Source organism: Micromonospora sp. NBC_01392 (assembly GCF_045040125.1).
Classification (GTDB): Bacteria; Actinomycetota; Actinomycetes; order Mycobacteriales; family Micromonosporaceae; genus Micromonospora.
Genome location: NZ_CP109549.1, coordinates 4,028,992 through 4,086,096 on the forward strand (window position 1 = coordinate 4,028,992; position 57,105 = coordinate 4,086,096).

Annotated in this window: 52 protein-coding genes and 1 pseudogene (2 of these 53 cut by a window edge); 25 read left to right on the forward strand and 28 right to left on the reverse strand. The window is 75.1% G+C overall.

What is annotated here, in order from left to right; translation table 11 throughout:
• Positions 1-718, forward strand: the 3' portion of a protein-coding gene (locus OG767_RS17520; RefSeq protein ID WP_405089533.1) for a tyrosine-protein phosphatase. It extends 53 nt beyond the left edge of the window; only the last 718 of its 771 coding nucleotides appear in the window; its start codon lies off the left edge, out of view; the stop codon is at positions 716-718.
• Positions 719-720: 2 nt separating this feature from the next.
• Positions 721-1,848, forward strand: coding sequence for a serine hydrolase domain-containing protein (locus tag OG767_RS17525; RefSeq protein ID WP_405089534.1), 1,128 nt, complete (start codon positions 721-723; stop codon positions 1,846-1,848).
• Here OG767_RS17525 and OG767_RS17530 read toward each other — a convergent pair.
• Positions 1,786-3,009: a lycopene cyclase family protein gene (locus OG767_RS17530; RefSeq protein ID WP_405089535.1), complete on the reverse strand. Its 1,224-nt coding sequence runs from the start codon at positions 3,007-3,009 to the stop codon at positions 1,786-1,788. The genes OG767_RS17525 and OG767_RS17530 overlap by 63 nt on opposite strands.
• Positions 3,010-3,090: 81 nt before the next feature.
• Here OG767_RS17530 and OG767_RS17535 point away from each other — a divergent pair, with 81 nt between their 5' ends.
• On the forward strand, positions 3,091-4,149 hold the full coding sequence (locus OG767_RS17535; protein ID WP_405089536.1) for a Gfo/Idh/MocA family oxidoreductase: 1,059 nt from the start codon (positions 3,091-3,093) through the stop codon (positions 4,147-4,149).
• On the opposite strand, the gene OG767_RS17540 is transcribed toward OG767_RS17535, so the two are convergent.
• Positions 4,121-5,392: an MFS transporter gene (locus tag OG767_RS17540; RefSeq protein ID WP_405089537.1), complete on the reverse strand. Its 1,272-nt coding sequence runs from the start codon at positions 5,390-5,392 to the stop codon at positions 4,121-4,123. The two genes, OG767_RS17535 and OG767_RS17540, sit on opposite strands and share 29 nt — an antisense overlap.
• 193 nt (positions 5,393-5,585) lie before the next feature.
• On the opposite strand from OG767_RS17540, the gene OG767_RS17545 reads away from it, so the two are divergent.
• Complete coding sequence (locus tag OG767_RS17545) at positions 5,586-6,767, forward strand: FUSC family protein (RefSeq protein WP_405089538.1); 1,182 nt, start codon at positions 5,586-5,588, stop codon at positions 6,765-6,767.
• Positions 6,768-6,950: 183 nt separating this feature from the next.
• On the opposite strand, the gene OG767_RS17550 is transcribed toward OG767_RS17545, so the two are convergent.
• The 4 genes from OG767_RS17550 to OG767_RS17565 all read right to left on the reverse strand — a co-directional run bounded on the left by OG767_RS17550 (position 6,951) and on the right by OG767_RS17565 (position 9,862).
• Positions 6,951-7,496: a hypothetical protein gene (locus OG767_RS17550; protein ID WP_405089539.1), complete on the reverse strand. Its 546-nt coding sequence runs from the start codon at positions 7,494-7,496 to the stop codon at positions 6,951-6,953.
• 82 nt (positions 7,497-7,578) lie between these two features.
• Positions 7,579-8,715, reverse strand: a complete 1,137-nt coding sequence (locus tag OG767_RS17555) for an RNA polymerase sigma factor (RefSeq protein ID WP_405094240.1) — start codon at positions 8,713-8,715, stop codon at positions 7,579-7,581.
• An 8-nt stretch (positions 8,716-8,723) separates the two neighbouring features.
• Positions 8,724-9,134 carry a YciI family protein gene (locus tag OG767_RS17560; RefSeq protein ID WP_357306203.1) on the reverse strand — a complete coding sequence of 137 codons (411 nt, stop codon included), beginning with the start codon at positions 9,132-9,134 and terminating at the stop codon, positions 8,724-8,726.
• A gap of 311 nt (positions 9,135-9,445) precedes the next feature.
• Complete coding sequence (locus tag OG767_RS17565) at positions 9,446-9,862, reverse strand: DUF6069 family protein (protein ID WP_405089540.1); 417 nt, start codon at positions 9,860-9,862, stop codon at positions 9,446-9,448.
• 171 nt (positions 9,863-10,033) lie between these two features.
• Between OG767_RS17565 and OG767_RS17570 the strand changes: the two genes are divergently transcribed.
• The 5 genes from OG767_RS17570 to OG767_RS17590 all read left to right on the forward strand — a co-directional run bounded on the left by OG767_RS17570 (position 10,034) and on the right by OG767_RS17590 (position 14,564).
• Positions 10,034-11,140, forward strand: coding sequence for a sensor histidine kinase (locus OG767_RS17570; protein WP_405089541.1), 1,107 nt, complete (start codon positions 10,034-10,036; stop codon positions 11,138-11,140).
• 112 nt (positions 11,141-11,252) lie between these two features.
• Positions 11,253-11,924, forward strand: coding sequence for a response regulator (locus OG767_RS17575; RefSeq protein WP_405089542.1), 672 nt, complete (start codon positions 11,253-11,255; stop codon positions 11,922-11,924).
• A gap of 255 nt (positions 11,925-12,179) precedes the next feature.
• Positions 12,180-12,665 (forward strand): hypothetical protein, encoded by a 486-nt coding sequence (locus tag OG767_RS17580; protein WP_281941438.1) that lies wholly within the window; start codon positions 12,180-12,182, stop codon positions 12,663-12,665.
• A 75-nt stretch (positions 12,666-12,740) separates the two neighbouring features.
• A complete protein-coding gene (locus OG767_RS17585; protein WP_405094241.1) occupies positions 12,741-13,391 on the forward strand; it encodes a class F sortase in 651 nt (216 codons plus the stop codon).
• Positions 13,392-13,466: 75 nt separating this feature from the next.
• The gene (locus OG767_RS17590) at positions 13,467-14,564 is read left to right on the forward strand and encodes a magnesium and cobalt transport protein CorA (protein ID WP_405089543.1); all 1,098 of its coding nucleotides are present in this window, start codon (positions 13,467-13,469) and stop codon (positions 14,562-14,564) included.
• Here OG767_RS17590 and OG767_RS17595 read toward each other — a convergent pair.
• Complete coding sequence (locus OG767_RS17595) at positions 14,506-15,270, reverse strand: TetR/AcrR family transcriptional regulator (protein WP_405089544.1); 765 nt, start codon at positions 15,268-15,270, stop codon at positions 14,506-14,508. The two genes, OG767_RS17590 and OG767_RS17595, sit on opposite strands and share 59 nt — an antisense overlap.
• Positions 15,271-15,343: 73 nt before the next feature.
• On the opposite strand from OG767_RS17595, the gene OG767_RS17600 reads away from it, so the two are divergent.
• Entirely contained in the window at positions 15,344-15,574 is a 231-nt protein-coding gene (locus OG767_RS17600; protein WP_405089545.1) for a hypothetical protein, read from the forward strand.
• A 76-nt stretch (positions 15,575-15,650) separates the two neighbouring features.
• Here OG767_RS17600 and OG767_RS17605 read toward each other — a convergent pair whose 3' ends face one another.
• The gene (locus tag OG767_RS17605; RefSeq protein WP_405089546.1) at positions 15,651-16,709 is read right to left on the reverse strand and encodes a phosphotransferase family protein; all 1,059 of its coding nucleotides are present in this window, start codon (positions 16,707-16,709) and stop codon (positions 15,651-15,653) included.
• A 177-nt stretch (positions 16,710-16,886) separates the two neighbouring features.
• On the opposite strand from OG767_RS17605, the gene OG767_RS17610 reads away from it, so the two are divergent.
• On the forward strand, positions 16,887-17,276 hold the full coding sequence (locus OG767_RS17610; protein ID WP_405089547.1) for a YchJ family protein: 390 nt from the start codon (positions 16,887-16,889) through the stop codon (positions 17,274-17,276).
• A gap of 83 nt (positions 17,277-17,359) precedes the next feature.
• On the opposite strand, the gene OG767_RS17615 is transcribed toward OG767_RS17610, so the two are convergent.
• The 6 genes and pseudogenes from OG767_RS17615 to OG767_RS17640 all read right to left on the reverse strand — a co-directional run bounded on the left by OG767_RS17615 (position 17,360) and on the right by OG767_RS17640 (position 26,729).
• Positions 17,360-19,222 carry a transketolase gene (locus OG767_RS17615; RefSeq protein ID WP_405089548.1) on the reverse strand — a complete coding sequence of 621 codons (1,863 nt, stop codon included), beginning with the start codon at positions 19,220-19,222 and terminating at the stop codon, positions 17,360-17,362.
• A gap of 56 nt (positions 19,223-19,278) precedes the next feature.
• Positions 19,279-20,616, reverse strand: a complete 1,338-nt coding sequence (locus OG767_RS17620; protein WP_405089549.1) for an MFS transporter — start codon at positions 20,614-20,616, stop codon at positions 19,279-19,281.
• Between the two features lie 567 nt (positions 20,617-21,183).
• Positions 21,184-21,924 (reverse strand): annotated as a pseudogene (locus tag OG767_RS17625) (mechanosensitive ion channel family protein); the annotation flags it as partial.
• 53 nt (positions 21,925-21,977) lie between these two features.
• Positions 21,978-23,015 carry a hypothetical protein gene (locus OG767_RS17630; RefSeq protein ID WP_405089550.1) on the reverse strand — a complete coding sequence of 346 codons (1,038 nt, stop codon included), beginning with the start codon at positions 23,013-23,015 and terminating at the stop codon, positions 21,978-21,980.
• A gap of 53 nt (positions 23,016-23,068) precedes the next feature.
• On the reverse strand, positions 23,069-24,712 hold the full coding sequence (locus tag OG767_RS17635) for a serine/threonine-protein kinase (RefSeq protein WP_405089551.1): 1,644 nt from the start codon (positions 24,710-24,712) through the stop codon (positions 23,069-23,071).
• Positions 24,713-24,950: 238 nt separating this feature from the next.
• Positions 24,951-26,729: a hypothetical protein gene (locus tag OG767_RS17640; RefSeq protein WP_405089552.1), complete on the reverse strand. Its 1,779-nt coding sequence runs from the start codon at positions 26,727-26,729 to the stop codon at positions 24,951-24,953.
• A gap of 153 nt (positions 26,730-26,882) precedes the next feature.
• On the opposite strand from OG767_RS17640, the gene OG767_RS17645 reads away from it, so the two are divergent.
• From OG767_RS17645 to OG767_RS17675, 7 genes are all read left to right on the forward strand, one after another.
• On the forward strand, positions 26,883-28,016 hold the full coding sequence (locus OG767_RS17645; protein WP_405089553.1) for an N-acetylmuramoyl-L-alanine amidase: 1,134 nt from the start codon (positions 26,883-26,885) through the stop codon (positions 28,014-28,016).
• A 269-nt stretch (positions 28,017-28,285) separates the two neighbouring features.
• Positions 28,286-31,471, forward strand: coding sequence for a penicillin acylase family protein (locus OG767_RS17650; protein WP_405089554.1), 3,186 nt, complete (start codon positions 28,286-28,288; stop codon positions 31,469-31,471).
• A gap of 95 nt (positions 31,472-31,566) precedes the next feature.
• Entirely contained in the window at positions 31,567-32,754 is a 1,188-nt protein-coding gene (gene dinB / locus OG767_RS17655; protein WP_405089555.1) for a DNA polymerase IV, read from the forward strand.
• 101 nt (positions 32,755-32,855) lie between these two features.
• Positions 32,856-33,788: a hypothetical protein gene (locus OG767_RS17660; RefSeq protein ID WP_405089556.1), complete on the forward strand. Its 933-nt coding sequence runs from the start codon at positions 32,856-32,858 to the stop codon at positions 33,786-33,788.
• A complete protein-coding gene (locus OG767_RS17665; protein ID WP_405089557.1) occupies positions 33,785-34,237 on the forward strand; it encodes an ABA4-like family protein in 453 nt (150 codons plus the stop codon). Before OG767_RS17660 ends, OG767_RS17665 begins: the two co-directional genes overlap by 4 nt.
• A gap of 9 nt (positions 34,238-34,246) precedes the next feature.
• Positions 34,247-35,476: a sensor histidine kinase gene (locus OG767_RS17670; protein ID WP_405089558.1), complete on the forward strand. Its 1,230-nt coding sequence runs from the start codon at positions 34,247-34,249 to the stop codon at positions 35,474-35,476.
• Complete coding sequence (locus OG767_RS17675; protein WP_405089559.1) at positions 35,473-36,099, forward strand: response regulator; 627 nt, start codon at positions 35,473-35,475, stop codon at positions 36,097-36,099. Before OG767_RS17670 ends, OG767_RS17675 begins: the two co-directional genes overlap by 4 nt.
• A 4-nt stretch (positions 36,100-36,103) precedes the next feature.
• Here the strand turns inward: OG767_RS17675 and OG767_RS17680 are convergent, their stop codons facing one another.
• The 5 genes from OG767_RS17680 to OG767_RS17700 form a co-directional block, all read right to left on the reverse strand.
• Positions 36,104-36,817: an RraA family protein gene (locus OG767_RS17680; RefSeq protein WP_405089560.1), complete on the reverse strand. Its 714-nt coding sequence runs from the start codon at positions 36,815-36,817 to the stop codon at positions 36,104-36,106.
• An 83-nt stretch (positions 36,818-36,900) separates the two neighbouring features.
• Positions 36,901-37,527: a maleylpyruvate isomerase family mycothiol-dependent enzyme gene (locus tag OG767_RS17685; protein WP_405089561.1), complete on the reverse strand. Its 627-nt coding sequence runs from the start codon at positions 37,525-37,527 to the stop codon at positions 36,901-36,903.
• A 31-nt stretch (positions 37,528-37,558) separates the two neighbouring features.
• Positions 37,559-38,311, reverse strand: a complete 753-nt coding sequence (locus tag OG767_RS17690) for a dienelactone hydrolase family protein (RefSeq protein WP_405089562.1) — start codon at positions 38,309-38,311, stop codon at positions 37,559-37,561.
• Between the two features lie 79 nt (positions 38,312-38,390).
• The gene (locus OG767_RS17695; RefSeq protein WP_405089563.1) at positions 38,391-39,320 is read right to left on the reverse strand and encodes a diacylglycerol/lipid kinase family protein; all 930 of its coding nucleotides are present in this window, start codon (positions 39,318-39,320) and stop codon (positions 38,391-38,393) included.
• A gap of 10 nt (positions 39,321-39,330) precedes the next feature.
• Positions 39,331-39,930, reverse strand: a complete 600-nt coding sequence (locus OG767_RS17700; protein ID WP_405089564.1) for a TetR/AcrR family transcriptional regulator — start codon at positions 39,928-39,930, stop codon at positions 39,331-39,333.
• 74 nt (positions 39,931-40,004) lie between these two features.
• Here OG767_RS17700 and OG767_RS17705 point away from each other — a divergent pair, with 74 nt between their 5' ends.
• A complete protein-coding gene (locus OG767_RS17705) occupies positions 40,005-40,550 on the forward strand; it encodes a hypothetical protein (protein WP_405089565.1) in 546 nt (181 codons plus the stop codon).
• Between the two features lie 43 nt (positions 40,551-40,593).
• On the opposite strand, the gene OG767_RS17710 is transcribed toward OG767_RS17705, so the two are convergent.
• Entirely contained in the window at positions 40,594-41,364 is a 771-nt protein-coding gene (locus OG767_RS17710; protein ID WP_405089566.1) for an SIR2 family NAD-dependent protein deacylase, read from the reverse strand.
• Positions 41,361-41,648, reverse strand: a complete 288-nt coding sequence (locus tag OG767_RS17715) for a DUF1905 domain-containing protein (RefSeq protein WP_357306142.1) — start codon at positions 41,646-41,648, stop codon at positions 41,361-41,363. The genes OG767_RS17710 and OG767_RS17715 overlap by 4 nt, the downstream gene beginning before the upstream one ends.
• Before the next feature lie 119 nt (positions 41,649-41,767).
• Here OG767_RS17715 and OG767_RS17720 point away from each other — a divergent pair, with 119 nt between their 5' ends.
• Together OG767_RS17720 and OG767_RS17725 are read left to right on the forward strand one after the other, a co-directional pair.
• Positions 41,768-43,057 (forward strand): histidine kinase, encoded by a 1,290-nt coding sequence (locus OG767_RS17720; protein ID WP_405089567.1) that lies wholly within the window; start codon positions 41,768-41,770, stop codon positions 43,055-43,057.
• On the forward strand, positions 43,045-43,704 hold the full coding sequence (locus OG767_RS17725; protein ID WP_405089568.1) for a response regulator: 660 nt from the start codon (positions 43,045-43,047) through the stop codon (positions 43,702-43,704). Before OG767_RS17720 ends, OG767_RS17725 begins: the two co-directional genes overlap by 13 nt.
• A gap of 4 nt (positions 43,705-43,708) precedes the next feature.
• On the opposite strand, the gene OG767_RS17730 is transcribed toward OG767_RS17725, so the two are convergent.
• Both OG767_RS17730 and OG767_RS17735 read right to left on the reverse strand, forming a co-directional pair.
• Positions 43,709-45,337 (reverse strand): ABC-F family ATP-binding cassette domain-containing protein, encoded by a 1,629-nt coding sequence (locus OG767_RS17730; RefSeq protein ID WP_405089569.1) that lies wholly within the window; start codon positions 45,335-45,337, stop codon positions 43,709-43,711.
• 218 nt (positions 45,338-45,555) lie between these two features.
• Positions 45,556-45,861 (reverse strand): DUF1330 domain-containing protein, encoded by a 306-nt coding sequence (locus OG767_RS17735; RefSeq protein WP_107158075.1) that lies wholly within the window; start codon positions 45,859-45,861, stop codon positions 45,556-45,558.
• A gap of 160 nt (positions 45,862-46,021) precedes the next feature.
• Between OG767_RS17735 and OG767_RS17740 the strand changes: the two genes are divergently transcribed.
• On the forward strand, positions 46,022-46,354 hold the full coding sequence (locus OG767_RS17740) for a putative quinol monooxygenase (protein WP_405089570.1): 333 nt from the start codon (positions 46,022-46,024) through the stop codon (positions 46,352-46,354).
• Positions 46,355-46,409: 55 nt separating this feature from the next.
• Here OG767_RS17740 and OG767_RS17745 read toward each other — a convergent pair whose 3' ends face one another.
• Positions 46,410-47,255 carry a S1 family peptidase gene (locus OG767_RS17745; protein ID WP_405089571.1) on the reverse strand — a complete coding sequence of 282 codons (846 nt, stop codon included), beginning with the start codon at positions 47,253-47,255 and terminating at the stop codon, positions 46,410-46,412.
• A gap of 412 nt (positions 47,256-47,667) precedes the next feature.
• Between OG767_RS17745 and OG767_RS17750 the strand changes: the two genes are divergently transcribed.
• Positions 47,668-49,110: an endo-1,4-beta-xylanase gene (locus tag OG767_RS17750; RefSeq protein WP_405089572.1), complete on the forward strand. Its 1,443-nt coding sequence runs from the start codon at positions 47,668-47,670 to the stop codon at positions 49,108-49,110.
• A gap of 130 nt (positions 49,111-49,240) precedes the next feature.
• Here OG767_RS17750 and OG767_RS17755 read toward each other — a convergent pair whose 3' ends face one another.
• Positions 49,241-50,815, reverse strand: a complete 1,575-nt coding sequence (locus tag OG767_RS17755; RefSeq protein ID WP_405089573.1) for a Na+/H+ antiporter — start codon at positions 50,813-50,815, stop codon at positions 49,241-49,243.
• Positions 50,816-50,891: 76 nt separating this feature from the next.
• Positions 50,892-51,512, reverse strand: coding sequence for an L-threonylcarbamoyladenylate synthase (locus OG767_RS17760; RefSeq protein WP_405089574.1), 621 nt, complete (start codon positions 51,510-51,512; stop codon positions 50,892-50,894).
• Between the two features lie 96 nt (positions 51,513-51,608).
• On the opposite strand from OG767_RS17760, the gene OG767_RS17765 reads away from it, so the two are divergent.
• Both OG767_RS17765 and OG767_RS17770 read left to right on the forward strand, forming a co-directional pair.
• Positions 51,609-51,872 carry a hypothetical protein gene (locus OG767_RS17765; RefSeq protein WP_405089575.1) on the forward strand — a complete coding sequence of 88 codons (264 nt, stop codon included), beginning with the start codon at positions 51,609-51,611 and terminating at the stop codon, positions 51,870-51,872.
• 265 nt (positions 51,873-52,137) lie between these two features.
• A complete protein-coding gene (locus OG767_RS17770; protein ID WP_405089576.1) occupies positions 52,138-55,143 on the forward strand; it encodes a glycosyl hydrolase in 3,006 nt (1,001 codons plus the stop codon).
• A gap of 46 nt (positions 55,144-55,189) precedes the next feature.
• On the opposite strand, the gene OG767_RS17775 is transcribed toward OG767_RS17770, so the two are convergent.
• Both OG767_RS17775 and OG767_RS17780 read right to left on the reverse strand, forming a co-directional pair.
• The gene (locus OG767_RS17775; protein WP_281941517.1) at positions 55,190-55,570 is read right to left on the reverse strand and encodes a VOC family protein; all 381 of its coding nucleotides are present in this window, start codon (positions 55,568-55,570) and stop codon (positions 55,190-55,192) included.
• A 9-nt stretch (positions 55,571-55,579) separates the two neighbouring features.
• Positions 55,580-57,105, reverse strand: partial view of an FAD-binding and (Fe-S)-binding domain-containing protein gene (locus OG767_RS17780; protein ID WP_405089577.1) — the 3' portion only. It continues 1,303 nt past the right edge of the window; the window shows 1,526 of its 2,829 coding nt (coding positions 1,304-2,829); its start codon lies beyond the right edge, outside the window — the gene reads right to left on this strand; the stop codon is at positions 55,580-55,582.

Here is a 57,105-nt window from a genome sequence, read left to right on the forward strand (position 1 = left end):
CTGGCGTACCGACGACGGTCGCACCGTGGCCCGCGGCCGGCTCTACCGCTCCGACTCCCTGGCCAAACTCGCCGGCGACGACCTGGCCCGGTTCGCGGCGCTCGGCGTCCGCACCGTGATCGACCTGCGCTACCCGTGGGAGATCGCCGATCGCGGCCGGGCACCGGAGAGCCTCGGCGTCACCTGGCACAACCTGAGCATCGAGCACCGCACCTACGTCCAGGCCGACATCGACCCCGACGTGGACCCGTGGCGCTACCTGGCCGACCGGTACGCCGAGGTGGCCGAGGACGGCGTGGTCGAGCTGCGCCGGGCGGTGGAGGTGATCGCGCACGACGCGCACCCGCTGGTGTTCCACTGCGCGTCCGGCAAGGACCGCACCGGGCTGCTGGCCGCGCTGGTGCTCGCCCTGCTCGGCGTGGACACCGACCAGATCGCGGCGGACTTCGCGCGCACCGAACACGCCACCGGGCGGCTGGTCGCCGAGTGGCGCGACCGCCACGGCGCGACGCCACGCTGGCCCGCGTACGGGCGGGCGCCCGAGGCGCTCATCCGGCTGGTGCTGGCCGAGCTGACCGCGGCGCACGGCTCGGTCCACGGCTACGTCACCGGGCGGCTCGGGGTGGGTGAGGAGACCATCGCCGCGCTGCGCGCCCGGCTGCTCACCGACGACGAAAAACCGCACGACGGCGACGCGACGCTCTGGCAGGCTCGCTGATCGTGGACAATCGCTGGGACGGCCTGCGGGCCGAGGTGCGCACCGCGCTCGACGACCTCGTGACCTCCGGGCGGGAGGCCGGCGTGCAGGTGGCCGCGTACCTCGACGGCGCGCCGATCGTCGAGGAGCAGGCCGGGCTCGCCGACACCGCCACCGGCCGGCCGATGACCGCCGACACGCCGGTGCACGCGGTCTCCACCGGCAAGGGCCTCACCGCCACCGTGGTGCACGTGCTGGCCGAACAGGGCCGGCTCGACGAGGACCTGCCCCTGGCCCGGGTGTGGCCGGAGTTCGCCCGGCACGGCAAGGACGGCATCACGCTGCGCCACGTGCTCACCCACACCGCCGGCCTGCCCGCGCTGCCCGCCGACGTCACCCCCGCCGACTTCACCGACTGGTCCCGGATGTGCGACCTGCTCGCCGACGCGACACCACTGTGGGCCCCCGGCGAGCGGCTGGCGTACCACGCGTGGACGTGGGGCTGGCTGCTCGGCGAGGTGGTCCGCCGGGTCACCGGCAGACCGGTCTCCCAGGTGCTCGCCGAGGAGGTGGCCGGGCCGCTCGGCGTGACCCGGGAACTGTTCCTCGGCGTACCCGACGCGGAGCTGACCCGGCTGGCCCGGCTGGAGGACGCCGGCCTGTCCGCGCTGATGACCTGGGCCGGCGCGAACCTGCCGCACTTCGACGCGGTGGCCCCACCCGCGGTCCGCCCCGACACCACGACCGGCAGCGACCCCGACGTGCTGCGCGCCGACGTGCCCTCGGTCGGCACCATGAGCGCCCGCGCGGTCGCCCGGATGTACGCGGCGCTGCTCGGCCCCGTCGACGGCGTCCGACTGATCTCCGCCGAGCGGCTGCGCGCGGTGTCCGCACCGGCCGTCCGCGCCCAGGAGTGGGTGTTCGGGCAGGAGAGCACGTTCGGGCTCGGCTACGCGGTCGACGACGACGGCTCGTTCGGCACCGCCGGCAGCGGCGGCAGCCTCGCGTTCGCGTACCCGGAACTGGGCTTGACCGTGGCGGCGGTCCGCAACCGGCTCGGCGCCGGCGACGGCGACCCGATGGAACGGCTACGAGCGCTGGTGCGCGACCGGGTCACCGAGACCCTGAGCGGGGCGCAGACGGGCGCGTAACCGCCCGGCGGCGTCGCCGAGCACCGCGCCGGTCATCGGCAGCAGCGGGCTGGACCGCATCACCGCCAGATCCTCGGCCGGCGTGGTCACGCCGTCGAGGAACCGCAGCACCCGCTCCGCCGGGTTGCGGTCGAACAGCCGGTCGAAGAACTCCACCCCGGCCACGTGCCCCCGGTCCAGCGCGCGCAACGCCACCGCATCCATCCACCGGTGCCGACCCGGGTACGCAGGCAGAGGCACCGGCGGCCGGCCCGCCGCCACCGCCCGGGCCACCTGGTCGGCCTGGCGCAGCATCGCGGAGAACGTGAACCCGGTGGACGGGCGCGTCGCCCCGCCGGCGGTGCCCAACCGCACCACCCGGCGGCTCGGCCGGACCACGAACGGACCGTCCGTCATCGGGATCACCCCGTTCTCCACCTCCCGCACCCGCAACGCGCCCAGATCCAGCCCCAGCAGCCCCGCGTAGCCGCGCAACGCCGCGTCGTAGCCGGCGTCGTCGAGCACCGCCGGCCCGAACTCGGTGTACTCGACAAGCGCGAACCGCTCGTCGACCGGCAACACGTACCCGAACGACACCCCGCGGGCCGGCTGCGGCGTGCGGAAGTCCATCAGCACCGCCCGACCCGGGTCGAACGTCGGCCGCTCCGCCGCCAACCACCAGCCCCGGAAGTGCTGCAACCAGCTCGTCCGCCCCGGCCGCGACGGCGGGCGCGGCCGGGAGTCCAACACCCAACCGGCGCGCACCAACGCCCGCCCCGACGGGTCGCACACGGTGACCCGCTCCCCGTCGTCACGCAGCTCCCCCGCCGGCCCGGCGATCCGGACCGCGTCCAGCCGCCGCTCCGCCTCGGCAGCCCGGTCGTAGACCGGGGCGGAGCGGACCATGGCGTACCGCAGCGGTGCCAGCGGCAGGACGCGGCGGCCCGCCGCGGTGACCACCTCCACCCGCGACCAGCTCGCGCTCAACAGCGGCTCCAGGTCACCGCCCGGCGTGCCCCAGAACGCCCAGGTGCGGTCCTGGCCCCGCTTGCGGACCGGGTCGACCACCGCGACCCGCACGCCGGTCACCCCGTGCCGGTCCAGGGCGGCCAGGACCAGCGACGCGGCACCGCCGCCGCCGACCAGCGCGAGGTCGACGTCGACCGGGGAGGATGCGGGCATCCGCCCACGCTGTCACACCGGCGGGCAGCGCCGCCGGGGACCCCGCCGCCCGGCGCCGCCGCGCCGCGTAGATTCGGCGGCATGACGCTGCGGGTGGGACTGCTCGGGTACGGCACGGCCGGGCGGGTCTTCCACGCCCCGCTCATCGCCACCACTCCCGGCCTACGGCTGGACGCGGTGGTGACCCGCGACCCGCAGCGCCGCGCGCAGGCCCAGGCCGACCACCCCGACGCCCGGGTCGTCGACGACGCGGACCACCTGTGGCGGGCCGCCGACCAGCTCGACCTGGTGGTGGTGGCCGCGCCGAACCGGCAGCACGTGCCGCTGGCCCGGGCCGCGGTGGCCGCCGGGCTACCGGTCGTGGTGGACAAGCCGCTCGCCCCGACCGGCGCGCAGGGCCGGGCGCTGCTGGCCGACGCCGAAACCGCCGGCGTGCCGCTCACCGTGTTCCAGAACCGACGCTGGGACGGCGACTACCGCACCGTGTGCCGACTGGTCGAGGCCGGCGAACTGGGCCGGGTCACCCGGTTCGAGTCACGGTTCGAACGGTGGCGGCCGACGATCAAACCGGGCTGGCGGGAGAGCGGCGCGCCCGACGACGCCGGCGGCGCGCTGTTCGACCTCGGCGCCCACCTCATCGACCAGGCGGTCCACCTGTTCGGGCCGGTGGAACACGTCTACGCCGAGGTGGACCGGCGGCGGCCCGGCGCCGAGGTGGACGACGACGCGTTCGTCGCGCTCACCCACGCCGGCGGCGTACGCTCGCACCTCTGGACGGGCGCGGTCACCGCGCAGTCCGGCCCCCGCTTCCGGGTGCTCGGCGACCGGGCCGCCTACACGAGCTGGGGCCTCGACCCGCAGGAGGCGGCGCTGCGCGCCGGCCGGCGACCCGACGAACCCGGCTGGGGCGCGGTCGACCCGCAACGGTACGGGCGGCTCGGCGCCGACGACGACCTGCGGGCCGTACCCACCGAACCGGGCCGCTACCCGGACTTCTACGCCCAGGTGGCGACCGCGCTGCGCGACGGCACACCGATGCCCGTCGACCCGGCCGACGCGGTCGCCGTGGTCGAACTGATCGAGCTGGCGCACGAGGCCGCCGCGCAGGGCCTCACGCTGCCGGTCCCCCCGCTGCGCTGACCGCCGGCCCGGGCGCCTCCGGGGCCGGCTCGGCGTACGCGGCGGCCACCGTCGCCCGGTCGAACACCCGCCACGTCGCGGCGATCACCACCACCGCCACCACGAACCCCACCCAGTACGGGGCGGTGATCCCGAACCGGGCCGCCACCACGCCACCCAGCAACGCGCCGACACAGTTGCCACCCGCCGCGAGGAACAACGTCGTGCTGCCCACCCGCCCCATCAACGCCGGCGGGGTGAGCCGCTGCCGCAGCGAGTTCGCCACGATGTTCCACAACGCGCTGTGCACGCCGAACGCGAACAACGCGAACCCGACCACCGCCGCGCTGCGCGACGCCGCCAACGCCAGGTGCAGACCGGCCTCCACCAGCAGACCCACCCGCACCGTCCAGGTGGCGGTCAGCGCGGCGATCAACCGGTCGCCGACCACCGAACCGAGCAGCCCGCCCACCGCCATGCAGGTGAACAACACGCCGTACCCGACCGGGCCGAGACCGAGCCGCTCGGTCGCCAGCAACACCAGCACCGCGACCGCGGCGGTCAGCGTGACGTTCAGCAACCCGATCAGCAGCGCCATGGTCCGCAGCAGCCGCTGCGACGACAACCAACGGAACCCCTCCGCCACCTCCGCCCGCACCGAACGCGCCCCGGCCGCCGCCGGCGCGCCCCGGTACGAACCGGCGAGCAGACCCACCAGCACGGCGCTGAGCGCGTACGTGCCGGCGTTCAGCGCGAACGGCACGGCCGCCGCCAACACGAACAGGAAACCACCGAGCGGGCCGGCGACCATGTTCTGCATCACCTGGGTGCCGCCGCTCAACCACCCGTTCGCCCGCTCCAGCCGGGCCCGCGGCACCACCGCCGGCAGCACCGCCTGCGCCGCGGTGCGGAACACCACCTCACCGGTGTTCACCACGAACAACACCACGTAGAGCAGCGCCACCCCGGCCCGACCCGCCAGCATCGCCGCGGCCAACGCGACAAGCGCGCCGACGCGTACCCAGTCGATGAGCACCATCAGCCGGCGCCGGTCCACCCGGTCGGCCAGCACCCCGCCGGGCAGCGCGAACAGCAGCCACGGCAACCACGAGACCGCCGCGCCCGCGGAGACCACCAGCGGATCGTCGGTCCGCGCCGCCACGTACAGCGGAGCGGCCACCGTGGCCGTGCCGCTACCCAACGCCGACAGCGTGCTCGCGGCCCACAGGCGGGCGAAGCGCCCGTCCAGCCGTTCCCCCGTCACGAAGCCGCAAGCTACCAGCCGCCCCGCCGAGCGGTTTAAGGCCGGGCCCCCTGTTAACGCCTCCGGTAGAGACGGGGCCCCACCTCACACGTGGGCGTGCTCTCGTTAGGACGCGGGCCGGTCGGGGTACCTGCGGGCGACGACCGGGCCGGCCCGGTGAACCCGACCGGTGCGACCAAGGTGAGGTACAGACATGCGGAACTGGGTGCGGGCCGCCGCCGGGCGGGTACGCCGGGACTGGGTGTCGGTGGTCGAGGCGACCGTGGCCGCCACCGTCGCCTGGGTCCTCGCCGCCCGGGTGATCGGCCACCCCGATCCGTTCTTCGCCCCGTCCGCCGCGCTCGTGGTGCTCGGCGAGACCCGGGGCAAGCGACTGCGGCAGACCATCGAGATCCTGCTCGGGGTGGCCGCCGGCATCCTGGTGGCCGACGTCGTCGTGCAGGCCCTCGGCCCGACCACCACCACCGTGTTCCTGGTCCTGGGCTGCACCCTCGGGCTGATGGTGGTGCTCGGCGCGAGCACCACGCTGACCGTACAGGCCGCCGTCTCGGCGTTGTACCTGGTCGTGGTGGCCGCGCCGAAGGGCAGCCTGATGCCGTTCCGGTTCGTCGACGCGCTGATCGGCGGCGCGGTGGCGATCGCGGCCAGCCAGTTGATCGTCGCCCGGGACCCGCTCGCGCCGCTGGTGGCCGAGGCCCGGCAGACCTTCACCGACCTGGCCGACCTGCTCGACCGGATCAACGACGCGCTGCGCCGGTGCGACGAGGACGCCGCCCGGGCGGCGCTGGAGCGGGCCCGCCAGGTGGACGACTGCGTGGATCGGCTGCGCGAGGCGGTGGCGGCCACCGGTGAGACGTTGCAACTACGGGTCCGCCGCCGCCGGCACATCGGCCAGGTCCGGGAGGTCGAGGCCACCACCCGGCAACTCGACTACGCCGCGCGCAACATCCGGGTACTGGCCCGCGCCGGGGTGCACCTGACCCGGCTGCACACCGCCACCCCACCCGAGCTGGCCCTGGCGATGAACGAACTCGCCGACGCGCTCCGCGCCGCCGGCGAGGCCATGGTGCACAGCCTGACCGGCGACGAGGACGCGACCGAGTGCGCCGAACGGGCCGACGCCGCCGCCCTGGAGGCGGTCCGCATCGCCGCGCAGTTGTTCGAGTCCCAGCCGCCCCTGCCCCTCATCATGATCATCGGGCAGATCCGGGCCACCGCCATCGACCTGCTGCGCGCGGTCGGCACCGACGACCCGGTCCTCGGCCGGGTCGACGAGGCCCTCGGCCTGCCGGAGTCACCCACCCCGCCGGGCGCCGACGGCCCGCCGGCGCCTCGCGCCGACCCCGGGACGACGCCGACCACAATGGCGGCATGACAGCGTCCACGGCCGGACGGCACCGGTGGCCGGAGCGCGGCGGTGGCCGGAGCGCGCCGATGGCCCGGCGGCACTGGTGGACCGCCGACATCCCGACGGCCGCCGCCGGCCGCGAAACGGCCGCCGGCGTGCGTCTCGCGGCCGGCGCGGGGCACTACCGGGCCGGCCGCGTCCCCGCTCAGCTCAGTCGGCCTCGGCGAGGGTGGGGATCGGCAGCGCGACCGGGTCGCCGGGACCGCCCGCCGGGACCGAGTGCGGCGGCGCCGGCCGGTCCACCACCGGTCGCCGCGAGTACAGCCGCCCCTGGCCGGCCGGACCGTTACGGCGGGACACCTCGACCGCCACCATCCGGATCGGCGCGGGCGGCGCGGTGAACCCGGGTACGCCCCAGCGCAACCAGATCGGGACGCGCCCGGCCCCGGCCTCGGCCAGCAGCTTCTCCACGGTCCGTCGACGGTCGGTGTGGTCGACCTCGACGACGACCGGCGGACGGTCCGGCCGGGCGCAGGCGACGTCGAGCACCGACTGCCGCCCGGACAGCGGCGGCGGCAACGGCACCACGCTCGCCGCCCGGCGGTAGACCCGCCAACCCTCGCCGGTCGCCCACTCGGCCACGGCGTCGACCAGCCGGGCGGTCACCTGGTCGGTGGTCAGATCCACGAAGGTCAGCCCGTCGAGTCGGTGCGCGAGGGACGCGGCCACCCGCTCGCCGTCCAGCCCCAGATCCATGCCCGCAGGCTAGCGTGCGACCGACCCGCCGACCCCTGCGGAGCGCACCCCCGAGAACCGGCCGGCGTCCACCCCGGGATGGTCACCGAGTGTTGAGGCGGGCGGCCTGGCGGATCAGGTGGTCACGCTCGGCCAGATTGGTCGCCCGACGAGCGGCCTCGGCGTAGAGGCGCGCCGCCGTCAACCGGTCACCGTCGCGTTCGTGCAGGTACGCGGCCACCGCCGCGTGCCGGGGCAGCGCCTCGTCCAGCGCCGCGAGCGCGGCCAGCCCGGCCCGCGGACCGTCCGCCTCGCCGACGGCGACCGCCCGGTTGAGCCGTACCACCGGACTGTCGGTCAGGCGCACCAGCTCGTCGTACCATTCCACGATCTGCACCCAGTCGGTCTCCGCCGCGGTGGGCGCGTCGGCGTGCAGCGCCGCGACGGCGGCCTGGGCCTGGAACTCACCCAGCCGGTCGCGGGCCAACGCCGACTGGAGGATCCGCACTCCCTCGGCGATCAGGCCGGTGTCCCAGCGGCGGCGGTCCTGCGCGGCCAGCGGCACCAGACTGCCGTCGGGCGAGGTCCGGCTGGCCCGGCGGGCGTGGTGCAGCAGCATGAGGGCGAGCAGCCCGGCCACCTCGGGATGGTCGATGGCGGCGGCGAGCTGTCGGGTGAGTCGGACCGCCTCGGCCGCCAGGTCGACGTCGCCGGAGTAGCCCTCGTTGAACACCAGGTAGAGCACGCGCAGCACGGTGGCGACGTCACCGGGCTGGTCGAACCGGACGCCGGACACGGTGCGCTTCGCGCGGCTGATCCGCTGCGCCATGGTCGCCTCCGGCACCAGGTAGGCCCGGGCGATCTGCCGGGTGGTGAGCCCGCCGACCGCACGCAGGGTGAGCGCCACCGCGGACGACGGGGTCAGCGACGGATGCGCGCAGAGGAAGTAGAGCCGGAGCGTGTCGTCGACCCCGGGCACCGGCCCGGGTGCCGGCTCCTCGTCGACGGCGTCCTCGCGCCGACGCCGGGCGGCGTCGGCGCGGGCCGTGTCGAGGAACCGGCGCCAGGCCACGGTGACCAGCCACGCCTTCGGCTCGCGCGGCGGGTCCGCCGGCCAGACGCGGAGCGCTTCGACCAGGGCGTCCTGCACGGCGTCCTCGGCCGTCGCGAAGTCGGCTCCGCGACGGACGAGGACGCCGAGGACGCCCGGGATGAGGCTGCGCAGCAGCACCTCGTCCATCGGTCGGGTCACTCCGTGATGGTGGGCGGCGCGGTCAGGAACGGGCGCAGCTCCAGCCACTCGCGGATCGGCTTGCCGCCCTGCCCCGGCGCGGCGGACAACTCCGCGGCCAGGTCGAGGGCGCGTTCGTGGCTGTCCACGTCGATCACCATCCAGCCGGCGATGAGGTCCTTCGTCTCGGCGAACGGACCGTCGGTGACCGGCGGGCGACCCTCGCCGTCGTAGCGCACGAACGTGCCCTCCGGGGCGAGCGCCTGCGAGTCGACGAACTCGCCGGTCTCCTCAAGGCGGGCCGCGAAGTCCTTCATGTACTGCACGTGCGCGGTCACCTCCTCCGGCGTCCACCGGTCCAGCAGCGGCATGTCGGTGACCGGGGTCGGGCCGCCACGGTAGTGCTTCAGCAGCAGGTACTTCGCCATGATGGGTCTCCTCGGTGCGGGTGCGGCCCATTCTGGCCGCGTTCACCCCGGGGACGGAGCCGGCCGCCGGTTCTCGACATCGGGGTCGGAAAATCTCCGTCCGCGAGCCGCCGTCGACCCGACCGCACTCTTCCTCACCTATCCGCTGTCCTCCCCCGCGGCGCTCGGGGGCCGGTTCACCGACCCCGGGAACCGGCCGTCGCTCGCGGCGATCCTGACCGGGCGTCACACCCCGTAGGGCATCCTAGGATCCTGGATCGAGGATCGGGTCGGGGTCGCCCACCCCCGTGCCGGCGACCCCGACCCGACGTTCAGCCGGCGGCGGTCCGCCGCAGCCCGGGCACCAGCACGGCGCCGGCCACCAGGTGCAGCACCAGCAGGGTCACCGTCGCCGGTCCACCCGCTCCCCCGCCCAGCGGACCGAGCAGGGACAGCAGCAGCACCAGCGCCGCGACCACGGTCCAGACGGCCCGGGCCCGCCCGGTGAAGCGCTCCAGCAGGGCCAGCAACGCCCAACCGGCCAGGCCGGCGAGCAGCGTGCTGACCGCGACGGCGAACGGCGTGACGCGCTGCTCGCCGGCACCGCTGCGCGCCACCAGCTCCACCCCGGCCAGCGGCACCGCGACGACCCAGCCCAGCAGCGTGGCGACGGTGGCGGCGAGCACGGTGAGCAGCCGGTCACGGCGACGGGCCGGACGGACGGTGGCGCTCGGGATCGTGGTCTCCATCGGTGCGTACCTCCCGGTCGGATCTTCTGGTGGAAACGCTAGGTCCGGCCGGGCACCGCGCGGATCACGCCGGGGAGCGGTTCCCGCCTCCGTCCCGGGACCCAGCGCCCTGCCGCATCTCCGTCTCCCGGCCGATGAACGGCGGTGGTCCGACGGCCTAGCATCCGGGGCATGAGGTGCCCGTCCCGGTCCCGGTCCGTGCTGCTGCTGATCGACGGCGGCATCGCCGCCGTCGTGTTCGGCGTGTCGCTGCTCGTGCTGCTGACGTCGGACACCCGCCCGACCACGCCGGGCGGCACCGCCGTCGCGGTCGGCCTCGCCGCGTGGCAGGCCAGCTGTCTGCTGTGGATCCGCTACCGACCCGGGTACGCGCTCGCGATGGCCGCGGCGGCCGGCGTGGGCCTGGAGGCGCTCTGCCCGGCGCTGGGCTGGCTCGGGCTGGTGGCCGCGCCGCTGTCCTACGTGGCCCGGCTGCGGCCGCCCCGGTTCTCGCTTGTCGGGCTCGGCCTGCTGCTGGCGCCCACGCCGTGGAAGCTGGTCACCGGTGACTGGCGGGACCTGCTGCTCGCGGTGACGGCGCTCGGCCTGAGCTGGTCGGTCGGCGAGTTGCTGCGCGCCCGGGAACAACGGCGCTGCGAGTGGGAGCGGCAGGTCCGCGCACGGGAACGGGAGCGGATCTCCCGCGAGCTGCACGACGTGGTCGCCCACCACGTGGCGGTGATCGCCGTGCAGGCCGTCGCCGCCGAGGACGTCTTCGACGAGCAGCCGGCGCAGGCGCGCGCCGCGCTCGGGTCCATCCACACGGCGGCCCGGGCCGCGCTCACCGAGCTGCGCGCCATGCTGCACGCGTTGACCGCCGACGACGGGACCGACCCGAACGGGCCGCAGCCCGGGCTGGCCCAACTCGACGCGCTGGTCGAGGCCGTGCGGGCGGTGGGGTTGCCGGTGACGCTGCGCCGGGAGGGCGACTGCGGGAAGCTGCCCGGCGGGGTGCAGCTCTCGGCGTACCGGATCGTGCAGGAGTCGCTGACCAACGCGCTGCGGCACGGGCACGCCACCCAGGCCGACGTCGACGTCCGGTACGACGACGGGGTGCTGCGGCTCGAGGTGGTCAACGACGGCTCGCCGCCGGCCCGCCGGCCCGGGACGACAGGTGGGCGCGGCATCGTCGGCATGCGGGAACGGGCCCGGCTGCTCGGCGGCACCCTCGACGCCGGCCCGCTGCCGACCGGCGGTTTCCGGGTGCACGCGCGGCTGCCGGTCGGCGCGGCCCGGTGAGCGCGAGGAGCGAGCCGGGGTTGCGAGCCCCGCAGTCGCGAACGAAGGATCCCGTGAGCGCGAGGAGCGAGCCGGGCCTGCGAGCCCCGCAGTCGCGAACGAAGGAGATCCGGTGACCGTGCGCGTGGTGGTCGTGGACGACCAGGAGCTGATCCGCGCCGGGCTGCGTACGGTGCTCGACGCGCGAGCCGACCTGACCGTGGTCGGCGAGGCCGCGGACGGCGTGGAGGCGGTGGCGGTGGCCACCCGGACCCGGCCCGACGTGGTGCTGATGGACGTACGGATGCCGCGGCGGGACGGCATCGCCGCCACCCGGGAGCTGGTGGCCGCCGGCAGTCCGGCCCGGATCGTCATGCTCACCACGTTCGACGTCGACGAGCACGTCTACGCCGCGCTGCGCGCCGGGGCGAGCGCCTTCCTGCTGAAGGACACCCGCCCGGCGGACCTGGCCGAGGCGGTACGGGTGGTGGCCCGGGGCGAGGCGCTGCTGGCGCCGACGGTGACCCGGCGGCTGCTGGACCGGTTCGCCGACCGGCTGCCCGGTCCGGCGCCCACCGCCGGGCGGGCCCTCGCCGCGTTGACCGCCCGCGAGGTGGAGGTGCTCACGCTGACCGCCCGTGCGCTGTCCAACGCGGAGATCGCCGAGCGGCTGCATGTGAGCACCGCGACCGTGAAGACGCATGTCTCCGCGATTCTCACCAAGCTGGGCCTGCGGGACCGGATCCAGGCGGTGGTTCTCGCGTACGACGTCGGGCTGGTCCGGCCGGAGCGGCCGGCCGGCTGAGCCGCGCCGGGCGCGCGGCGGCACGAACCTCGCGCGGCTCGGCTCGGCGTTTTGTCCGCCGCGGCGCCGCGTGTGCCGGCATGTCCGCCGTCCGGTGGCGGGAGGGGGGACACCGGACGGCAACGAAGATTTCTCAATTACCCCCAGTGACCGCCGCAACCCTCCTAGTGTTGGCCACACCGGTGCTCGTCACGGAGTTGGCCACCCGAACGACGTCCCACGCAGACAGCGGACGAAAAGTGAGGGAAGACGCGGATGAAGGCACAGTCAATTCTCGGATCGGCGGCGGTCGGCGTGGGTCTCGGCGCACTGCTGCTCCCGGCCGCCGCGCTGGCGGACACCAGAGTCTCACCCGCCACCACCCCGGTCGGCGGCACGGTAGTGCTCACCTCGACGTGCAACCCGAAGGCCGGTGACGCGATCTTCCGGGTCACCGGGCCGGACCGGGATCAGAACGTCAGGTCCACCACGGCCGCGGCGGGCGGCGGGCTGAGCGCGGAACTGTTCACCGCCGGGTTCACGCTCGGCACGTACACGGTGGCCACGACCTGCGGCGACGGCAGCGACGGCGGCAGCGCCACGTTCACCGTCACCCCGATCGGCGGCGCGCAGGCCGGCGCCGGTGGCCGGGACGGCGACACCGGAGTGCTGGTGGCGGGCGGCGCGCTGGCCGCCGGCGCGCTCGCCGGCGGGGCGTACGTCCTGGTCCGTCGCCGGCGCCGGGCCGGCGTCACCGCCTGACAGCTCGTCGAGTGGGTCGCCCGCGCCGGTCCGTCCGGCGCGGGCCCCGCGTCCTCGCCGGACGGAGGTAGGACCCTGTCCCCAGCAGCGCGTCGGGCGGGTGGGCCGTCGCGGGCCCGCACCGCCGCCGTCGTCACCGCCGTCACCCTGGCCGGGGCCACCGGCGCCGGGCTGCTCTCGGCCGGTCTCGGCAGCACCTCGGCGTCGCCGCCCCAACCGGGCGCGTCCGCCGCGCCGGCCACCGAGCGCCCCGGCGCCGCCGGTCCGGCACTCCCCCGCGCGGCACCGCTGCGGGTGGTCATCCCCCGCATCGGCGTCGACGCCGAGATCGTCGCGGTGGCCACCGACGACGACGGCGCGCTGGAGGTGCCGCCGCTGGAGCACCCGGAGGTCGCCGGCTGGTACCGGCCGGGTCCGGCGCCCGGGCAGGCCGGCAACGCGGTGCTGGTCGGGCACGTCGACTCCACCCGCGGGCCGGCGGTCTTCTTCGACCTCGGCCGGCTGCGTCCCGGCGACACCGTCCGGGTGGTCCGGGCCGACGGCCGGACCGCGGCGTTCACCGTGGACGGTGTCGGCGCGTACCCCAAGGCGCGTTTTCCCACCGAGCGGGTGTACGGCGGCGGCGCGGCGGCCCGGCTGCGGTTGATCACCTGCGGTGGTCGGTTCGACCCGCGCACCGGCAGTTACCCCGACAACATCGTGGTGTTCGCCACCGCCGCCGGTTGACCCGGGCCGGGTCCCACCGCCGCACCGCCGGGCCGTACGGTAGGCCGTCGGTTTCCCGGCGGGCGGAGGTGTGCGGTGGACCGGATCCGGTGGCGGGAACGGCTGCCCGGCGTCGTCGGGCGCCTGCTCGGACGCGACCGTCCGGTGGGCGGGAAGCGTCCACGCCGGACCAACCCCGACGCGGTGGTCGACTGCGCGGTCTACGTCGCCGGGCGGCGGGAGCCGGGTCGGCCGCACTACGCCGACGCGTACGCCCGGGCCCGCCACGGCCGCCGCGCGTTCGTCTGGCTCGGGTTGCACGAGCCGGGCGCGGCGGTGATGGCCGCGGTCGGCCGGACGTTCGGTCTCGACGAGGCGGCGGTGGAGCAGGCGCTCGCCGACGGGCACCGGCCCACCGTGCGGCGCCTCGGTGACGTGACGCTGCTGGTGCTGCGCAGCGCTGGCTACGTCGAGCACGGCGAGCTGACTGCCACCTCGGAGGTGGTTGACACCGGGGACGTGCTGGTGTTCCTCGGCGACCGCTTCGCGCTGACCGTCCGGCACGGCGCCACCGGCGCGCTCGCCCCGGTGCGCGAGGCGGTGCAGCGCCGCCCCGACGTGCTCGCCCAGGGGCCCTGGGCGGTGGCGTACGCGGTCTGTGCCCGGATGGTCGAGCTGTACGGGGAGGTCGCCGAGCACCTGGAACGTGATCTGGAACGGGTCGAGGAGAGCGTCTTCGCCCGCGAGCACGGTGCCGACATCCAGCACCTCTACCAGCTCAAACGGGAGGTGGTCGAGTTCAAGCGGGCGGTGCTGCCGTTGAGCGCCCCGCTGCGCGCGCTGCTGGACCCGTCCGACGCCGGCCCGCCGACCGCGCTGCGGTCCCGGTTCGCCGCGGTGGCCGACGACCTGGCCCGGGTGGTCGAGCGGATCGGCGCCTACGACGAGTTGCTCACCTCGCTGGTCCAGTCCCGGCTGGCGCAGCTCGCGGTGGAACAGAACGACGACATGCGCAAGATCGCGTCGTGGGCGGCGATCGCCGCCTCGCAGACCGCGGTGGCCGGCGTGTACGGGATGAACTTCGCGCACATGCCGGAGCTGCACTGGCGGTACGGCTACGGTGGCGCGCTGCTGCTCATGGCGACGCTGGCGGTGACGCTGCACCGGTTGTTCCGCCGCTCCGGCTGGCTCTGACCGGCCGTGTCCACCGCGGTTCGGGCGGTGTGCCGGGCCCGGCCGCGGCCCGGAGCAGGCCGGTGAGGCCCTCCTCGAACAGCAGGTCGTCGCTCCACCGGCCGTCGTCGAGGTGCCCGGAGGCGGTCAGCGTCGGATAGGCGTCGGCGCTCGCCGCCACGTGGGCGCGGGCGGCGGCCCGCGCGTCGGGGTGCGCGGTCCGGCGCCAGGTGGCCTCGGTCAGCGACGCGCCGATGACGTAGTTGGCCAGCATCCGGGTGACCACCGCGAGCTGACGGCCGTGGCAACCGCCGCGCACCAGCGTGGCCTGGAGGAACTCGGTGCGGGCCAGCACGTTGGGGCCGAGCATCGGCCGACCGACCAGCCCCGGCGCCCAGGGGTGGTCGAGCATCACGGCGCGCCACGCGCGGACGAGAGCCCGGACGTCCTCCCGCCAGTCGTCGCTGACCGGCGGGACCGGCACCTCGCCGAAGATCCGGTCGACGGCCAGGTCCAGGACGTCGTCCCGGGTCCGCACGTGCCAGTAGAGCGCGGTGGGCGTCACGTCGAGGCGCTCGGCGAGGCGGCGCATCGTCAGCCCGTCGACGTCGTGCCGGTCCAGGAGCGCCACCGCCGCCTCCACGATGTGCTCCCGGGTCAGCGGCGGTCTGCGGCGCGCCCGGGTCGGCTCCGTCCGGAGCCACACCGGCGGCTGGGTGGCGGTCACGACGCCATCATAACCAGTGGACAGCCAACTTAACGACGGTAAATTGGCTGAACATCGACTGAGGAGGTCCGCCATGCCTCTGCTGCGCGTCCAGCTCGACACCGACCCGACCACCGCCCGCCGCGTGCTGCTCCTGCACCGCCAGGGCAAGGCCCATCACGAGTCGCGGGAGGCGGCCCGGCAGCAGGTGTGGCGTCAGGGCCGCACCCCCGCCGGCGAGCCGGTCTTCGTCGGCGTCACCAACGGCCGCCGCCACCTACGGTTGCTCTACGACATCGAGGTCCATGTCGACACGGTCCCGTGAGCGGTCGCCGGACGGGTGGCGTGCCTACGCACCGCCGTCCCGGCGGCGGACGAGGCCGGGCTCCGCCGGCCGGTGGTCAACCGAGCGGCCCGGACAGGTCGGCCAGCTCGGCGTCGAGCAACTCGGCCAGCCGTGCCACCCGGCCCGGGTCCGACGCCGCGGTGATGCCACGGCTGGGCATCTCCACGGTCATCAACAGATACAGGTGCAGCCGGTAGAGGCTGAGCCGCCGCCGCACCGCCGCGTCGAACGGGAACGGCGCCACCGCCCGGTACGCCCGCACCAGCGGATCGTCCGGCTCGTCCTCGGCGCGGCGGAACAGCAGCGGCGAAACCAGGTCCAGCAGCGGATCGCCCCACAGGTACCGTTCCCCGTCGACCAGGCCGCTGAGTCGGGGCGTACCGTCCGGGCCCTCGACCGCCAGCACGTTGCCCGCCCAGCCGTCCACGTGCAGCAGCGCCGGGCGGCGGACCGCGTCGAGGACTGCCGCGTGCCGGGCGACCGACGCCCGGATCCGGGACGTGGGCAGCGGCACCGCCCAGTCCGCCGCGTCGGCGAGCAGGTCGTCCACCATCGCGAGGTACGCGCCCCGCCAGGTGGAAGCGGCGGCCCGACCGCCGTCATAGCCGTACCGTCCGCTGTCGTCGTGCCGTCCGCCGTCGCCGTACCGTCCGCCGTCGCCGTACCGTCCATCGGGCACGGCGTGCAGGGCGGCCAGCGCGCGGCCGAATTCCGCCCGCAGCGGGGCGACGTCCGCGCCGGCCCGGGTCAGGTCCCACAGGGTACGGCCGGGCAGGCGCGCCGTGAGCAGCCAGTCGCCCAGCTCGGGATGGCGTCCGTGGTGCAGCAGCGGCGGCACCGGCACTGCCGGCGCGCGGTCGGCCACCAGCCGTAGGTAACGCGCCTCCGCCCCGATCATGTCGCGCTCGTAGCGCAGCAGTGGCACGCCCGGCGGTGGGCCGACCTTGAGCACCACCTCACGCCCGTCGGTGAGGCGTACCCACCAGACCGCGGCGAACCCGCCGCCGGTCAGCGGACCGCAGGCCGCGACCTCGCCGGCCGGCCCGAGCGAGGCGGTCAGGTAGTGGCGGACCTGCTCCGGGTCGAGGTCGCGCCGGGTCGGACTGCCACTCATGGTGCCTCGGACACTAGTGCGCCGCTCCAGCCCTCGCTGCCCCCTCCGGGCGCCGGTCGGCGGGTAAGGAGGGGGCCCCGCTTAACGCATCCGGTAGAGGAGGGCGCCCCGCTTGACATGCCGGTGTTAAGCGGGGCCCTCTGCTTGCACCTGTCGGCGGCGGGTGAGAATCGGGGGATGGCGAAACGGAACACCGCCTGCCCGTGCGGGTCGGGCCGGCCGTACGAGGACTGCTGCGCCCCCGTACACCGGGGTGTCGCGACGGCGGCCACCGCCGAGGCGTTGATGCGGTCCCGGTTCAGCGCGTTCGCGCTCGGTGACGCCGACTACCTGCGGCGCAGTTGGCACTCCGGCACCCGGCCCGATCGGCTGGAGCTGGACCCGGGCACCCGGTGGACCCGGCTGGAGGTGGTGGAGACCGGGCAGGGCGGCCTGTTCGACAGCACCGGCACCGTGCGGTTCCGGGCCCACTACCGGGAGGGTGGCCGACCCGGCGTGCTGACCGAGCACAGCCGCTTCGCCCGGGAGGACGGCCGGTGGGTCTACGTCGACGCGCTGCCCGGGTGACGATGCCGGCGCGCCGGCCCACGCGTGTTAAGCGGGGCCCCCTGTTATGCAGAATGCGTTAACAGGGGGCCCCTCCTTACACCTCAGGCGAGGGCGCGGGCGGCGGCGACGACGGCGTGCACGCCGATGCCGGCGCGGTCGAGTTGCTGGGTCGGGGTGCCGGAGCCGGGCAGTCCGCGTACCGCGAGGTGCTGGACGCGCACCGGGTCGGCCCGGTCCGCCAGCGCCTCCAGCACGGCCGAGCCGAGCCCGCCCTCGGGGTAGTGGTCCTCGACCACCACGAGCCGGCCGCCGGTGTCCCGCGCGGTCTCCAGCAGGCGTTCCCGGTCGACCGGCTTGATCGAGTAGAGGTCGACGACCCGGGCGTCGATCCCCTCCCGGGTCAGCTCGTCGGCGGCGGCCAGACAGACGTGCACGGTGACGCCGGTGCCGAGCAGCGCCACGTCGGCGCCGTCGCGTACCACCCGGCTGCCGCCGATCGGGAACGCCTCGCCGTGCTCGTAGAGCACCGGGTACGCGCCGCGGGTGGTGCGCAGGTAGCTGACGCCCGGCCGGTCCGGCAACTGGGCGACAAGCGCCGCGCAGGAGACCGCGTCGGACGGGCACAGCACCGTGGAGCCGGGGACCGCGCGCAGCGCGGCGATGTCCTCCAACCCCATCTGGGAGGGCCCGTCCGGGCCGATCTCCACGCCGGCGTGCGAGCCGACCAGGGCGATGTCGGCGCGGGAGACGCCGGCCATCCGGATGAAGTCGTAGGCGCGGGACCAGAACGCGGCGAACGTGGCCGCGAACGGCCGCCGGCCGCGGACCGCCAGGCCCACGGCGGCGGCGACGAGCTGCTGCTCGGCGATGAACATCTGGAAGAACCGGTCGGGGTACGCGTCGGCGAAGCGCTCGGCCCGGGTGGAGTCGGCGACCTCGCCGTCGAGCGCGACCACGTCCGGCCGGGCGGCGCCGAGCGCGCGCAGCGCGTCCCCGTACGCGTCCCGGGTGGCGACCTTCGCGCCGCGCGCGTAACGGGGCAGGTCGGGTTGTCCGGGCGCGGCCCCGGTGGCGCGTGGCGCGGCGGGCGGGCGTGGCCCGGTGACCCGGATCCGGGTCGGCCCGCCGAGCGCCCGCACCGCCCGGTCGGCCAGCTCGGGGTCGAACGCCTTGCCGTGCCAGGACGGGTCGTCCTCGACCTCGGGCACGCCCTTGCCCTTGACGGTGCGGGCCAGCACCACGGTCGGGCCGGTGGCGTCCCGGGCCTGCCGGTACGCGTCGTCGACCGCGCCGAGGTCGTGGCCGTCGACGACGATCGCCCGGCAGCCGAACGCCTCGACCCGCCGACGGTAGGTGTCCAGGTCCCACTCCAGTTCGGTCGGGCCGCGCTGGCCGAACCGGTTGACGTCGACGATCGCGGTGAGGTTGCGCAGGCCGTAGTGGCCGGCCTTGTCCAGCGCCTCCCAGACCGAGCCCTCGGCCGTCTCGCTGTCGCCGCAGAGCACCCAGACGTGGGCGGTCGACCGGTCGAGGTACTGGGCGGCGAGCGCCACGCCCACCCCGACCGGCAGGCCCTGGCCGAGCGAGCCGGTGGCGACGTCCACCCAGGGCAGGACCGGGGTGGGGTGGCCCTGGAGACGCGACCCGGCGCGGCGGTACGTCTCCAGCAGCTCCTGCTCGCTGATCGCTCCGACGGCCCGGAACACCGCGTACAGCAGTGGCGAGGCGTGGCCCTTGGAGAAGATCAGGTGGTCGTTGCCGGGGTTGCCCGGGTAGGACCAGTCGTAGCGCAGGTGCCGGGCGACCAGCACGGCGAGCAGGTCGGCGGCGGAGAGGCTGGAGGTGGGGTGGCCGGAGCCGGCCATGGTGCTGCACCGGATCGCGTCCACCCGTAGCTGGGCTGCCAGCTCCGCCAGCCCGCTGAGGTCCTCGTCGCGCAGTGTGCGCTCTGCTTCCAGGGTCACCGCAATCGTCTCCCGCGGTCGGTCGGGTCCGCCACTCACCGTAATGGCGAATGCGGCTATTGTTCCTTTTTCCAGCGAGTCACCCCCCGTCCGGTGAGCAACCAGAACGCCACCCCCAGGTACGGCAGCACGGCCACCGCGAACGCGGCCGGGTTGCCGAGCGCACCGGCGAGCAGGCCGTACCCGGCGTAGCAGGCGACGGTGGTCAGGTCGGTGGCCATGCCGGCCAGCGAGGTGACCGTGGCCCGGGCGTCGCCGGTGATCCGCGCCTGCAACCGCGCGTCGGCGAGCACGGTGGCGAGCTGGAACGCGGCGAACGCGACCGCCAGCAGCAGGAACCCGGCCGGGTGGCGCAGCAACGCCCCGGCCGCCGTCGCCACCGCCGCGACCACCAGCAGGCCGGCGTACCCGCGGTGCGACAGCCGCTCGCCCAGCGGGGCGAGCAGCCCGCCCACGCTCATCCCGCCCCACACCAGCAGGAGCAGCAGCGGCACGGCCGCCTCGGCGACGCCGGTGTCGCGGGCCAGCAGCCCGGTGTACTCGTCGAGTCCGCCCCAGATCGCCGCCACGGCGGCGACCAGCAGCACGGCGGCGCGGACCGCGCGGTCTGCCCGCACCTCGGCCAGCCCGCCGCGCAGGCTCTCCCGCCAGCCGGGCTCGTCCTCGGTCGCGTCCTCGCCCGGGCCGGCGCCGAAGGCGGTCTCCCCCGGGCCGCCACCGGAGGCGGTCTCCCCCGGGCCGCCACCGGAGGCGGTCTCCCCCGGGCCGGCAACGGCCGGCGCCGGTCGGTCGGTTGCCGGCGCGGTGACCGGTGCCCGGCGCTCCGGCAGGCGCGCCGCGACGGCGGCGGCGAGCAGGCAGGTCAGCACGCTTGCCGCACCGACCGCGAGGTAGCCGCCGAGCGCGAACACCGGGCCGGCGAGCACCCCGGAGCCGACCGCGCCGAACACCTCGGCGGTGCGGGCGCGACCGATCAGGCGGGCGTACCGGTCGGCCGCGCCGAGACGGTCCAGCTCGGTGAAGACCAGCGCCTCCAGCGCGCCGGAGCGCAGTGCGCCGCCCGCGCCCCAGAGCAGGAAGCCGACGGCGAACGCCGGGTACGACGGCAGCAGCACCCAGAGCGCGAAGCCGGCGGCGGTGAGCAGCGGCGCCAAACAGAGCAGCAGCCGCCGGGACAACGCGTCGGCCCACGCGCCGGACGGGATCTCCAGCAGGATGCCGGCGGCCGACCAGAGGACGAACAGCGAGGAGATCTGCCCGACCGACAGCCCGGTGTCGGCGAACAGCAGGACGTAGAGCGGGTACAGCAGGACGAGGTCGGTGAGGAACGCGTAGCCGTAGAGCGTCGCCGCCAGTCGGCGGGTCGCGGGCACGCGGGCAGGAGCGACGAGCATGGGGCCTTCCCACGGGACGTGACGGACACCGGTCGGAGTGCACGGTGTCCGCGGCGGCCCGCGGCCTCGTCGGTCAGGAGGGGATCACCATCGCCAGGTCATACCGACGATCCTAACCGGACTCCGCGTTCGACGAACACGCGGAGCTGCGCCCACCCTCGAGCGGCCGGCGGCCGGGCGAGCGCCCCTACCCCGGCTGACCACGCGCCGGGGCGGGACCCGCATCGGGTCCCGCCCCGGGTTCGTGCGCTCGGCTCAGCGGCGGAACTTGTCCACGTCGGCCGACGGGATGACCATCGTCGCCTCGCTGTCCGCCGCCTGCTCGGCGGTCGGCTGGCGCGGCGCGGCCGGCGGCGTGCGCCCGGAGTCGCCGAGCGGCGGGATCACCTGGGTGGCGTCCTCGGCGCCCGGGGCCGGCACCGGCTGGGTCGGCTCGGCGGCACCCGCGTACGCCGGCACCTGCTGCGTCGGCTCGGCGTCCCGGGACACCGGCTGGGTGCGGTCCGCCTCGGCGTCCCCGGCCACCGGCCGGGGGGTCAGCTCGGCCTCGCGGTACGGGTCGGTGGTGGCGAGCCGGGCCTCGACGTCACGCCGGCCGGCCTGGTAGGCGCGGGCGTGCGTGGCGATGGTCCGGGACTCCTCCTCGGCCCGGGTCAGCCAGCTCTCCCAGCGGCTCTGCATCGGCCGGACCAGACCGCCGCCGACACCCACCACCAGGATGCCGCCGACGGTGGCGAGCACCGCGATCAGCACCGGCGTGGTCACCGCGGTGGCGACGCCGATCTGGTTGAGCGCGGCGATCACGCCGAGGCCGAGGATGAACACCGAGGCGAGGTTGGCCAGCACCCGGCCGTAGGAGAGGCCGCCGAGCGCGCTGGAGATGATGTCCTTCACCGCGCGGGCGATGGCCGCGGCCACCACCACGATGACGATCGCGACGAACGCCCGCGGCAGCCAGGCGACCACCATGGCGATCAGGTCGGAGATCGGGTTGGGCCCCCAGATGCCGAACGCGAGCTGGAGCGTGACCAGCAGCACCGCGTAGTAGGCCAGCTTGGCGACGATGTCGCTGGCGTCGTACTTCGAGCGGGCCAGCGCGGTCTTGATGCCGCCGCGCTCGACCGCCCGGTCGAAGTGCACCCGCTCCAGGACCTTGTCCACCAGCTTCAGCACCGCCTTGGCGATCAGCCAGCCGGCGACCAGGATCGCGACGAACGCGACCGCCTTGGGCAGGAAGAGCATCACCGAACGGAACGCGTCGCCCACCGCGTCACCGAAGTTGTCTTTCATCGAAGGGCCTCCACGCATGGGTTCAGATTCATCCCGGGTGGGCCTACCCTGGGCGGCGCGCGGGGAAACGCTCAGCCGCCGGGGCAGCGGTAGCTGACCCGCGTACCGGCCTGCACCGGCGTCGGTTCGACGATGTTGACGGTGGCGGTCCCGGTCGTGGCGCCGACGCCGCTGAACGTCCACCTGAGCGTGAGCGTCGCGGTCCGCTGGCCGCTGCCGACCCGTTCGGCGAGCAGCGCGCCGGGCGGCGCGTCGGAACGGAACCACTGGTAGCGGATCGTGCCGGCGCGCCCGTTGGTGCGTACCGTGGCGACGACGTCGACGGTCACGTCGCAGGCCACCCCGGCCGGTCGGGGCACCGCCACCGCGACCTGTTCGATCTCCAACGGTCGCAGCCGCTGCCACAGGTAGAGCCCGACGGTCACCAGCAACGCGGCGGTGAGCAGCGTGGACAGCACCGAGACGACGCGGCGCCAGACCGGGCGCGGCGGGCGGGCCGGCGACGCGGCCGGCCAGGCCGGGGCCGGCGGCGGCGTCGCCGGCACGCCCGGGCCGAAGCGCAGCTCGCCGCCGGGCGCGGGCGCCGGAACGCCGCTCACCGCCCGCGCGTCCACAGTCGTCTCCCGGTACGCCCCGGCGGTCGCCCCCGCCGTCGGCCCGGTCGGTCCGGTGGCCGTCGGCAGGTACCCGGTGGTCGGCTGCCCCCCGGCCGACCACGGCCCGGTCCGGTGCACGGTCGACTCCGCTCCGCCGGCAGTGGCGCCGCCGAGGTACACGGTCGACTCTCCGCCGCCGACGGTGCCACCGCCGAAGTGCACGGTCGGCTCCGCGCCGCCGGCGGTGCCACCGCCGAAGTACACGGTCGACTCCCCGTCGACCGGCCCGGACGCGGCGGGGCCGGCGAGGTGTGCCGTCGCGTCGGCTGCCGCGGGCGGGCGCGCGGGGTGCGTGGTCGGCTGCCAGGCCGGGTCGACGCCCAGGGGCGCGGTGGCGTCCGCGTCGACCGGCGGCCGGGGCGGGACGAGGTGGACGGTGGGCTCGTCCCGGGCCGGTTCGGCGGGCAGGGCGCGGGTGGGCAGCGCCTCGGTGGGCTCCTCCGGCCGGGTCACGCCGGCCGTCCCCGGTCCGGGCCACGGTGCGGGGCAGCGGGCACGTCGTCCTCCTAGCCGGGGGTGCAGTAGTTGTAGAGCGTCACGTACACCGGGGACGCCGAGGTGGCCGCGTTTCCGGCGGCGTCGACGGCGGTGACCTCGATCGGGATGCGGGTGCTCTGCTTCGGCGCGGCCAGCGGGCCGAGCGTGCCGGTGAACACTCCGCGTCCGGCGGCGGCCATCCGGACCGTGCCGGTGGCGCCCCCCAGCAGGTAGCGGAACGTGACCGTCAGGGCGGCCGGGCCGCTGCGGTCGTCGGTGACGGTGACCGTGACGGTGCTGCTCTGCACACCGTACGGGCAGCCCTTCGGTTCGAGCTGGCCCGGGTCGACCGTCACCCCACCCACGGCCGGCGCGGTGACGTCCGGCGGGGGCGGCGGCGCGGTGCGGCGCGACGGGGTGGGGGCCGGCGCGCTGGTGCGTACCGGTGGCCGGGTCGGCGACCGCGTGCCGTCCGGTATGGCGGACGGCGTGCCGGTCGGCGGATCGGGCGGGACGGACGGCGCGGGCGACGCGGTGGCGGTGGTGTCCGGTGTCGCGGTGTCCGTCGGGTCCGGCGCGGCCGGGCCGGTAGGGCCGGCCGGCGACGGGCCGGCGGGCGTCTCGGCGGCCGGGGTCTCGCGGGCGGCGTAGCTGTAGCCGGCGCCACCGACAAGCACGGCGGCGACCACGGCGCCGGTCGCCAGCAGGACGCGCTTGCGTCCCCGCCGGAACAGGCGGCCCCGGCCGGTCGTGGCGCCGAGCGCGGTGCTGGCCACCGCGGTGGTGCCCTCCGCCCGGTCGGGGAACGGCCACAGCGCGGCCAGCAGGGCAGCCCGCCGGGCCAGCTCGCGCAGCCCGCGCTCCTCCCAGTCGGGCCCGTATCCGGCGCCGGCCACCCGGTCCAACAGTTCCAGGAAGACCGCGGCCGGTTGCGGCCGGTCGTCGGGACGCTTGGCCATGCCGTGGCGGAGCAGCTCGTGCACCGGCGCGGGCGCCGGGTCGGTGGGGATCGGCGCGCTGGCGTGCTGGTCGCGCAGGGAGAGCAGGTCGGGTCCCTGGTACGGGGGCCGCCCGGTGAGGCACTCGAAGAACGTGGCGGTGGCGGCGTAGATGTCGCAGGCCGGGCTGGCCGGGGCGCCGGTCCACTGCTCCGGCGCCATGTAGCGGGGCGTGCCGGAGACCGTGGTGTCGCTGCCCCGACCGATCGGCATGGCGATCCCGAAGTCGGCGAGCTTACTCAGCCCGGCACCGGAGACGAGCACGTTCTCCGGCTTGTAGTCGCGGTGCACGACGCCGTGGGCGTGGGCGGCGGCGAGCCCGGCGAGCGAGCCCTTCAGCACGCAGAGCGCGGCCTCGGGCGTGGTCGGGCCGTGTGCGCGCAGCATCTGCCGCAACGACACGCCGTCGACCAGTTCCATCACGATGGCCGCGCCGTGCGGGGACTCGACGTACTCGTAGAGCCGGCTGACGTGCGGGTCGTCGACCTCGCCGAGCAGCCGGGCCTCGTCGCGGAAGGCGGCCCGGAACGACGAGTCGGCGCCGAGATCGCGGACCAGGTACTTGATCGCGACCGGGGTGCCGGTGCTGTCGTGGGTGGCCAGCACGACACTGCCGGACGCCCCGGAGCCGAGCGTGCGAACCGGCGTGTAGCCGGACAGCTGCCAGCCGCTCATGCGACCCACTCCACGGCGTCCCAGGGGCGGATGTCGGTGGCCGCCTCGCTGGTCATTCTGGTCGCCGCGGGGCTGCCGGCCATCGGCGCAACGGATGCTTCCGCTCGCCGGACGGCGGCCTCGGATCCGGCCGCGGGCGACGGATGGTCGGTAACGGACACACCACCAGTGCTAGCAGACACCGGCAAGCGTCAGCCCGTCGGTCGCTCCCGGTCGGCGGCGCGCCCCGGCGGGGTGGTCAGAAGCGGCGGGTCGGGGGGACGCCGCCGGGTGGGGGGCGGCGCAGCAGCCAGAGCGGGTTGCTCGCCGCGACGACGGCGCCCTCGCGGTCGCGGACCTGGGTGCGCAGGTATACGCCGGCGCCCACCCGCACCGGCAGGTCGTGCCAGCCCTGGCGGAGCTGACGCCACGGCACCTGTCCGGTCCGGATCGCGGGCGTCGGATCCGCGACGCCGGCGGAGTCGACGTCGCCGGTGACCACCTCCAGGGCGGCCCCGGCCGGCAGGTCGGTGGCGCGCACCCGCACCGTCACGGTGTCGTCGGCGACGGTGGGCAACGCGCCCATGGCGCTGCGACCGCCCAGCTCCAGGTCCAGCGCGCCCCGGTAGGCGGCCAGGTCGGCGAACCACGCCTGCCCGGCGCGCAGCGCCGCGACCAGGTCGTCCCGCCGGGTGGAGCCGGCCCAGACGGAGGTGATCCACCGGTCCCGCCCGGCCCGCCAGTCGGTGCCGTCGTGGTCGTCGGTGACGCCGACGGCGGTCAACGGAATCGCGTTGCGGGCCGCCACGTCGTACGCCCAGAGGTGGTCCTCGACCGGGGTCCGTCCGATCTCGATCAGGTCGACGCCGAGCCCGCGCCGCGCCACCAGCAGCCGGGCCAGTGAGTCGCGCCGCTCCACGTCCAGCGGGTGGTTCCAGCAGACCACGCCACCGTGGGCGTGCAGGAATCGCACCATTCGTTCGGTCGCGTCGACGTCGTTGTCCCGCACCGGCGGGGACGGGAAGCGGGGCAGCGTGCCGTCGCCGCCGAACCAGTTGAGGTGACGCACCATGGACACCTCGTACGCCCGGTGGTGGGTCACCTCCGGGTACGCCCCGGCGTAGCCGCGCAGCACCTCGGCGCGCAGCTCCTCGCCGGCCTGCCCGGCGCGGCGGGCCCGGTCGAAGACCAGCCGGTCGAGCAGGTACGCGCCCCGCGCGCCGTCGGTGACGGTGACGCCGAGGCGCAGCCCGCGCAGCGAGTTGTCGCCGGCCACCAGGTCGGGCCAGAGCCGCCGGACGTCGGCGAGCAGGTCGAACGTGTGCCGCCGCCAGACGCCGGCCGGGGCGGGCCGGTCGACCGTGCCGTGCCGGCCGTCGACGGTGTGCCGGGCCGCGTCGGTGCCGCCGAGCCGGTAGCGCAGCACCAGCTGCCCGGCGGGCCGGCCGGGCCCGGCCGGGTGGTGGGACAACGCGATCTCGACGGTCAGCGTGGCGTCCCGGCCCGCCGACTCGGGTCGCACGTCGAGGTGGAGCGTGGTGTCGGCGATGTTCCCGGTGTGCGTCCAGTTCCACGCCTTGCCGGCGTACCAGTGGGTGCCGGCGCCGGCGGCGGTGAGGCGCAACGCGCGGCCGGGTCCGTCGGCGGCGTCCGGGACGGCGACGAAGTCGGCGGACGAGTCGGTGAGCCGCCCCTCGGTGGCCGGGCGCCAGGTCCAGGCGAGCCCACCCTCCGGCTCCTCCGGCCCGTCGAAGTGCACGACACGGCGGTGGTCGTGCGCGGCCACCCGGAAGTCGTGGTCGGTCCACCAGAGCACGTCGACGGCGTTACGGCGGGCCTGGTCGAGGTGGGCGGCGTAGCTGGCGACGCCCTCGCTGAACGAGGCGTGCAGGTGCATGGCCATGCTGACCGGCCGGCGTCCGTTCGGGACCGAGGGCGGCCGGTCGCGACCGAGCGCCAGCCCCACCGGTACGCCCACCCCGGCGACCACCAACCCGCCCGCGGCAGCGAGCACCCCACGCCGATCCAGTCCCCGCACACGCCCTCCCCGACCCCGCCCGCACCCAGCGTAGAGGTGATGGCATTTGTCCTCTGGCGCGACGCGGCGTGGTGGCAATATTCTTCGACTCGCGCGCTTACCTTGGAGTTCCTTTACATCACCCGGCGTCGGTCGGGTCATCGAGGAGATGCCATGCACTTCGACCACCCCGAGCTGGACCGCCGTACGCTGCTACGGGCCGGCCTCGGCGCCGCCGCGGTCGCGGTCGTCGGGAGCGAACTCGCGTTTCCGGCCGCCGCGCAGGCCGCGCCGGGCGCGGACCTCGACTGGATCATCAGCTGCGACGAGTGGGCCGCCCGCCCGCCGGCCGACCCGCTGTCGGTCAGCGCGATCCCGACCAACAAGATCATCGTGCACCACATGGCGTTCCCGAACGTCACCGACTACTCCGAGGAACACGCCAAGCAGCTCGCCCGTGACTGCCAGGACCTGCACATGGACGGCAACGGCTGGTCGGACACCGGGCAGCACTTCACGGTGAGCCGGGGCGGTCACGTCCTGGAGGGACGCCACGGCAGCCTGGAGCGGTTGCAGGCCGGTGACCGGCAGATGATCGCCGCGCACTGCCCGGGTGAGAACGGCCGCGCGATCGGCATCGAGAACGAGGGCACCTACGTCACCGAGACGCCGCCGGAGGAGCTGCTCGACGGCCTGGTCCGGCTCTGCACCGCGATCTGCCGGCAGTACGGGCTGCACGCGCACGACATCTTCGGCCACTGGGACTTCCGCGCCACCCAGTGCCCGGGCGCCATGTTCTACCGGGAGTTCCCCCGGCTGCGCCGCGAGGTCTTCCGCAAGCTCGGCACCCGGCTGGGTGACGTGCCGGCGCGCCGCTGGCCGGACATCTGGCGCTTCGTCGGCGGCCCGGTCGTCCGGGTCGCGCAGCACCTGCTCACGTTCCGCGGCTACGCCGTGCCGGTCACCGGCGTGTTCGACGCCGCCACCGTGGCGGCCGTGCAGGACTGGCAGGCCCGCAACGGGATCCCGGTCGACGTGGACGCCACGCTCACGGCGCCGACCTGGGAGACGCTCGCCCCGGAGCTGGACCAGCACGACACCGGCGTGCCGGTGGTCGCGGCGCAGTTCATGCTCGCCTCCAAGGGCTACGCGGAGGTGCTCCCGACCGGCGAGTACGACCACGTGACCCGGACCGCGGTGAAGGACCTGCAACGCCTGCACGGGCTGCCGCCCACCGGCAAGCTCAGCACCAGCACCTGGTGCGCGCTGGTGGGGGGTGTGGTGCGCCAGTCGTTCCACAAGGGCTGACGGTCGCACCGGCGGGGAGCACGGTGGGGGGTGGCAACGGCGCCGCCCCCCACCGTCGCGTCCGGACACCGCGCCTGGAGCGAAACGTCGGCATTCGCGGCTGGTGAACAACGGGTATCCCGGACGGCGGTCCGCCGCCGATCATTGCCCGGAGATAGATGTGAGTCATTCTCACCTCCGGGTGGAACGCCCGGGCGCGGAGGGCGAGACGTCGGCAACCGGCAGCCGGGCGTACCGAAGGCCCGACTCCGCGTCCCCGGAGGATCGCCATGCCCCGACCCCCACTCCGTGCCCGGCTGGCGGCGCTCACCGCCGCCGCCCTGACCGCCAGCGTGCTGACCGTCACCCCGCCGTCACCGGCGCTGGCGGCCACCACGTTCGCCGCCAACGACTACTGCCTCGGCCAGTGCGCCGACATCCTGCCCCCCGGGCAGAACGGCAACGCCACGCTCGTCGCCATCCTGGCCCACCAGACGCTCGGTACCCGCCCGGCGCACTCCAGCGACCAGCTCGACGAGTACGCCAACCTGGTCTACAACTACGCCGGGCTGACCGACGAGCAGATCGCCCAGTTCTACAACGACTCCTCGTTCGGCGTCCCCGCCACGCAGGTCGAGAGCACCGTCTCGCCGCGCTCGGACGTCACCATCGTGCGGGACAAGGCCACCGGCGTCCCGCACGTCACCGGCACCACCCGCGGCGGCACCATGTTCGGCGCCGGCTACGCCGGGGCCCAGGACCGGCTCTGGGTGATGGACCTGCTGCGGCACGTCGGCCGCGGCAACGTCACCTCGTTCGCCGGCGGCGCTCCCGGCAACCGGGAGCTGGAGCAGAGCGTCTGGGCCAACTCGCCCTACACCGAGGCGGACCTCCAGGCCCAGGTGGACGCGCTGCGCACCAAGGGCACGCGGGGCCAGCAGCTCTACACCGACGTGGTCGACTACATCGCCGGCATCAACGCCTACATCGACAAGTCGATCGCCGACGACAACTACCCCGGCGAGTACGTGCTGGCCGGCGCCGGCAAGCCGAAGCACTTCACCATGACCGACCTGATCGCCACCGCCGGCGTGATCGGCGGCCTGTTCGGCGGCGGAGGTGGCAGCGAGATCCAGTCCGCGCTGGTCCGGGTCGCCGCCCGGGCCAAGTACGGCGCCACCGAGGGCGACAAGGTCTGGGCGGCGTTCCGCTCGCAGAACGACCCGGAGACCGTGCTCACGCTGCACGACGGGCAGAGCTTCCCGTACGGGGCGACGCCGCCGGGCGCGACCAGCGCGGTGCTCCCCGACGCCGGGTCCGTGGTCGCCGAGCCGCTCGCCTACGACGCCACCGGCGGGGCCGCCGCCCGCACCGGCGCCAGCACCGCCACCAAGGACCTGCTCGGCGGCCTGGCCAACCTGCGCGCGCACGGCATGTCCAACGCGGTAGTGGTCTCCGGCCGGCACACCACCACCGGCAACCCGGTCGCCGTGTTCGGGCCGCAGACCGGCTACTTCGCGCCGCAACTGCTGATGCTCCAGGAGTTGCAGGGCCCCGGGATCAGCGCGCGCGGCGCCGCGTTCGCCGGGCTCAACCTCTACGTGCTGCTCGGTCGCGGCCAGGACTACGCGTGGAGCGCCACCTCCGCCTCGCAGGACCTCACCGACACGTACGCGGTGCCGCTGTGCACCACCGACGGCAGCGCGCCGACGCTGCGCACCAACCGCTACCTCTACCACGGGCAGTGCCTCGCGATGGAGGCGCTGGAGCAGCGCAACTCCTGGTCGCCGACGCTCGCCGACTCCACCCCGGCCGGCTCGTACACGCTGCGCGCGCTGCGCACGAAGTACGGGCTGGTCGCGTACCGAGGGCTGGTGAACGGGCAGCCGACCGCGTTCACCAAGCTGCGCTCCACCTACCGGCACGAGGCCGACTCGGCGATCGGCTTCCAGGCGTTCAACGACCCGTCGGCGATGGGCAGCGCGGCGGCGTTCCAGGCGTCCGCGGCCAGCGTCGGGTACGCGTTCAACTGGTTCTACGTCAACTCGACCGAGGCGGCGTACTACAACTCCGGCTCGAACCCGGTCCGGTCGTCGGTCACCGACCCGAACCTGCCGACGAAGGCCGAACCGGCGTACGAGTGGGCCGGCTGGAACCCGGACACCAACGACGCCAGCTACGCCCCGGCGTCGGCGCATCCGCAGTCGGTCAACCAGGACTACTACGTGAGCTGGAACAACAAGCAGGCGCGGGACTTCGGCGCGGCGGACGGCAACTTCAGCTTCGGCTCCGTACACCGGGGTCAGTTGCTGGACGGCCCGGTGCGCGCCGCGATCGCCCAGCGCAAGCTCGGCCGCGCCGACGTCGTCAAGATCATGGCGGACGCGGCGGTGACCGACCTGCGCGGCCAGCAGGTCCTCGGCGACCTGCTGCGGGTGCTGGACAGCGCGCCGGTCACCGACCCGACGCTGGCCGACGCGGTCGGCAAGCTGCGGGCCTGGCAACAGGCTGGCAGCAAGCGGGTGGAGACGTCGCCCGGCTCGAAGGTCTACCAGCATGCCGACGCCATCCGGATCTTCGACGCCTGGTGGCCGCTGCTGGCCTCGGCCGAGTTCCGGCCCGGCCTCGGGCCGGACCTGTACGCCACGCTGGTGGACGCCATCGAGGTCAACGAGGCGCCCTCCGGTGGCCAGAACGGCGGGCGTGACGGCGCGGCGAGCTGGGCGTTGCAGGGCCAGGCGCACAAGGGCTCGTCGTTCCAGTACGGCTGGTGGGGCTACGTCGACAAGGACGTGCGGACCGTGCTCGGCGACCCGGTGGCCGGCGGGCTGGGGCGCGCGTACTGCGGCAACGGCGACCTCGGCGCCTGCCGGACGGCGCTGCTCGGCGCGCTCGGTCAGGCCGCCGCGGTGCCCGCCACCACGGTCTACCCGGGTGACAAGTCCTGCGGCGCCGGCGACCAGTGGTGCGCCGACTCGATCGCCCAGTCCGGGCTGGGCGGCATCACCCACCCGCTGATCGCCTGGCAGAACCGGCCCACCTACCAGCAGGTCGTCTCGTTCCCGGCGCGCCGGGGCGACGACGTCACCAACCTGGCCCAGGGGCGCCCGGCCAGCGCGTCGAGCACCCAGTTCCTGACCAGCTACACGCCGGACAAGGCGGTCGACGGCAGCCTGGGCAGCCGGTGGGCCAGCAGCTACAACGACAACCAGTGGCTGCGCGTCGATCTCGGCGCGGCCCGCACCGTGAGCCGGGCGGTGCTGCGCTGGGAGTCCGCGTACGGCACGTCGTACCGGGTGGAGGTGTCCGGCGACGGCAACTCCTGGACGCCGGTGTTCGCCACCACCACCGGCAACGGCGGCGTCGACAACGTCACCTTCGCCCCGGTCAGCGCGCGCTACGTGCGGGTGTACGGGGTCAAGCGGGCCACCTCGTACGGCTTCTCGCTCTACGAGTTCGAGGTCTACGGGCGGTGACGACGGTGACCGGCCGGTGGGATCCTCCGCCGGCCGGTCACCATTTCCCCGCAGGTCAGCACCCATCCGTCGAACAGGTGTGCGAAGATGGTCGGGTGTCGGGCGAGGCCACCATCCTGCATGCCGACCTGGACGCGTTCTACGCCTCGGTCGAGCAACGCGACGACAGCCGGCTGCGCGGCCGGCCGGTGATCGTCGGCAGCGGCGTGGTGCTCGCGTGCAGCTACGAGGCGAAGGCGCGGGGCGTGCACAGCGCCATGGGCGGCCGGCAGGCGCGGCGGCTGTGCCCGGAGGCGATCGTGGTGCCACCCCGGATGGCCGCCTACACGGCCGCCAGCCGGGCCGTGTTCGAGATCTTCCGGCAGACCACCCCGCTGGTCGAGGGCATCAGCATCGACGAGGCGTTCCTCGACGTCGGCGGGCTGCGGCGGCTGGTCGGGCCACCCGCCGACATCGCGGCCGAGCTGCGCGACCGGGTCCGCCGCCAGGTCGGCCTGCCGATCACGGTCGGCGTGGCCCGCACGAAGTTCCTGGCCAAGGTGGCCAGCGGGGTGGCCAAGCCGGACGGCCTGCTGGTCGTCGAGCCGGCGCGGGAGCTGGCCTTCCTGCACCCGTTGCCGGTGGAGCGGCTGTGGGGCGTCGGCCCGATCACCGCCGCGAAGCTGCGCGAGCGCGGCATCCGTACGGTCGGGCAGGTGGCCCGGCTCGACGAGCCGACCCTGGTGTCGCTGCTCGGCGGCGGCGCCGGCCGGCACCTGCACGCCCTCGCCCACAACCGCGACCCGCGCGCGGTGCAGGTGGGTCGCCGCCGCTCCTCGATGGGCGCGCAGCACGCGCTGAGCCGCGAGCCGCACTCCCCCGCCGAGCTGGACGCGGTCCTGGCCGGCCTGGTCGACCGCGTGACCGGGCGGATGCGCGACGCCCGGCGCACCGGCCGCACGGTGACGCTGCGGTTGCGCTTCGCCGACTACACCCGGGCCACCCGCTCGCACACGCTGGACAAACCGACCGCGCAGACCGCCCCGCTGCGGGCCACCGCCCGGGCGCTGCTGCACGCCGCGTTGCCGCAGATCGAGCAGCGCGGCATCACCCTGCTGGGCGTCTCGGTGGCCAACCTCGACGCCGGGCACACCCAGCTCACCCTGCCGTTCACCGCCCAGCCGGGGCCGGCGCTGGACGCCGCCGTCGACGCCGTCCGGGACCGCTTCGGCGCACGGGCGCTGACCCGTGGGGTGCTGCTCGGCCGCGACCCGGGCGTGGAGATGCCCCGACTGCCCGACTGACGGTCTCCTCCCCCGGGAGGAGACGCGGCTCGGACCGGTGGCCGCGACCGCGACCCCCGGTCGGGCGCGACCACGGTCGCCAGCCGCGAGCATCTACAGACATGACTACCGTACGGAACCGGGCGGCCGGCTGGCCCCGCCCCCTGCTGCTCCTCGTGTCCATGATGGCGGCGCTGACCGTCGTCGCCGCGATCGGCCTCGTCACCGATCCCCGCGTGCTCACCGGCGCGCCGGTCTGGCTCAAGCCGCTGAAGTTCGCGGTCTCGCTCACGCTCTACGGCGGCACCCTGGCCTGGATGCTCTCCCTGCTGCCCCGACGCAGTCGGCTCGCCGAACGGGCGGTCACCGTGATCGTGGCCGCGGCGGTGCTGGAGATGGTCCTCATCGTCGTCCAGGTGCTGCGCGGCACCACCAGCCACTTCAACACCGGCACGCCGCTGGACGCGGTGCTCTACAACGTCATGGGCACGGCCATCACGGTGCTGTTCCTGGCCCAGGTCGTGCTCGCGGTCGTCCTGGCGCGCCGGCCCCTGCCGGACCGCGCGGGCGGGTACGCGATCCGGGCCGGGCTCGCGGTGTCGCTGCTCGGCATGCTTGTCGCGTTCCCGATGCTGACCCAGCACCCGGACGGCACGCCCGCCGGCATCACCGGGGCGCACAGCGTCGGCGTGCCGGACGGCGGCCCGGGGCTGCCGGTGGTCGGCTGGAGCACCACCGGCGGCGACCTGCGGGTCGGTCACTTCATCGGGCTGCACGCGTTGCAGGCGCTGCCGTTGCTGGCGATCCTGCTCGACCGGTTCCTCGGCGCCCGCCTGGACGAGCTGGCCCGGGCCCGGCTGGTGCTGGTCGGCGGGTTCGCCTACGCCGGGGTGACGCTGCTGGCCACCGCGCAGGCATTGCGCGGGCAGCCGCTGCTGCGGCCGGACGAGCTGACGCTGATCGCGGCGGCGGTGCTGCTGGCCGCCACCGCGACGGCCACCCTGCTGGTCCTGGCCCGCCGGGCCGGCCACGCCACGGTGGTGCTGGTCGGATGAGCGCCACCCTGTTCGGGCTGACGTTCGCCCTCGCCGCGCCGTTCTGGGCGCTGATGATCGTGGCGCCCCGCTGGTCGTGGACCGCGCGGATCGTCGACTCGCCGTTGATCGTGGCGCCGGTCCTGCTGGTCTACGCGATCCTGGTGCTGCCGGCGCTCGGCACGGTGCTGCCGGTGGTGGCCCTGCCCACCCTGGACGGCGTCCGGGACCTGCTCGGCACCGACAGCGGCGCGGCGGCGGCCTGGGCCCACATGATCGGCTTCGATCTGTTCGTCGGGCGGTGGATCTGGCGCGACGGCCGGGAGCGGGGCATCCCGGCGCTGCTCACCGCGCCGGTGCTGGTGCTCACCATCCTGCTGGGCCCGCTCGGGCTGGCCGTCCACCTCGGACTGCGGGCCGGGTGGCGGCGGCGGACCGTGGTGGTGGCCCCGGCCGCGCCGGTTGCCTAGGCTGACGTCGTGGGCTGGGTGGGTCGACTGCTCGACGCAAGTGACACGCTCGCGCGGCGGCTGCTGCTGAATCTCGCCGGCGTCGGCTACCTGGTGGTCGGCGTGCACGGCCGGCCCGGGCCGACGACGACGCAGTGGATCCTCGCGCTCGGCGCGTTCGTCCTGGCGCTGCTGTGTCATCGCCGGCCGCTGCTGAACCTGCTGCTCCAGTCGGCCCTGCTGGCGGTCGCGTTCCCGCTCGTCGACGACGTGATGATCAACCAGGTCGGGGCGAGCTGGGCGCTGCTGGAGCTGACCATGCGGGCCACCCGGCCCCGCACGTTCTGGCTGGCCGCCGGGCTGCTGGCCGCCGTCGACCTGACCGGTCTGATCGGCGACCCGCTCCGGCAGGCGCTCGCCGGTCTGCTCGGCCTCGCCGTCACCGTCGGGCTGCCGCTGCTGATCGGCCTGGTCGTGCGGACCACCCGGGAACTCGGCCGGCAGGCCGAGGAACGGGCCGTGGCGGAGCAGCGCCGACGCGAGTCGGAGAGCCGGGCCGCGCGCGCCGACGAGCGGGCCGCGATCGCCCGGGAACTGCACGACGTGATCGCCCACCACGTCGCGTCGATGGTGCTGCGGGTCGGGGTGGCCCGGCACGTGCTGCCGGACCTCGACCCGCGGGTCGGCCCGGTCTTCGACGACGTGCACCGCACCGGCACGGCCGCGCTGACCGACCTGCGCCGGCTGGTCGCGGTGCTGCGCGACCCGGACGGCGTCCGCGGTGACGCGGCGCTGACCGCGATCGAGCCGGCGGCGCTGCCGGCGGCGCTCGGCGTGGCGGTGGACCGGGCCCGGCAGGCCGGGGTCACCGTGGAGGCCGACGTGGACCCGGTGATCGGCACAGTGGACGCGGTCCGCGGCCAGGCGGTGCTGCGACTGACCCAGGAGGCGTTGACGAACGTGGCGAAACACGCGGGCGCGACGGCCCGGGCCCGACTGACCGTGTCGGTGGTCGACGGGGCGGTGCACTGGGCGGTCTCCGACGACGGGCGCGGCGCGGCGCCGGCCGTGGTGCCGGTCGGCGGCGGCCACGGCATCGTCGGGATGCGGGAGCGGGTCGAGGTGCTCGGCGGGCGGCTGGAGGCCGGGCCCACCGGCGACGGTTGGCGGGTGCGGACGGTGCTGCCGCCGGGCGGCGCCCCGGACCGGCCCGCCCGGGTGGTGCCGCGGTCGCGGCCGGCCGCGCCGGAGCCGGCGTGATCCGCGTGCTGCTGGCCGACGACCAGCACCTGATCCGCGCCGGCCTGCGGATGCTCTGCGACGCCCAGCCCGACCTGGAGGTCGTCGGCGAGGTCGACAACGGCCGCGACGCGATCGCCGCCGCCGCCCGGCTGCGGCCGGACGTGGTGGTCATGGACCTGCGGATGCCGGGCGTCGACGGGATCACCGCGACCAGCCGGATCCTCGCCGACCGGCCCACCACCCGGATCATGGTGCTCACCACGTTCGGCGACGACGACCACCTCTATCCCGCGTTGACCGCCGGCGCCTGCGGCTTCCTGCTCAAGGACGCGCCCCCGGCCGACCTGCTGGACGGCCTCCGCCGGGCCGCCGCCGGGGACAGCCCGTTCAGCCCCGAGGTGCTGCGCCGGCTGGTCCAGCGGGCGGTGCACGCCCGCGCCGGCGCGCCCCGGCGATCGGCCGGGCTGACCGCCCGTGAGCAGGACGTGCTCGACCTGGTCGCGGAGGGGCTGGCCAACACCGAGATCGCGGAGCGGCTGCACATCGGCGTGACCACGGTGAAGACCCACATCACCAGCCTGATGGCGAAGACCGGCAGCCCCAACCGGGTCCGCCTGGCGCTGTGGGCGCGCGGCGGCTGAGCGGTCACTCCTCGATCGCGCCGCCGACCGCCCGCAGGTGCGCCCGGAACGTCAGCGTCGGGTCCGCCGCACGGGCGGTCAGGTAGTCGTCGAACCCGACCTGCGCCCGCAGCGACCGGCCGGCCCGGATCCGGTCGGCCTGCCGCCGCTCGGTGTCCCGGATGGACCCGGCCAGGTCGAACAGCTCCCCGGCCCGGTCGGCCGGCACGAAGAGCACACCGTCGTCGTCGGCCAGCACCAGATCACCGCCGTCGACCGTCCACGGCCCGACCCGCGCCGCGTCCAACGCGCCGGCCGGCCGTGGGTCCAGCTCCAGCGGCCCGCTCGCCGTGGCGCCGAGGCTGAACACCGGCAGCCCGACGACGGTGAGGTCTGCGGTGTCCCGGTGCGCGCCCCACACCACGAGGCCGGCCAGGCCGGCGGCCCGCGCCTCCCACGCCACCAGGTCCCCGACGCAGGCGCGGTCGGTGCGACCGCCGTCGTCGACCACCAGCACGTCCCCCGGCTCGGCCCGGTCGATCGCCTCCAGGAAGACGTCGACGCTGCCGGCGTGCCGGGCCGGCCGGACCCGCCCGGCCAGGCGCCGCCCGGCCAGCACCGGGCGTACGGCGGCCGGGGCGCAGCGGACCGCGACGCCGGCCCGCAGGCAGGCGTCGGCGACGTGGGCGGTGGTCAGCGCGGCGAAAGGCCCGGCCGGGGCGGTGTGGTCGGCGTCCATGGGCCGACGCTAGCCAGCCGGGGACGGGGATGGCAGGTGCCAGTTGCGCGCCGGTGGCCTGTGCCCGCACCGGCGGAGGCCGGTCAGCCGGCGGCGAGCCGCGCCACGCCGTCCCCGGTGAGGTCGGCCAGCGCCACCCGGCGGCCGGTCAGCGCGAGCAGCAGCGCGGCGCCGGGGCCCCGCACCACCGGCCCGTCCCCGGCCGACCAGCCCAGGTCGGTCGCCTCGACGCGCAGCCCGGCGACCCGCCGACGGTCGACGAACCCGACCGCCCGGCCACCGGTGAGGAAGTCCAGCGAGATGCGCAGCCGCTCCGGGTCCAGGTCGGCGGGGAGGCCGAGCGGCCGGCGGATGTCCTGCCCGTGCACCTGGAGGCCGGTGAGCTGGCCGAGCCAGCCGACCACCGGCAGGCGGAACCGGTGGTCGGCGTGCTCCCGCAACGCGGCGGCCAGTTCGGCCGGCGGCCGCCGGGCCACCCGCCGGGCCAGCCGTGCGTTCGCCACGTGTGGCCGGAACCCGGCGCCCACCAGCAGTGGCAGCAGACGCCACGGCGTGGAGACCAGCGGTGACACCAGGTGACCGGCGACCTCCCGGACGGTCCACGCCTGGCAGAGGCTGGGCGTGTCCAACTGGGCCGGGGTGAGCGAGTCGATCAGGTCGGCCGTGCGGCGCCGCTCGGCGGCGATCATCGGCAACAGGTCGGTCTCCACCACTCCATTGTGGCCGCGCCGACCGGCCGGGTCAGCCCGGGAAAGTGCGGTCTAGCAGGTCGAACAGGGCCGCCCAGTGCCGCTCGGTGGCCTGCTCGTCGTACATCGGCGTGTCCGCCTGCGTGTAGCCGTGGCGGGCGCCCCGGTAGACCTCCGAGCGGTAGGTCACGCCGGCCGCGTCCAGCGCCTGCTCCAGCGTCGCGATCTGCTCGGCGGTCATCGACGCGTCCTGGTCGGCGTGCCCGAAGTAGAGTTCGCCGGTCACCGCGCCGACGCCCCGGTGCGGGCTGTCGGGCGCGTCGCTGACCACGTGACCGGCGTGGAAGGCGGCCACCGCGGCGATCCGGTCCGGGTGGGCCTCGATGGCCCGCAACGCGTTCGTGCCGCCCATGCAGTAGCCGGTGATCGCCGCCGGGCCGGGTGCGACATCCGGCTGGGCGGCGAGGAAGTCGAGGTAGGCGGCGGTGTCCCGGGCCACCGCGTCCGGCGTCAGCGCGGCCATCAGCGGGCCGAGCCGCCCGAACAGCTCGAGGCGTCGGCTCTCGTCGGCCAGCGCGGAGGTGTCGACCGGCGCGGCGGGGCCGGCGCGGTGGAACAGGTTGGGCACCAGCACCACGTATCCCCGGTCGGCGATGGTCGCGGCCATCTCGGCCAGCCGGGGCCGCAGCCCGAACGCGTCCATGAACAGCAGCACGCCCGGGAACGGGCCGCCGGAGTCCGGCCGGAGCAGATAGGCGTCCGCCGTCCCGTCGGGGGTGGGCACGTCCACGATCGTCGGCTGCACGGTCCGAACCTCCTCGCTGCGGTTTCCGCGTCGCACGCTACCCCCGGCGTCGGCGGCCGGCACGTCGAGGCCGGGCCGGTCAGCGGTCCGGGCTGTCCGCGGGCGCCATCAGCCGCAGCGCGTTCGGGTCGAGGCCGATGCGCACCGGCGTCCGCCCGTACGGTTCGCCGTCGACCTCGATCCGGGCCGGCGGGTCGGTCTCCAGCCACAACTGACGCACGGCCAGGAACGGCTCGTCGCGCAGCGTGCGACGCCGGCCGGCCGCCGCGTTGCGGGCCGTGTCGCGCAGCAGCCCGCGTCGGCTCGGCCCACCGACCGGGTACGCGACCAGCAGCCGGTCGTCGGCGTTGGCGTCGGCGGTGATCGGCCGGCCGGCGTGGAAGCCGCCGTTGGCCACGTACACCTGGTGGGTGCGGAACGCGTGGTCCCGGCCCTCGGCGTGGACCGTCACGCGCAGCGGGCGGTGCCGGGTCAGCAGTCCCAACGCGGTCAGCGGATAGGCGAGTCGGCCCACGGCGCGCTTCAGCCGGGGCGGCGCGGTCAGCATGATGTCGGCCGACAGCCCGATCCCGACGTGGTTGGTGAACCGGGTGTCGCCGATCAGGCCGAGGTCGACGTCGATGACCTTGCCGTCGGTGAGCACGGCGATCGCCGCGTCGAGGTCGAGCGGGACGCCGACGGTGCGGGCGAAGTTGTTGGTGGTGCCCAGCGGCAGCAGGCCCAGGGCGACGTCGCGGTGGGCGAGCAGCCGGGCCGCCGCGCCGACCGTGCCGTCGCCGCCGCCGGTGACCAGCAGGTCCGGGCCGAGGTCGGCGGCCTCGGCGAGCACCCGGTCCAGCTCGCCCGGCCGGTCCACCGGGTACGCCCCGAGCAGCGTGAACCCGGCCGCGCGCAGGCGCGCGTGGACGGTGTCGTAGAGCCGGCGGCCCCGACGGGAGTGGGCGTTGACCACCAACGCCGCCCGCCGTCGTTCCCTGATCACCGTCGACAGCTCCTGTTTGGTCCGCACGGGTGCGACCCTATCCGCCGACGCCGGTGTCCGACCCCTCGGCGAGCTGGTCGAGGTGCGCGGCGAGCAGCTCGCGGATCCGGGCCGGCGGCATCCGGTCGGGATGCAGCAACGCGTGCAGCGTGAGGCCGTCGAGCAGGGCGTGCAGCCGGGCGGCGGTGGCCGCGTCGGCCGGTTCCGCGCCGGTGAGCAGCGCGACGGCGAGTTCGGCGGCCCGGCGTACGCCGTCGTCGGCCTCGGTCATCCGCTCGCGGGCGGCGGGGTCGACAGGCACCCGGGCGGCGAGCAGCAGCCACACCTCGGCCTCCCGCGCCCGTTGCCGGTCCAGCGGGAGCAGTTCCTCGAGCATCCGTTGGACGACCTGCCGGGTGGGGCCGGTGCGGTCCCCGGCGGTGAACCGGTCGGTCGCCTCGGCCATCACGTGTTCCATGGCGAAGACCAGCAGCTCGGTCTGGGTCGAGAAGTAGTGCCGCAGCGCGCTGGGCGACCAGCCGGCCTCGGCGGCGATGCTGCGCACCGTGGCGGCGCCGACGCCGTCGCGGTAGACGACCCGCCACATCGCCTCGGCCAGCTCGGCGCGGCGGGCGTCATGGTCGACGATCTTGGGCACGGACCCCTCCGGCGGCGGGTGGACGACTGTTGCTACGGTTGTTGTCGCACAGCGTACTAAAACCTGGAGGCCGCGTGCTCATCGGAGTGATCATCGCCTGTGAGGTGGGGTTCTGGCTGTTCCTGGTCGCCGGGCTGGTCGCCCGCTACCCGCTGCGGCGGCCCCGCCTGGGCGCCGCGCTGCTGCTCGCGGTGCCCGCCGTCGACCTCGTGCTGCTGGCCGCCACGATGATCGACCTGCGCGGCGGGGGCACCGCCACGTTCGCGCACGGCCTCGCCGCCGCGTACCTGGGCTTCTCCGTCGCCTTCGGGCACAGCATGGTGCGCTGGGCCGACGAGCGGTTCGCCCACCGGTTCGCCGGCGGCCCGCCGCCGCGCCGGGCCCCCCGCCACGGCTGGGCCCGGGCCCGGCACGAGTGGCGGGAGTGGGGCAAGGGCATGCTCGGCTGGGCGGTCGCCTGCGCCGTGCTGCTCGGCGGCGTCGCGCTGGTCGGCGACGCCGAGCGGACCGGGGAGCTGTGGGCCTGGGCCGGCCGGCTCACCCTGGCCATGGCGGCCTGGCTGGTGTTCTGGCCGGTCGCCTACACCGTGTTCCCCAAGCGGGCGCCCCGCGGCGTCTGACGCTCACCGCGCCCTCGGTGACCGTCGGACGGTCCACGCTCGCTCAGTCGGCTGACGCGTCGGGCCAGGCGGCCCGGACCAGCGCCGGCAGCACCTCGCCGGCCGGCCCCCGCAGGTTGACCGCGCAGACCGCGTCCAGTGGCGTCGGTACCGGGTTGACCTGCACCACCGGCGCGCCGAGGCGGGCTGCCACCAGCGGGATCTCCGCGGCGGGGTGGACCAGGGCCGAGGTGCCGACGGTGAGCAGCAGGTCGCAGCGGGACGCCGCCTCGACCGCCGCCGCCAACGCCGCCTCGGGCAGCGCCTCACCGAACCACACCACGCCGGGCCGGACCGGCGCGGCGCAGTGGGCGCAGGCCGGCGGGTCGAGCGGCCCGGTCGGTTCCCCCGCGTCGTCGGGCAGCGGCGCCGGCCGGGCGCACGCGGAGCAGCGGGGCGCGAACAGGCTGCCGTGCAGGCGGACCGGGACGACGGCGCCGCCCCGCTCGTGCAGGTCGTCGACGTTCTGCGTGACCACCACGGTGTCCGGCAGCCGCGCCTGGATCGCGGCCACCGCCCGGTGCCCCGGGTTCGGCGCGGCACGGCGCACCCCGTGCCGCCGGCCCTCGTACCAGCCCCAGACCAGGGCCGGGTCGGCGTGGAACGCGGCCGGGGTGGCCAACTGCGCCGGGTCGAAGCGCCGCCAGAGGCCGACCTGCGCGTCCCGGAACGTCGGCACGCCGCTCTCGGCCGACATGCCGGCGCCGGTGAACACCACCGGCCGGGTCGCGGCGGCCAGCAGCCGGCCCGCCGCGGCGAGGTCGCCGGCGCTCACCCGTCCACCGTCAACCGGACGCCCACCCGGTCGCCCAGCTCGATCCGCTCCGCGCGACGCACCGCCACCTTGAGCGGCAGCACGTAGCGGCCGTCCTTGGGCCACAGCGACGTCCGCCAGTCGGTGGCGCCGATCCGGACGCCGACCGGGACCATGCCCCAGCCGTAGCTGACCGAGGCGGCGGCGGTCGCCAACGCCGCGCACTGCTCGTCGGGCACGGTGACGAAGTGGTAGGGCGCCGGACCGCGCCAGAACCACACCTCGCCGCTGAACGCCAGCTCCATCCGCTCAGGATAGGGACGGGGTACGACGTGCCCGGCCCGGCGGGGTGGGGCCAGCCCCACCCGACAACCGGGGTCTGGACGGCTGGGCCTGCCGGCCGCCGCCTGGCTAGCGTCAGCCCATGACCGAGGACCGACCGTCGTACCTGGCCGGGGCGTTGCGCCGGCGCCGATACCTGCGCTCCGCCTGGCCGTGGCGGGCCCTGGCGTACGCGCTGACCACCCTGCCGGTCGCCGGCGTGCTGGCGGTGGCGGCCGGCGTGCTCGCCGCGCCGCTGCTGCTGGTGGTGAGCGCGCTGCGGCAGGGCCGGCCGGTCGACGTCCCGGTCCTGGTCGTGCTCACAGTGGTGTCGCTGGCCGGGCTCGCCGTCGCCCCGCTGGTCGGCGCGCCGGTGGCGGCGGTCGAGCGGTGGCGGCTCGGCCTGGTCGACGGCCGGCCGGTACGCGCGCCGGGGCGGCGTGGCCCGGCCGCCCGCTGGACCGGCGCCGCCGCCTGGCGGGAGGTCGCGTACGCCGGCTGGCTGGGCACCGTGGTGCCGGTGGCGTACGGCACGTTCGCGCTGCTGGTGCTGCTCGACGCGGCGCTCGTCGCCGGCCCGTGGCTGGCCGGCGGCGAGGACCGGATCGTGCTGGTCTGGGCCACCGTCGACTCCCCGGCCGGGGCGGTCCCGTACGCGGTCGCCGGGGTGCTCGCCGTGCCGGCCCTGGTCTACCTCGCCGGCCTGCTGGTCGCGGGGCAGGCGGCGGTGGCCCGGTGGCTGCTCGACGACGCGCCCGACGCCACCGCGCTGCGCGAGGTGACCCGGTCCCGGGCCCGCCTGATGGGCGCGTACGAGGCGGAACGCCGCCGCATCGAGCGGGACGTGCACGACGGCGCGCAGCCGCGGCTGACCAGCCTCACGCTCCAACTCGGGCTGGCCCGCCTCGACGTGCCGGACGACTCACCGGCGGCGCGACCGCTGGACCTGGCGCACGAGCAGGCCAAGGAGCTGATGGTGACGCTGCGCGGCATCGTGCAGGGCCTCCGCCCGCCGCAGCTCACCGAGCTGGGGCTGGCCGGCGCGGTCGGCGACCTGGCGGCCCGCTCGACGGTCCCGGTCACCGTACGCGCGGAGCTGTCCCGCCCGGTGCCGGAGCTGGTCGAGACCACCGCCTGGTACGTGGTCTCCGAGGCGCTGGGCAACGTGGCCCGGCACGCCCGCGCGACGCGCGCCGTGGTCCGGTTGACCCGGACCGGCCACCTGCTGGTGGTGGAGGTCGAGGACGACGGTCGGGGTGGCGCCGACCCGGCACGGGGCACCGGCCTGACCGGGCTCGCCGACCGGGTGGCCGCGGTGGACGGCAGGTTGCTGCTGGCCAGCCCGGCGGGCGGGCCTACCCTCGTGCGGGTGGAGCTGCCGTGCCGTCCGTGATCCGGGTCGTCCTCGCCGAGGACGAGGTCCTGCTGCGGGAGGGTCTGGTCGGCCTGCTGACCCGGTTCGGGTTCGCGGTGGCCGCCGCGGTCGGTTCCGCCCCGGCGCTGCTCGACGCGGTCCGCACGCACCGGCCCGAACTGCTGGTGACCGACATCCGGATGCCGCCGGAGCACCGGGACGACGGCCTGCGCGCGGCGGTCACGCTGCGCGCGGAGCGGCCGGATCTCGCGGTGGTGGTGCTGAGCCAGCACGTGCAGAGCGGGTACGCGGCGGCGCTGCTGGACAGCGGCGACGGCCGGCGGGTCGGCTACCTGCTCAAGGACCGGGTGGCCGACGTCGCCGAGTTCGCCGACACGCTGCGCCGGGTGGCCGCCGGCGGCACCGCGGTCGACCCGGACGTGGTTCGGCACCTGCTGCGCCGCCCCCGCGACCCGCTCGACGCGCTCTCCCGGCGCGAGCGGGAGGTGCTGGGGCTGGTCGCGGAGGGGCACTCCAACGGCGCGATCGCGGCCCGGCTGCACGTGACCGAGGCGGCGGTCGGCAAGCACGTCGGCAACATCCTGGCCAAGCTGGACCTGCCGCCGGACCAGGACACCCACCGCCGGGTGCTGGCCGTGCTCGCCTACCTGCGCGCCGAAGGTTGACGGGCTACCGTTCCGGGCCGCCGGTCCCGGTCAGGGCACCGTCGGCCAGCCGCAGCCACCGGTCCACGCCGAGATCGGCCAGGAACCGCGGGTCGTGGCTGACCACCAGCAGCGCTCCCCGGTAGCCGCCGAGCGCGCCCGCCAACTGGGCGACGCTGTCCAGGTCGAGGTTGTTGGTGGGCTCGTCGAGCAGGAGCAGCTGCGGCGCCGGCTCGGCGTTCAGCACGCAGGCCAGGGTGGCGCGCAGCAGCTCGCCGCCGGAGAGCACGCGGACCGGCAGGTGCACCCGGTCGCCCCGGAACAGGAACCGGGCCAGCAGGTTCATCCGCTCGGCGTCGGCCAGGCCGGGCGCGAAGGCGGCCAGGTTCTCCGCGACGGTACGCGCCGGGTCGAGCAGGTCCAGCCGCTGCGACAGGTACGCCACCCGCCCCTCGACCCGGGTGGCGGTCCCGGCGGCGGGCTGCTGGTCGCCGCTGACCAGGCGCAGCAGCGTGGACTTGCCGGTGCCGTTCGCGCCGGTGAGCGCGATCCGTTCCGGCCCCCGGACGGTCAGGTCGATGCCGTCGAACACCTGACGGCCGGCGTACTCGGCGCGCAGCCGCTCGCCGTGGAAGACGGTCCGGCCGGCCGGCACGGCGGTGTCGGGCAGGTCGATCACGATCTTGTCGTCCTGACGGGCGGCCCGACCGGCCTGGTCCAGCCGGTGCTGCGCGTCGCCGACGCGGGCGGCGTGCGTCTCGGCGGCCCGGCCGGCGGAGACCTGGGCGTCCCGCTTCAGGCCACCGGCGACGATCCGGGCCAGCCCGGCGTCGGGCAGGTTACGGGCGGCCGTGGCGGCGCGACGGGCGGCGCGTTCCCGGGCCTGCTGGAGTTCGCGCTTCTGCCGCTTGAGGTCCTGCTCGGCGCCGCGGACCTGCCGCTGGGCCACCTCGCGCTCGGCGCGCACGGCCTGCTCGTACGCGGTGAAGTCACCGCCGTACCAGCGGAGTTCGTCGGGGGCCAGCGCGGCGATGCGGTCCATCTCGTCCAGCAGCGCCCGGTCGTGGCTGGCCACCAGCAGGCAGCCGGTCCAGCCGCGCAGCACCGCCGTCAACCGCTCGCGGGCCGCCTCGTCGAGGTTGTTCGTCGGCTCGTCGAGCAGCAGCACGTCCGGGCGCCGCAGCAGTTGCCCGACCAGCCCCAGGGAGATCACCTGACCGCCGCTGAGCGTGCCCAGCCGGCGGTCCAGGGACAGCCCGCCGAGGCCGAGGCGGTCCAGCTCGGCGTGGGTGCGCTCCTCGACGTCCCAGTCGTCGCCGACGGCGGTGAAGTGTTCCTCGCGGGCGTCACCGGCCTCGATGGCGTGCAGCGCGGCGACGGCCCGGTCGACGCCGAGGACCTGGGCGACGGTCTGGTCGACGGCGAACGGCAGGTGCTGGGGCAGGTAGCCGAGCACGCCCCGGACGGTGACCGCGCCGGCCGTCGGGCGCAGCTCGCCGGCGATGAGCCGCAGCAGGGTGGTCTTGCCGCTGCCGTTGGGCGCCACCAGGCCGGTACGGCCGCCGGGCACGGAGAAGGTCAGGTCGGTGAGGACCGGTGTGTCGTCCGGCCAGGAGAAGGAGAGCGCGGAGCTGACGACGTAGGCGTCGGACATGATCAACCTCAGGAGGGAGGGCCGCGGGCGCGATGCGCCGGCGTGGACAGGGGACGACGAAGGGGGCCGCGGCGACGGCGCGGGATGCGCGCGTCGGCGGCCGTCCGGGGCTCTCACCCGGAGATGTCGTCGTCACCTGCCATGACCACTCCGATCCTCGACGGACCGGTAAACCCTAGCTCACCGGCGGGCCGCCCGGGGCCCGCCGGTGGCGTCGGTCAGGCCGGCCAGGCGTGGCCGATCCCGTCGAGCAGCAGGACCACCCCGTCGGTGGCCGCCTCCCGGTCCCGGGAGATCGCCTGGTACTCCGGCGAGGCGGACCAGCGCTCGAAGTCCTCCCGGCTGTCGAAGGACATGAGCACCACCTTGTCGTGCGGCCAGTCGCCCTCCACCACGCGGGGGGCGGTGTCGGCGGCGAGCAGCCGGCCGCCGTGCCGGGCCAGCACCGGGAGGAAGGCGGCGACGTAGCGGTCGTAGCGTGCCCGGTCGTGGACGGTGAGCTGCGCGAGGGCGTAGACGGTCACCGGTTCAGGCTACCGATCGGTAGACGCGCCCGATGCCCTCCGCCGGGCCGGCGGCCCCCGGCGGCCAAGGGCGGCGTACCGCGCTCGTCGTCGGCGGCCGGGCGGGCTGTGGGGGCCGGTGACCAGGGATCGGGGCACCCGGCCTGGGTAGCCTGGACCCATGATCTTCATCACCGCCAAGTTCCGGGTCCGGCCGTCCGACGCCGACCGCTGGCCGCAGATCGCGGCCGACTTCACCGAGGCCACCCGGGCCGAGCCCGGCTGCCTGTGGTTCGACTGGTCCCGCAGCCTGGCCGACCCCACCGAGTACGTGCTGGTCGAGGCGTTCCGCGACGACGAGGCTGGCGCCGCGCACGTGCAGTCGGCCCACTTCCGCGAGGCCCAACGCACGCTGCCGCCGCACCTGGTCGAGACGCCGCGGGTCGTCAACGCGACCGTGCCGCAGCAGGACTGGTCGCGCCTCGGCGAGATGGCCGTGCCGGGCGACGACTGACCCGGGCGCCCGCCGGGCCGGGCGGGTCGGTCGGCGGCCGCCCGGCCCGCGCCGGTCACGGGATGCTGAGGCCGTACGCCGCGAGGATCTCCAGGATCGGCTGGTAGTAGCTGGTGCCACCGGTCGTGCAGTTGCCGCTGCCGCCGGAGAGGATCCCGAGCACCGTGCCGGTCGCCGCCACGTAGAGCGGGCCGCCGCTGTCCCCCGGCTCGGCGCAGATGTTCGTGCGGATCAGCCCGGTGACGCTGCCCTCGGCATAGTTGACTGTCGCGTTCAGCCCGGTGACCGCGCCGCAGCGGACGCCGGTGGTGGCGCCGCTGCGGCAGACCGCCTGCCCGACGTACGCGTTGCCGGCGGCGGAGATGGTCACCTGGCCCGGGTAGGTGTACACGGCACTGGGATGGGTGACCGTGCCGGTGTAGCGGACCACGCCGTAGTCGTTGCCGGGGAAGCTGCTGCCGGTCCGGCTGCCCAGCACCGTGGTGCGGGCGCTGTCGGCGTACCAGGTCGCGCCGAGCGTGGTGCAGTGTCCGGCGGTGACGAAGTACCAGGCGCTGCTGCTGCGGACGTTCACGCCGAGCGAGCAGCGGCCGCCGCCGCTGTAGATCGCCTGGCCGCCGGCGATGAGCGGGCGCAGCCGGCCGGGCTCGTGCCGCAGCACCGCGCCGGATCGGGTGGCGGCGCGGCGCACCGCGGCCAGCGCGGCCCCGCGTACCGTGTCGTCGACGGTGACGGTCAGGCGGCCGGTGGCCGGGTCGTGGCCCCAGGCGGTGCCGACGGTGCGCGCCTCGGCGAGCGTCGACGGCGCCGGTGGCGGCGTCGTCGCGGCGGCACGGGCGGCGGCCGGGGTGGCGGCCAGCAGGGCGGTGAGGACGAGGACGACGAGCGACGGTCGGCGCATCCGGAGAATCCTTCCATCGGTGGAAGTCGATTCCGTTCAGCATCGACCCCGACCCGCCCGCGTTCAAGCGCCGGCCGCCGTCCGGTGCCGGACAGCGGCGCGACCGGGCCGCCTCGGCATGCCCGGCGCCGAAACTTCCGGAGCCGGCACGCCGGTCGGGTCGACCACCCAACCCGCATCTTCACGCCCTCGGCCGCCGGCCGCGCCGGGCAAACTCGGGTATCGACGGCGTTAAGTTTTCGGAACGGTTCCGGTAGGCTCTCCGGCCAGGGATCTGCTTCGATCGACCCACGGTGGCGGGGAGTCTCTCCCCATCCCGCGCGGCCTCCGGGCGGCCGCGCACGAGCCGACACCGTGACGGGCGGTGGTCGGGGCGACCTCCCCATTCGCCCAAGCTAGGAAAGGCTTTCACATGGACAAGGTGCTCGCCCGCGACAGCGGAAGCGCGGCAGCCCGGTCGCGCCCGCGTGCCGCGGTGGTGTCGATCGTGGCCGGAGCCGCGGCCGTGGCCGCGACGATCGCGGTGGCGACCAGCGCCAGCGCCGGCACGACGCTCGGCGCGTCGGCGGCGGAACAGGGCCGCTACTTCGGCACCGCGGTGGCCGCGAACAAGCTGTCCGACAGCACGTACGTCGGCATCCTGAACCGCGAGTTCAACATGGTCACGCCGGAGAACGAGATGAAGTGGGACGCCACCGAGCCGTCCCAGAACCAGTTCAACTACTCCAGCGCCGACCGGATCGTGGCGCACGCCCAGGCCAACGGCATGCGGGTGCGCGGGCACGCGCTGGCCTGGCACCAGCAGCAGCCGGGCTGGGCGCAGAGCCTGTCCGGCACCGCGCTGCGCAACGCCATGGTCAACCACATCACCCAGGTCGCCACGCACTACAAGGGCAAGATCTACGCCTGGGACGTGGTCAACGAGGCGTTCGACGACAGTAACGGCGGCCGGCGCGACTCCAACCTGCAACGCACCGGCAACGACTGGATCGAGGTCGCCTTCCGCACCGCCCGCGCCGCCGACCCGGGCGCCAAGCTCTGCTACAACGACTACAACACCGACAACTGGACCTGGGCCAAGACGCAGGGCGTCTACAACATGGTCAAGGACTTCAAGGCCCGCGGCGTGCCGATCGACTGCGTCGGCTTCCAGTCGCACTTCAACAACGGCTCGCCCTACCCGGGCAACTACCGCACCACGTTGCAGAACTTCGCCGACCTCGGCGTCGACGTGCAGATCACCGAGCTGGACATCGAGGGCTCCGGCAGCACCCAGGCCACCGCGTACGGCAACGTGGTCAAGGACTGCCTGGCCGTGGCGCGCTGCAACGGCATCACGGTCTGGGGCATCCGCGACAGCGACTCGTGGCGGGCCAGCGGCACGCCGCTGCTGTTCGACGGCAACGGCAACAAGAAGGCGGCGTACACGTCGGTGCTCAACGCGCTGAACGCCGGCGGCACCACGCCGCCGACCAGCACCCCGCCGACCACGCCGCCGCCGACGACCACGCCGCCCACCACCACGCCGCCCACGTCGGAGCCGCCGTCGACGCCCCCGCCGGCCGGCGCCTGCACCGCGACGCTGACCACCAACCAGTGGCAGGGCGGCTTCGTCACCACCGTGCGGGTCACCGCCGGGGGCAGCCCGCTCAACGGATGGTCGGTGTCGGTGACGCTGCCCGCCGGCTCGTCGGTCACCAACGCGTGGAGCGCGCAGGCCAGCGGCTCCAGCGGTGCGGTGACGTTCCGCAACGTCGACTACAACCGCCAGGTCGGCGCCGGCGGCAGCACCGAGTTCGGGTTCCAGGGGACGGGCACCGCCCCCGCCGGCACCCCGAGCTGCACCGCCGGCTGATCCCTTCTCCCCTCTCCCCTCTCCCGCTATCCCCCTGTTTCACGGAAAGAGTGGCTATCCGGGCCCGGATAGCCACTCTTTCCGTGAATCGGGCGCGGGCGGGGGGCGGGACTGGCCATCGACGCGACGTTCAGTCCTCCAGCTCGGGGCCGAGCAGTCGCAACTCCTCGATGTCGGTGGCCGCCTGGAGTTCCCGCAGCACCGCCTCGTCGATCTGGTTGGTGTTGCGCAGCCGGGTCACCGCCTGACGCTTGCGGTCCAGCATCTCCAACTGGAGTCGCCGGGCCAGCTCCCGCTCCCGGTCCGTCGCCTCGTCGCGCGGGTTGCGGACGTCGTCCAGGTGGTCCTGGTAACCGGCGCGGAGCCGCTCCACGGTGTCCGGCGCGACGCCCAGCTCCGCGGCGGTTCCCGGCAGCGCCTCGAGCACCGCCTCGGTGGCCCGGATCCGGGCCACCCGCATCTCGTCCGCGCGCTCCCGGTCACCGGTCAGCCCGGCCCAGCCCACGACCGCGGGCAGCGTGGTGCCCTGCACCACCATGATCAGCACGATCACCACCACGGTGACGAAGATGATCAGGTCACGTTCGCGCACCGGCGTGCCGTCGTGCGTGGCCACCGGCACGGCCAGCGCCGCCGCGAGCGAGACCGCGCCCCGGAACCCTGCCCAGCCCGCCGCGGTACGCATCCGGGCGTCGAAGTGGCGCGACCGCCGCGACTCCCGCCGGTCCACGCGTTGCAGCGCCGAGACCGACAGGTGCACCCAGGCCAGCCGGGTGACCACGACGACCAGCGCCACCAGCACCGCGATGCCGAACGACGCCACCGGCGAGTGGCTGGTGATGCTGCGCAGCGAACGCGGCACCTGCATGCCGAGCAGCACGAACAGGCTGCCGTTGATCATGAAGGTGGAGAGGTCCCAGAACGCGTACGCGGTGACCCGGGAGCGGGCTCGGATCACCCGGGGGCCCGCCCACGACAGCAGCAGACCGGAGACGACCACCGCGAGCACGCCGCTGGCGTGCACCGCGTCGGCGAGCAGGAACGCGACGAACGGGGTCATGATGCTCAGCCCGCCCTCGCGCATCGCGTCGTCGACGTGTTTGCGGATCAGCACGACCAGGCCCCCGACGAGCAGCCCGGCGGCCACCCCACCCAGCGACTTGCCGACGAACTGCCCGGTCAGCGAGAACGCCCCGGGCACCTTCCCGCCGGCGATCACGCCCACCGCCACCGCGAACAGCACCAGCGCCGTACCGTCGTTGACCAGGCTCTCCGCGCGCAGCGTGGTGAGGATGCCCCGCGGCATCCGCTTGGCCAGGCCGGCGACGGCGGCGGCGTCGGTGGGCGCCAGGACCGCGCCGAGCACCCAGGCGGCGGCCGGTTCCACCCCGAGGGCCCGGGTGACGTACGCGACCGCGACCATCGTGATGATCACCAGCGCGACGGCCAGCAGCACGATCACCGCGAGGTTGGCCCGGATCTCCCGGAGGCTGATCACCAGGCTCTCCCGGTAGAGGATCGCCGGCAGGAACAGCACCAGCACCACCTCGGGTTCGAGGACCACGTTCTCGAACGGGGGCAGCAGGCCGAGCAGCGCGCCCATGGCGATCAGCAGCACCGGCGGCGCGACGCTGTACCGGCCGCCGATGGTGGTGCCGACGAGCACGGTGGCACCGAGCACGCCGATCAGCACCAGTGCGTCCACGCGGTACCCCCGTCACCGTCCGCCGGAACCACCGTGCCGCACCTCGTGGGCCCGGTGCGGCGGAACGGGCCGATCGCTACTCGAAGCGGGACGGGTCGCCGGCGCCCCGGCGCAGGATCTCCGGCTCCGGGCCGGACAGGTCGACCACGGTGGTCGGTTCGAGCCCGCAGTCCCCGGCGTCGACCACGGCCTCGACCAGGTGGTCGAGCCGTTCCTTGATCTCCCAGCCCTGGGTCATCGGCTCCGTCTCACCGGGCAGCAGCAGGGTGCTGGAGAGCAGCGGCTCGCCCAGCTCGGCGAGCAACGCCTGGGTGACGGTGTGCTTCGGCACCCGCGCGCCGACCACCCGCCGGCGCGGGTCCTGCAACCGACGCGGCACCTCCGAGGTGGCCGGCAGCAGGAACGTGTAACTGCCCGGGATCACGGACTTGACCTGCCGGAAGACCGCGTTGCTGAGCTTGACGAACTGACCGAGCTGGGCGAAGTCGGCGCACACCAGCGTGAACGGGTGCCGCTCGTCGAGCCGCCGGATCTCCCGGATCCGCTCCACGCCGGCCCGGTTGCCGAGCCGGCAGCCGAACGCGTAGCAGGAGTCGGTCGGGTAGACGATCACGCCGTCGGACCGGAGCAGGTCCACCACCTGCCGGATCACCCGGGGTTGGGGGTTGTCCGGATGCAGGTCGTAGTACCGCGCCACGCCGGCCAGCCTATGCCCCTTCCCGATCACCCGCAGGTTTGCCGGGGGCCGGTTCCGGAAACAGGTGGGGGCCGTTCACCACAGGGGGGATCGACCATGTCCGAATCCAGCACCGACCGCGCCGCCGCCCGTCCGGCGGAGGTGACCGACCCACTGCTGTGGGATCTGTCCGCCGCGGTGGCCGACGCGCACCAGCCGGACGCGGAGCGGGCGTGCGCCAGCCCGAGCTGCGCCGGCGCGGCCTGGCCGTGCGCCGCCTGGGACACCGCGCAGGCGGGGCTGAGCGCCGCCCGGCCCGGGTCGTCCGCGACCGGCGCGTCACCCACCACCGCCCCTCAGCGCCTGGCCCCCGCCGCCTGACCCATCCCACCACCCACCCCACCCCGCTCCCACTCACGTTCACGGAAAGAGTGGCTATCCGGTGCCGGATAGCCACTCTTTCCGGGAAAAAGGGGGCGCTCGCGGGGGTGTGGGTGGGGCGCGAGCGGGGGTGGGAGAGCGCTCTCTTGGGCAACAAAACATTGACGGACGCGTAACCGGAACCTAATCTCGCTTCTCAAGAGAGCGCTCTCTCAACCGTCGGACCACCATCCGGACACCACCTTCTCCTCTGAAGGGGACCTCCATGACACTCCCCCTGCGGGACGTCTCCCCCGGCGCCGCACCGCCGCCGACCCCTCCCCCGTCCACTCCCCGGCGCCGCCGGGCCATCGCCCTCGCTGCCGCGTCCCTGCTGGCGGCCGGCCTGCTCGGCGTCGTGGTCGGCGGTGGCGGCACCGCCACCGCCGGCACCGTCGGCGCGGGCAGCTACACCGAGACACTGCCGCCCGGGGCCGTGCTGCCCAAGGGCTGCGGCACGGTCAGCACCAACCCCCGCGTCTTCGCCACCGCCGACGCGCCGGCCGGCGCGATCCCCACCAACGACTGGTGGTCCTCACTGATCTGGAAGCGCAACAACTGCGGGACCAGCGAGAACCTCCAGGCCCACCCGCTGGCGTTCAAGGCCGAGAACAACGGGCTCGGGCTGTCCTACACCACCACGCCGGCGATCAGCGGCACCGCGACCGGGGTCGGCGAGTACCACTACCCGTACACCGAGGACGTCCGCGTCGGGGTGGCCGGGCTGGCCGCGCCGGTGGTCAAGGCCGCCGACTGGACCGACTGGACCGTCACCGCCGACTGGAGCGACGGCAACCGCAGCATGCGGGCCACCATCGGACACGGCCTGCCGTTCAGCTACTACACCGTGACCGGCGGCGGCGCCGCGCAGCTCACCGCCACCGCGACGCCGACCGTGTGGCGCAACTCCGGCGCCACCATCGGCTTCACCGTCAACGGCCACGACTACGTCGCGTACGGGCCGACCGGGTCCACCTGGACCGTCAACGGCGCCGGCATCAGCTCCACGCTGGCCGGCAAGGGCTACTTCTCGGTGGCGGTGCTGCCCGGCGGCGCGGACAAGGCCGCCCTGGCCGACACCTACGGCCGGTACGCCCACGCGCACGTCACCGGCACCCGGATGAGCTACGCCTACGACCCGGCGACCGGCTCGGTGCGCACCACCTACGCGTTCACCACCACGCCCCGCGAGGGCACCGAGACGAAGACGGTCGTGGCGCTCTACCCGCACCAGTGGCGCAGCCTCACCGGCGCCACGCCGATCACCCCGACGTACGTCTCGCCCCGCGGCGCCATGCGGGTGCTCGCCGGCGTGCCGTCGTTCACCACCTCGATGCGCTTCACCGGTGTGCTGCCCGAGGTACCGGCCGTCGGCGACGCCGCCGGCGCGGACCTGAGCACGGTCACCAACTACCTCAACGCCGAGCTGGCCAACCCGGAGGGGATCAGCGGCAAGGACACCTACTGGGCCGGCAAGGGCCTCGGCCGGGCCGCCCGGATCGCCGAGATCGCCGACCAGCTCGGGCTCACCCCGGTCCGCGACGCGGCCGTGGCGGCCATGAAGACCCGGCTCACCAACTGGCTCACCGCCGGCTCCGGCGAGACCGGCCAGCTCTTCTACTACGACCGCAACTGGGGCACGCTGATCGGCTACCCCGCCTCGTACGGCTCCGACGAGGACCTCAACGACCACCACTTCCACTACGGCTACTTCGTCGCCGCGGCGGCCACGGTGGCCAAGTTCGACCCCGGCTGGGCCGACGACACCCGCTACGGCGGCATGGTCGACCTGCTCATCCGCGACGCCAACAACTACGACCGGGCCGACGGGCGCTTCCCGTACCTGCGGGACTTCGACATCTACGCCGGCCACGACTGGGCCTCCGGCCTGGCGCCGTTCTTCGCCGGCAACAACCAGGAGTCCTCCTCGGAGGGGATGAACTTCGCCAACGCCCTGATCCAGTGGGGACAGGCCACCGGCAACACCGCCGTCCGGGACGCCGGCGTCTACCTGTGGACCACGCAGTCGGCGGCCATCTCGGAATACTGGTTCGACGTGCACGACGAGAACTTCCCGGCCGGCTTCGGGCACAAGACCGTCGGCATGGTGTGGGGCGACGGCGGCGCGTACGCCACCTGGTTCTCCTCCGCGCCGGAGATGATCCAGGGCATCAACATGCTGCCGATCACCGGCGGGCACCTCTACCTGGGCGACCACCCCGAGTACGTCAAGGCCAACTACGCCGAGCTGCTCACCAACAAGAACGGCCCGCCGACGGTGTGGCAGGACATCATCTGGGAGTTCCTGGCGCTCGGCGACGGCGACGAGGCGTTGCGCAACTTCCGGGCCAACAGCACGTTCGCCAGCGAGGAGGGCGAGAGCAAGGCGCACACGTTCCACTGGATCCGCAACCTGGCCGCACTCGGCAACGTGGACACCACGGTCACCGCGAACCACCCGCTGGCCAAGGTGTTCCGCAAGGGCACCGCACGCACCTACGTGGCGTCGAACATCACCGCCGCGCCGCTGACCGTCACGTTCTCCGACGGCACCCGGCTCGCCGTGCCGGCCGGGAAGACCGCCACCTCCGGGGCGTACACCTGGAGCGGCGGCAACGCCACCGGCGGCGTGACCGTGCCGACCGGCCCCCCGCCGACCGGCACGCCGACGCCGGACCCGACCACCCCGACGCCCACCCCGACCACCGCCAGCCCGACGCCGACCAGCCCGAGCCCCAGCCCGAGCACCTCGACGCCGACGCTGGAGCCGACCCGCTACCTGGCCGCCGGCGGCGGGCTGGACGGCACCGCCGGCCCGGCCGGCACGGTCACCGTCGTCGCCGCGAACGGCAACCACGACGGGACGCCGACCAGCCCGCAGGTCTTCACCGCCACCGGGCTGACCGGCACGTACACCGGCGGGACCACCGCCTTCGACCTGGGCGTCGACGCCGGCATCGCGGTCGGCAACGGCGTCCAGGCCCGGGTCTCGTACGACCTGACCGGTGACGGCAGCTTCGACCGGGTGGAGACCTACCGGTACTTCGCCACCGACCCGATCGTCGGGTTGGAGCGTTACCGCCAGACCCAGGGCCTGGCGTCGGCCACCGGCACGCTGGGCAACCTGGCCGGTGGCACGGTGAAGGTCGAGGTGTGGAACGCCATCGGCAACAACCCCACCACGGTCGGCACCGGCGACCGCTCGACGATCACCCTGCCCTACTCCCGGTGACCGAGGACCGGCGCCCCGACCCGTCGACGGGTCGGGGCGCCGGCCGTCACGGCCAGCGGCTGGCGGTGGCCTCGAACAGCTCCGGGTCGCTGGCCACCGGGATGACACAGACGAGGTGACCGCCGGGGGCGCGCAGCACGTGGCAGTCCTGCCAGCGGGAGACCGGGGTGGCGCCCAGCCCGCGCAGCCGCTCGACCTCGGCGGGCACGTCGTCGGTTTCGATGTCGAGGTGGTGCCGGGGCGTGTCGTCCACCGCCTGCACGGCGGTGACCAGGCCCGGCACCACGTCGGCCAGGCCGGTGAACTCGGGCTCCGACGGGTCGGTGCGCACCTCGGCGCCGAGCGCGGCGGACCAGAACGCGCTCACCTCCCCGGCCGACTCCTTCGGCGCGTCGATGATCAGGGCGTACAGGCGGGACCGATGCATCGCCCGAGCCTAGACATGATCGCCGTGCCCGGCAGCCCCGCCGGATCCGACGGTGGCCTCGGCCAGCAGCTCCAGCAGGTGCCGGTACGGCTGCCCGGTGGCCCGCGTCAGGCCGATCTCGCAGGTACGGTTCACCGAGGCGTACCCGTCGAACGGGCGGGCCGTCACGGCGGCGGCCTCGGCGCGGGTCGCCGACGCGGTCAGCTCCGGGTGCAGCAGACCCCGGTCGCCGGCGAAGCCGCAGCACTGCCAGCCCTCCGGGACCACCACCTCGTCGGCGACCGCCCGGGCCACCGTGAGCACCGCGTCGTCCAGGCCCAGCCGCACCGACGAGCAGGTCGGGTGCAGCGCCAGCGAGCCGAGCCGGCGGCGCACGGTCAGCCGTGGCAGCAGCGTGGTGGCCGTGAACTCCACCGCGTCGACCACGCGGAGCCCGCCGGCGTCGGCGAGCAGCCGGTCGAAGCCCTCGGTGCAGGAGGCGGCGTCGCTGACCACCGGCAGCGCGCCGTCCCGGCTGGCCGCCCGCAGCACCGCCGGCACCCGGTCCCGCACCGCCCGCCACCCGTCGGTGAGGCCCTTGGACGACCAGGGGGTGCCGCAGCACAGGTCGCCGACGCCGGCCGGCACGAGCAGGCGTACGCCGGCCCGGTCGGCGAGCGTGCGCAGCGCGTCGGCCACGCCGGTCCCGCCCTCGGCGGGGGCGAACAGCGTGCCGAGGCAGGACGGGACGAAGACCGCGTCCGGCTCGTCGGCCGGGTGCGGCCGGCGGGGCGTGCCGCCGCGCGGCAGGTCCCGCCGCCACTGCGGCACCCGCTCGGCGCCCAGCACGAAGCGGGCCGCCCGGGTGGCCGCCTCGGGCAGCGCCGGCGGCAGCGCGCCGGCCAGGTCCAGCCCACGGGCCATGCCCCGGGTGGTGGCGCCCCAGCGTCGGGCCGCGCCCCGCCAGCCGGCCCGCGCCGCCCGGCCCTGCTCCTCGGCGCGCAGTCGCTTGACCAGGTCACCGGTGTTGATCAGCACCGGGCAGGCGGTGGCGCACATGCCGTCCACGGCGCACGTCTGCACCGCGTCGTAGTCGTACGCGTCGGTCAGCTCCCGGGCCAGCGCGGCGTCGCCGGCGGCCTCGGCGGCGGCGATCTCCCGGCGCAGCACGATGCGCTGCCGGGGCGTGGTGGTCAGGTCGCGGCTGGGGCAGACCGGCTCGCAGTAACCGCACTCGACGCAGCGGTCCACCTCCTCCTCGACGGTCGGCACGGTCTTCAGGTGCCGCAGGTGCACCGTCGGGTCGTCGCTGAGCAGCACGCCCGGGTTGAGCACCCCGTGCGGGTCGCAGAGCGTCTTCAGCTCCCGCATCACGTCGTACAGCTCGTCGCCGAACTGACGGCGCACGTACGGGGCCATCACCCGGCCGGTGCCGTGCTCGGCCTTGAGCGTGCCGCCGTGGCCGAGCACCAGGTCGACCAGTTCCTCGGTGAAGTCGGCGTAGCGGTCCGGGGCCGCGCCGTCGGCGAACCGCTCGTTGAGCATGAAGTGCAGGT

Coding starts and splice junctions, on each gene's coding strand:
- OG767_RS17530 (WP_405089535.1), bottom strand. CDS start 3,009: ATGCCCGCATCCTCCCCGGTCGACGTCGACCTCGCGCTGGTCGGCGGC.
- OG767_RS17535 (WP_405089536.1), top strand. CDS start 3,091: ATGACGCTGCGGGTGGGACTGCTCGGGTACGGCACGGCCGGGCGGGTC.
- OG767_RS17545 (WP_405089538.1), top strand. CDS start 5,586: ATGCGGAACTGGGTGCGGGCCGCCGCCGGGCGGGTACGCCGGGACTGG.
- OG767_RS17550 (WP_405089539.1), bottom strand. CDS start 7,496: ATGGATCTGGGGCTGGACGGCGAGCGGGTGGCCGCGTCCCTCGCGCAC.
- OG767_RS17555 (WP_405094240.1), bottom strand. CDS start 8,715: ATGGACGAGGTGCTGCTGCGCAGCCTCATCCCGGGCGTCCTCGGCGTC.
- OG767_RS17560 (WP_357306203.1), bottom strand. CDS start 9,134: ATGGCGAAGTACCTGCTGCTGAAGCACTACCGTGGCGGCCCGACCCCG.
- OG767_RS17565 (WP_405089540.1), bottom strand. CDS start 9,862: ATGGAGACCACGATCCCGAGCGCCACCGTCCGTCCGGCCCGTCGCCGT.
- OG767_RS17570 (WP_405089541.1), top strand. CDS start 10,034: ATGAGGTGCCCGTCCCGGTCCCGGTCCGTGCTGCTGCTGATCGACGGC.
- OG767_RS17580 (WP_281941438.1), top strand. CDS start 12,180: ATGAAGGCACAGTCAATTCTCGGATCGGCGGCGGTCGGCGTGGGTCTC.
- OG767_RS17600 (WP_405089545.1), top strand. CDS start 15,344: ATGCCTCTGCTGCGCGTCCAGCTCGACACCGACCCGACCACCGCCCGC.
- OG767_RS17605 (WP_405089546.1), bottom strand. CDS start 16,709: ATGAGTGGCAGTCCGACCCGGCGCGACCTCGACCCGGAGCAGGTCCGC.
- OG767_RS17610 (WP_405089547.1), top strand. CDS start 16,887: ATGGCGAAACGGAACACCGCCTGCCCGTGCGGGTCGGGCCGGCCGTAC.
- OG767_RS17620 (WP_405089549.1), bottom strand. CDS start 20,616: ATGCTCGTCGCTCCTGCCCGCGTGCCCGCGACCCGCCGACTGGCGGCG.
- OG767_RS17635 (WP_405089551.1), bottom strand. CDS start 24,712: ATGAGCGGCTGGCAGCTGTCCGGCTACACGCCGGTTCGCACGCTCGGC.
- OG767_RS17645 (WP_405089553.1), top strand. CDS start 26,883: ATGCACTTCGACCACCCCGAGCTGGACCGCCGTACGCTGCTACGGGCC.
- OG767_RS17650 (WP_405089554.1), top strand. CDS start 28,286: ATGCCCCGACCCCCACTCCGTGCCCGGCTGGCGGCGCTCACCGCCGCC.
- OG767_RS17660 (WP_405089556.1), top strand. CDS start 32,856: ATGACTACCGTACGGAACCGGGCGGCCGGCTGGCCCCGCCCCCTGCTG.
- OG767_RS17665 (WP_405089557.1), top strand. CDS start 33,785: ATGAGCGCCACCCTGTTCGGGCTGACGTTCGCCCTCGCCGCGCCGTTC.
- OG767_RS17680 (WP_405089560.1), bottom strand. CDS start 36,817: ATGGACGCCGACCACACCGCCCCGGCCGGGCCTTTCGCCGCGCTGACC.
- OG767_RS17715 (WP_357306142.1), bottom strand. CDS start 41,648: ATGGAGCTGGCGTTCAGCGGCGAGGTGTGGTTCTGGCGCGGTCCGGCG.
- OG767_RS17720 (WP_405089567.1), top strand. CDS start 41,768: ATGACCGAGGACCGACCGTCGTACCTGGCCGGGGCGTTGCGCCGGCGC.
- OG767_RS17730 (WP_405089569.1), bottom strand. CDS start 45,337: ATGTCCGACGCCTACGTCGTCAGCTCCGCGCTCTCCTTCTCCTGGCCG.
- OG767_RS17740 (WP_405089570.1), top strand. CDS start 46,022: ATGATCTTCATCACCGCCAAGTTCCGGGTCCGGCCGTCCGACGCCGAC.
- OG767_RS17745 (WP_405089571.1), bottom strand. CDS start 47,255: ATGCGCCGACCGTCGCTCGTCGTCCTCGTCCTCACCGCCCTGCTGGCC.
- OG767_RS17750 (WP_405089572.1), top strand. CDS start 47,668: ATGGACAAGGTGCTCGCCCGCGACAGCGGAAGCGCGGCAGCCCGGTCG.
- OG767_RS17765 (WP_405089575.1), top strand. CDS start 51,609: ATGTCCGAATCCAGCACCGACCGCGCCGCCGCCCGTCCGGCGGAGGTG.
- OG767_RS17770 (WP_405089576.1), top strand. CDS start 52,138: ATGACACTCCCCCTGCGGGACGTCTCCCCCGGCGCCGCACCGCCGCCG.
- OG767_RS17775 (WP_281941517.1), bottom strand. CDS start 55,570: ATGCATCGGTCCCGCCTGTACGCCCTGATCATCGACGCGCCGAAGGAG.